Annotated in this window: 43 protein-coding genes and 2 pseudogenes; 26 read left to right on the top strand and 19 right to left on the bottom strand. The window is 58.2% G+C overall.

Annotation, left to right across the window (positions count from 1 at the left end):
• Positions 1-5,727 (top strand): VCBS domain-containing protein (locus AC1DRN_RS23845; RefSeq protein WP_477786819.1); only part of this gene is annotated, 5,727 nt, incomplete at its 5' end.
• A 148-nt stretch (positions 5,728-5,875) separates the two neighbouring features.
• Here the strand turns inward: AC1DRN_RS23845 and AC1DRN_RS23840 are convergent.
• The gene (locus AC1DRN_RS23840; protein ID WP_223462617.1) at positions 5,876-6,781 is read right to left on the bottom strand and encodes a LysR family transcriptional regulator; all 906 of its coding nucleotides are present in this window, start codon (positions 6,779-6,781) and stop codon (positions 5,876-5,878) included.
• Positions 6,782-6,909: 128 nt separating this feature from the next.
• On the opposite strand from AC1DRN_RS23840, the gene AC1DRN_RS23835 reads away from it, so the two are divergent.
• From AC1DRN_RS23835 to AC1DRN_RS23805, 7 genes and pseudogenes are all read left to right on the top strand, one after another.
• On the top strand, positions 6,910-7,761 hold the full coding sequence (locus AC1DRN_RS23835) for a transporter substrate-binding domain-containing protein (RefSeq protein WP_223462616.1): 852 nt from the start codon (positions 6,910-6,912) through the stop codon (positions 7,759-7,761).
• Entirely contained in the window at positions 7,762-8,457 is a 696-nt protein-coding gene (locus AC1DRN_RS23830) for an amino acid ABC transporter permease (protein WP_223462615.1), read from the top strand.
• Positions 8,447-9,109 (top strand): amino acid ABC transporter permease, encoded by a 663-nt coding sequence (locus tag AC1DRN_RS23825; protein ID WP_223462614.1) that lies wholly within the window; start codon positions 8,447-8,449, stop codon positions 9,107-9,109. Before AC1DRN_RS23830 ends, AC1DRN_RS23825 begins: the two co-directional genes overlap by 11 nt.
• A gap of 26 nt (positions 9,110-9,135) precedes the next feature.
• Positions 9,136-10,098, top strand: a complete 963-nt coding sequence (locus tag AC1DRN_RS23820) for an agmatinase (protein ID WP_477786818.1) — start codon at positions 9,136-9,138, stop codon at positions 10,096-10,098.
• Positions 10,099-10,166: 68 nt separating this feature from the next.
• Positions 10,167-10,886 (top strand): amino acid ABC transporter ATP-binding protein, encoded by a 720-nt coding sequence (locus tag AC1DRN_RS23815; RefSeq protein WP_223462619.1) that lies wholly within the window; start codon positions 10,167-10,169, stop codon positions 10,884-10,886.
• A gap of 231 nt (positions 10,887-11,117) precedes the next feature.
• Positions 11,118-11,295, top strand: a pseudogene (locus AC1DRN_RS23810) (SAM-dependent methyltransferase); the annotation flags it as partial.
• Positions 11,296-11,404: 109 nt separating this feature from the next.
• Positions 11,405-12,310, top strand: coding sequence for a hypothetical protein (locus tag AC1DRN_RS23805; protein WP_477786817.1), 906 nt, complete (start codon positions 11,405-11,407; stop codon positions 12,308-12,310).
• Here AC1DRN_RS23805 and AC1DRN_RS23800 read toward each other — a convergent pair.
• Complete coding sequence (locus AC1DRN_RS23800) at positions 12,286-12,510, bottom strand: helix-turn-helix domain-containing protein (protein ID WP_317851128.1); 225 nt, start codon at positions 12,508-12,510, stop codon at positions 12,286-12,288. The two genes, AC1DRN_RS23805 and AC1DRN_RS23800, sit on opposite strands and share 25 nt — an antisense overlap.
• A 106-nt stretch (positions 12,511-12,616) precedes the next feature.
• Positions 12,617-13,195 (bottom strand): S-(hydroxymethyl)glutathione synthase, encoded by a 579-nt coding sequence (gene gfa / locus AC1DRN_RS23795; RefSeq protein ID WP_223462612.1) that lies wholly within the window; start codon positions 13,193-13,195, stop codon positions 12,617-12,619.
• Positions 13,196-13,754: 559 nt separating this feature from the next.
• On the opposite strand from gfa, the gene AC1DRN_RS23790 reads away from it, so the two are divergent.
• Complete coding sequence (locus AC1DRN_RS23790) at positions 13,755-14,519, top strand: tetratricopeptide repeat protein (RefSeq protein ID WP_223462611.1); 765 nt, start codon at positions 13,755-13,757, stop codon at positions 14,517-14,519.
• 94 nt (positions 14,520-14,613) lie between these two features.
• Here AC1DRN_RS23790 and tcuC read toward each other — a convergent pair whose 3' ends face one another.
• The 5 genes from tcuC to AC1DRN_RS23765 form a co-directional block, all read right to left on the bottom strand.
• Complete coding sequence (tcuC, locus tag AC1DRN_RS23785) at positions 14,614-15,915, bottom strand: MFS transporter (protein ID WP_223462610.1); 1,302 nt, start codon at positions 15,913-15,915, stop codon at positions 14,614-14,616.
• A gap of 47 nt (positions 15,916-15,962) precedes the next feature.
• Positions 15,963-17,120, bottom strand: a complete 1,158-nt coding sequence (gene tcuB / locus AC1DRN_RS23780; RefSeq protein ID WP_223462609.1) for a tricarballylate utilization 4Fe-4S protein TcuB — start codon at positions 17,118-17,120, stop codon at positions 15,963-15,965.
• Positions 17,107-18,561: an FAD-dependent tricarballylate dehydrogenase TcuA gene (gene tcuA, locus AC1DRN_RS23775; protein ID WP_223462608.1), complete on the bottom strand. Its 1,455-nt coding sequence runs from the start codon at positions 18,559-18,561 to the stop codon at positions 17,107-17,109. Before tcuA ends, tcuB begins: the two co-directional genes overlap by 14 nt.
• Before the next feature lie 167 nt (positions 18,562-18,728).
• Positions 18,729-19,664 carry a LysR family transcriptional regulator gene (locus tag AC1DRN_RS23770; protein WP_223462607.1) on the bottom strand — a complete coding sequence of 312 codons (936 nt, stop codon included), beginning with the start codon at positions 19,662-19,664 and terminating at the stop codon, positions 18,729-18,731.
• Between the two features lie 151 nt (positions 19,665-19,815).
• Positions 19,816-20,217: a GFA family protein gene (locus AC1DRN_RS23765; protein WP_223462606.1), complete on the bottom strand. Its 402-nt coding sequence runs from the start codon at positions 20,215-20,217 to the stop codon at positions 19,816-19,818.
• 253 nt (positions 20,218-20,470) lie between these two features.
• On the opposite strand from AC1DRN_RS23765, the gene AC1DRN_RS23760 reads away from it, so the two are divergent.
• Entirely contained in the window at positions 20,471-20,953 is a 483-nt protein-coding gene (locus AC1DRN_RS23760; RefSeq protein ID WP_223462605.1) for a DUF2867 domain-containing protein, read from the top strand.
• A 110-nt stretch (positions 20,954-21,063) separates the two neighbouring features.
• Here AC1DRN_RS23760 and AC1DRN_RS23755 read toward each other — a convergent pair whose 3' ends face one another.
• Both AC1DRN_RS23755 and AC1DRN_RS23750 read right to left on the bottom strand, forming a co-directional pair.
• Positions 21,064-21,417, bottom strand: a complete 354-nt coding sequence (locus AC1DRN_RS23755) for a VOC family protein (RefSeq protein ID WP_411740710.1) — start codon at positions 21,415-21,417, stop codon at positions 21,064-21,066.
• Positions 21,418-21,608: 191 nt separating this feature from the next.
• Positions 21,609-22,562 carry a LysR substrate-binding domain-containing protein gene (locus AC1DRN_RS23750; protein WP_477786816.1) on the bottom strand — a complete coding sequence of 318 codons (954 nt, stop codon included), beginning with the start codon at positions 22,560-22,562 and terminating at the stop codon, positions 21,609-21,611.
• Positions 22,563-22,694: 132 nt separating this feature from the next.
• On the opposite strand from AC1DRN_RS23750, the gene AC1DRN_RS23745 reads away from it, so the two are divergent.
• The 3 genes and pseudogenes from AC1DRN_RS23745 to AC1DRN_RS23735 all read left to right on the top strand — a co-directional run.
• Positions 22,695-23,864, top strand: a complete 1,170-nt coding sequence (locus AC1DRN_RS23745) for a M20 aminoacylase family protein (protein ID WP_223462603.1) — start codon at positions 22,695-22,697, stop codon at positions 23,862-23,864.
• A gap of 59 nt (positions 23,865-23,923) precedes the next feature.
• Positions 23,924-24,712, top strand: coding sequence for an ABC transporter substrate-binding protein (locus tag AC1DRN_RS23740; protein ID WP_223462602.1), 789 nt, complete (start codon positions 23,924-23,926; stop codon positions 24,710-24,712).
• Positions 24,713-24,772: 60 nt separating this feature from the next.
• Positions 24,773-24,862: pseudogene (locus AC1DRN_RS23735) on the top strand (histidine/lysine/arginine/ornithine ABC transporter ATP-binding protein); the annotation flags it as partial.
• A 7-nt stretch (positions 24,863-24,869) separates the two neighbouring features.
• Here AC1DRN_RS23735 and AC1DRN_RS23730 read toward each other — a convergent pair.
• The gene (locus tag AC1DRN_RS23730; protein WP_223462601.1) at positions 24,870-25,610 is read right to left on the bottom strand and encodes a Mut7-C ubiquitin/RNAse domain-containing protein; all 741 of its coding nucleotides are present in this window, start codon (positions 25,608-25,610) and stop codon (positions 24,870-24,872) included.
• A 181-nt stretch (positions 25,611-25,791) separates the two neighbouring features.
• On the opposite strand from AC1DRN_RS23730, the gene AC1DRN_RS23725 reads away from it, so the two are divergent.
• Positions 25,792-25,980: a ribbon-helix-helix protein, CopG family gene (locus AC1DRN_RS23725; protein ID WP_150725560.1), complete on the top strand. Its 189-nt coding sequence runs from the start codon at positions 25,792-25,794 to the stop codon at positions 25,978-25,980.
• 21 nt (positions 25,981-26,001) lie between these two features.
• Here AC1DRN_RS23725 and AC1DRN_RS23720 read toward each other — a convergent pair whose 3' ends face one another.
• Positions 26,002-27,663, bottom strand: coding sequence for a SulP family inorganic anion transporter (locus AC1DRN_RS23720; protein WP_223462600.1), 1,662 nt, complete (start codon positions 27,661-27,663; stop codon positions 26,002-26,004).
• Positions 27,664-27,838: 175 nt separating this feature from the next.
• On the opposite strand from AC1DRN_RS23720, the gene AC1DRN_RS23715 reads away from it, so the two are divergent.
• Positions 27,839-28,069: a hypothetical protein gene (locus AC1DRN_RS23715; RefSeq protein ID WP_095144475.1), complete on the top strand. Its 231-nt coding sequence runs from the start codon at positions 27,839-27,841 to the stop codon at positions 28,067-28,069.
• Positions 28,070-28,345: 276 nt separating this feature from the next.
• Here AC1DRN_RS23715 and AC1DRN_RS23710 read toward each other — a convergent pair whose 3' ends face one another.
• Positions 28,346-28,834 (bottom strand): GNAT family N-acetyltransferase, encoded by a 489-nt coding sequence (locus tag AC1DRN_RS23710; protein ID WP_457266248.1) that lies wholly within the window; start codon positions 28,832-28,834, stop codon positions 28,346-28,348.
• Positions 28,835-28,979: 145 nt separating this feature from the next.
• Positions 28,980-29,300 (bottom strand): isochorismate lyase, encoded by a 321-nt coding sequence (locus AC1DRN_RS23705; protein WP_108219545.1) that lies wholly within the window; start codon positions 29,298-29,300, stop codon positions 28,980-28,982.
• A gap of 566 nt (positions 29,301-29,866) precedes the next feature.
• Here AC1DRN_RS23705 and AC1DRN_RS23700 point away from each other — a divergent pair.
• The 8 genes from AC1DRN_RS23700 (at position 29,867) to AC1DRN_RS23665 (ending at position 38,348) form a co-directional block, all read left to right on the top strand.
• Complete coding sequence (locus AC1DRN_RS23700; RefSeq protein WP_223462598.1) at positions 29,867-30,760, top strand: amidohydrolase family protein; 894 nt, start codon at positions 29,867-29,869, stop codon at positions 30,758-30,760.
• A gap of 35 nt (positions 30,761-30,795) precedes the next feature.
• Positions 30,796-31,770: an alpha/beta fold hydrolase gene (locus AC1DRN_RS23695; protein WP_223462597.1), complete on the top strand. Its 975-nt coding sequence runs from the start codon at positions 30,796-30,798 to the stop codon at positions 31,768-31,770.
• A gap of 247 nt (positions 31,771-32,017) precedes the next feature.
• Positions 32,018-33,013, top strand: coding sequence for a GlxA family transcriptional regulator (locus tag AC1DRN_RS23690; protein ID WP_223462596.1), 996 nt, complete (start codon positions 32,018-32,020; stop codon positions 33,011-33,013).
• Positions 33,014-33,355: 342 nt separating this feature from the next.
• Positions 33,356-34,045 (top strand): ABC transporter permease, encoded by a 690-nt coding sequence (locus tag AC1DRN_RS23685; RefSeq protein ID WP_218433270.1) that lies wholly within the window; start codon positions 33,356-33,358, stop codon positions 34,043-34,045.
• Entirely contained in the window at positions 34,042-35,040 is a 999-nt protein-coding gene (locus AC1DRN_RS23680) for an ABC transporter ATP-binding protein (RefSeq protein ID WP_223462595.1), read from the top strand. The genes AC1DRN_RS23685 and AC1DRN_RS23680 overlap by 4 nt, the downstream gene beginning before the upstream one ends.
• A gap of 2 nt (positions 35,041-35,042) precedes the next feature.
• On the top strand, positions 35,043-35,711 hold the full coding sequence (locus AC1DRN_RS23675; protein ID WP_108219551.1) for an ABC transporter permease: 669 nt from the start codon (positions 35,043-35,045) through the stop codon (positions 35,709-35,711).
• Positions 35,712-35,753: 42 nt separating this feature from the next.
• Positions 35,754-36,647: a glycine betaine ABC transporter substrate-binding protein gene (locus AC1DRN_RS23670; protein WP_223462594.1), complete on the top strand. Its 894-nt coding sequence runs from the start codon at positions 35,754-35,756 to the stop codon at positions 36,645-36,647.
• Between the two features lie 156 nt (positions 36,648-36,803).
• Positions 36,804-38,348, top strand: coding sequence for an amidase family protein (locus tag AC1DRN_RS23665; protein WP_223462593.1), 1,545 nt, complete (start codon positions 36,804-36,806; stop codon positions 38,346-38,348).
• A 3-nt stretch (positions 38,349-38,351) separates the two neighbouring features.
• Here AC1DRN_RS23665 and AC1DRN_RS23660 read toward each other — a convergent pair whose 3' ends face one another.
• Positions 38,352-39,236, bottom strand: coding sequence for a LysR substrate-binding domain-containing protein (locus AC1DRN_RS23660; RefSeq protein WP_223462592.1), 885 nt, complete (start codon positions 39,234-39,236; stop codon positions 38,352-38,354).
• A gap of 159 nt (positions 39,237-39,395) precedes the next feature.
• Between AC1DRN_RS23660 and ydiJ the strand changes: the two genes are divergently transcribed.
• From ydiJ to AC1DRN_RS23645, 3 genes are all read left to right on the top strand, one after another.
• The gene (gene ydiJ / locus AC1DRN_RS23655) at positions 39,396-42,419 is read left to right on the top strand and encodes a D-2-hydroxyglutarate dehydrogenase YdiJ (protein ID WP_477786815.1); all 3,024 of its coding nucleotides are present in this window, start codon (positions 39,396-39,398) and stop codon (positions 42,417-42,419) included.
• A gap of 102 nt (positions 42,420-42,521) precedes the next feature.
• Positions 42,522-42,914 (top strand): YkvA family protein, encoded by a 393-nt coding sequence (locus tag AC1DRN_RS23650; protein WP_223462590.1) that lies wholly within the window; start codon positions 42,522-42,524, stop codon positions 42,912-42,914.
• 131 nt (positions 42,915-43,045) lie between these two features.
• Entirely contained in the window at positions 43,046-43,348 is a 303-nt protein-coding gene (locus AC1DRN_RS23645) for a metal-sensing transcriptional repressor (protein ID WP_223462589.1), read from the top strand.
• A 78-nt stretch (positions 43,349-43,426) separates the two neighbouring features.
• On the opposite strand, the gene AC1DRN_RS23640 is transcribed toward AC1DRN_RS23645, so the two are convergent.
• The 4 genes from AC1DRN_RS23640 to AC1DRN_RS23625 form a co-directional block, all read right to left on the bottom strand.
• Positions 43,427-44,743, bottom strand: a complete 1,317-nt coding sequence (locus AC1DRN_RS23640; protein ID WP_223462588.1) for an MFS transporter — start codon at positions 44,741-44,743, stop codon at positions 43,427-43,429.
• A gap of 108 nt (positions 44,744-44,851) precedes the next feature.
• On the bottom strand, positions 44,852-45,304 hold the full coding sequence (locus AC1DRN_RS23635; RefSeq protein ID WP_223462587.1) for a chromate resistance protein ChrB domain-containing protein: 453 nt from the start codon (positions 45,302-45,304) through the stop codon (positions 44,852-44,854).
• An 83-nt stretch (positions 45,305-45,387) separates the two neighbouring features.
• Positions 45,388-46,746 carry a chromate efflux transporter gene (chrA, locus tag AC1DRN_RS23630; protein ID WP_223462586.1) on the bottom strand — a complete coding sequence of 453 codons (1,359 nt, stop codon included), beginning with the start codon at positions 46,744-46,746 and terminating at the stop codon, positions 45,388-45,390.
• On the bottom strand, positions 46,739-47,683 hold the full coding sequence (locus AC1DRN_RS23625; RefSeq protein ID WP_223462585.1) for a chromate resistance protein ChrB domain-containing protein: 945 nt from the start codon (positions 47,681-47,683) through the stop codon (positions 46,739-46,741). Before AC1DRN_RS23625 ends, chrA begins: the two co-directional genes overlap by 8 nt.
• Positions 47,684-48,211: the final 528 nt, after the last annotated feature.

The raw sequence follows: 48,211 nt of genomic DNA, 5'->3' as shown, positions 1-48,211 counted from the left end.
GACGTCGACAGCGCCGCAACCTTCGTCGCCCAAACCAACACCGCCGGCAGCTACGGCCAGTTCTCCATCGGCACCGGCGGTGCCTGGACCTACGTCGCCAGTTCCGCCCACAACGAGTTCGCCGCCGGCACCACCTACACCGACACCTTCGCGGTGAGCAGTGCCGAYGGCACCCTCACTTCGGTCGCCGTGCATATCCTCGGCACCAACGATGCSGCCGTGCTGTCCGCCGACATCGCCAACCTCACCGAGACCAATGCTGCGCTGACCACCGCCGGTACCCTGACCATCAGCGACGTCGACAGCGCCGCAACCTACGTCGCGCAAACCAAYACCGCCGGCAACTACGGCCAGTTCTCCATCGGCACCRGCGGTGCCTGGACCTACGTCGCCGACTCCGCCCACAACGAGTTCGTCGCCGGCACCACCTACACCGACACCTTCGCGGTGAGCAGCGCCGATGGCACCCTCACTTCGGTCACCGTGCATATCCTCGGCACCAACGATGCGGCCGTGCTGTCCTCGGCCAGCGTTACGCTGAGCGAAACCAATGCTCCGCTGACCACCGCTGGCAGCCTGACCATCAGCGACGTCGACAGCGCCGCAACCTTCGTCGCCCAAACCAACACCGCCGGCAGCTACGGCCAGTTCTCCATCGGCACCGGCGGTGCCTGGACCTACGTCGCCAGTTCCGCCCACAACGAGTTCGYCGCCGGCACCACCTACACCGACACCTTCGCGGTGAGCAGYGCCGATGGCACCCTCACTTCGGTCACCGTGCATATCCTCGGCACCAACGATGCGGCCGTGCTGTCCGCCGACATCGCCAACCTCACCGAGACCAATGCTGCGCTGACCACCGCTGGCAGCCTGACCATCAGCGACGTCGACAGCGCCGCAACCTTCGTCGCGCAAACCAACACCGCCGGCAGCTACGGCCAGTTCTCCATCGGCACCGGCGGTGCCTGGACCTACGTCGCCGACTCCGCCCACAACGAGTTCGCCACCGGCACCACCTACACCGACACCTTCGCGGTGAGCAGTGCCGAYGGCACCCTCACTTCGGTCRCCGTGCATATCCTCGGTAGCAACGATGCGGCCGTGCTGTCCGCCGACATCGCCAACCTCACCGAGACCAATGCTGCGCTGACCACCGCTGGTACCCTGACCATCAGCGACGTCGACAGCCCGGAAAGTTTCCAGGCGCAAACCAAYACCGCCGGCARCTACGGCCAGTTCTCCATCGGCACCRGCGGTGCCTGGACCTACGTCGCCGACTCCGCCCACAACGAGTTCGYCGCCGGCACCACCTACACCGACACCTTCGCGGTGAGCAGCGCCGAYGGCACCCTCACTTCGGTCACCGTGCATATCCTCGGYASCAACGATGCGGCCGTGCTGTCCGCCGACATCGCCAACCTCACCGAGACCAATGCTGCGCTGACCACCGCTGGCAGTCTGACCATCAGCGACGTCGACAGCGCCGCAGCCTTCGTCGCGCAAACCAACACCGCCGGCAGCTACGGCCAGTTCTCCATCGGCACCGGCGGTGCCTGGACCTACGTCGCCAACTCCGCCCACAACGAGTTCGCCGCCGGCACCACCTACACCGACACCTTCGCGGTGAGCAGTGCCGAYGGCACCCTCACTTCGGTCRCCGTGCATATCCTCGGCACCAACGATGCGGCCGTGCTGTCCGCCGACATCGCCAACCTCACCGAGACCAATGCTGCGCTGACCACCGCGGGCAGCCTGACCATCAGCGACGTCGACAGCGCCGCAACCTTCGTCGCCCAAACCAACACCGCCGGCAGCTACGGCCAGTTCTCCATCGGCACCGGCGGTGCCTGGACCTACGTCGCCRACTCCGCCCACAACGAGTTCGCCGCCGGCACCACCTACACCGACACCTTCGCGGTGAGCAGTGCCGATGGCACCCTCACTTCGGTCACCGTGCATATCGCCGGCAGCAACGACACGCCGGTAATGACGGCTGGTGGGTCGCTGTCATACACAGAAAACCAGGCAGCGACGACGATCAACTCGGCGCTAACGATCACCGATGTCGACAGTAGCAACCTGACGGGCGCTACGGTATCGATCACCAGCAACTTCGCCACGGGTCAGGACGTACTCGCGTTCACCAACCAGAACGGCATTACCGGCAGCTACAACGCTGGCACTGGCGTGCTGACACTGACCGGAGCCGCTACGGTGGCGCAGTATCAGACCGCGCTGCGCTCGGTGACCTACTCCAACAGTAGCGACAACCCCTCAACAACGGCGCGCACGATTAGCTTCCAGGTGGATGATGGGGCAGCGGCCAACCATGCCAGTAATATCGCAACAACGACCGTCACGGTGTCGGCAGTCAACGACGCACCGACAACTTCCGGCCTGACCATAGCCGAGACGTCGATCAGCTTCGTCGCGACCGACCCGGACAATGCGACGCTGTCGCTGCAGAGTCCGTTTGCCGCAGCGTTCGGCAACCCCTCGATCACCAGCGGCGCCAGCACGAATCTGTCCCCCGCGGAACAGGGCTCCGTGGTGTCGGGTACCTTGCAGGTGAAAGATGGCAGTGTCTCGGCGAGCGTAGTGGAGCTCTATCTCGGCACAAGCGCGGGCAACAATTTCTCGGCGGGCAGCTCCGACACAGCGATCTATGGCTTCGGTGGCACGGACAATCTGTCCGGCGGTGCCGGTGCGGACTGGATTTTTGGCGGCGCGGGCAACGACGTGATCGTCGGCTCGGCCAATGACCGCCTGCTCGACGGCGGCACCGGAACCGATACCCTCAACGTCAGTGGAGTTTTTGTCAACGAGAGCGACGGCCAGATCGCGAATATTGAAAACGTTCAGATAACCACAGCTTCAGGAACGCTGATCCTGAACGCTCAAACCGAAAGCTTCACCATCTTTGGCACTTCGGGTGCCGATCAGATCGTCGCGGGCAGCGGGAATGACACAATCTTTGGCACTGACAACGACACACTGCTCGATGGCGGCACCGGTTCCGACACCCTGAGTACGGGTACCCTCTTCACGAGCACAAGCGACGGGCAGATTACGGGTATCGAGAATGTATTGATCGGAACGGCTGCGACCCTGAACCTCGCCAACCAGACCGAAGGCTTCACCATTACCGGTTCTTCGGGTGCCGACACCATCACCGGGGGGACAGGTGCAGACAGCATCAGTGCGGCAGGTGGCAACGACATCATCAGCGGTGCGCAGAACGACACGCTGCTCGACGGCGGAGCCAATACCGATACGCTCAACGTCAGCGCGAACTTCACCAGCGCCAGCAACGCCCAGATCGCCAATATCGAAAACGTGACGCTGACGACTTCCGGGCTGACGCTCAACCTTGGCAACCAGACCGAAGCCTTCAATATCAATGGTTCATCCGGCGTCGATAACATCAGCGGCGGCAGCGGGGCCGACACCATCAACGGCCAGGCGGGCAACGATACACTGACCGGTAATGGTGGGGTTGACCAATTCCGGTTGCGCACCAACGGTGGCACGGACACGATCACCGACTACACGGACAGCACCGACAAAATTGGCTTCCTGGGGGGGGCCGTGACGGGCGGTGTCGGCTTCACAACCGCTGGGAGTTCGGCCGGTACAGCGCTTCTCTCCACCGACTTTCAAACCCGCAACAGCATCAGCAACATCAATAACAATGACGACAACAAGATTGATCTAATCGACGCGAGTTCGCAGACAACGTCACAGATCACAACCGGCATTGGCGGCGGTGCCACCAACACCTACGTGATCGTATTCAACTCGACGACAAGCAAGGGCGAAATCTGGTTTGACACAGACTGGAGCAATACGGCGAGTCGGGTACAAGTGGCAACGCTGAACACTGTTACGACGTTGGCCGGGGTCACTAACATCACAGCCTCAGACATCGTTGTCTACGACAATACCCTCGGTCCCGCAGGTGTTGCTGGCAGCCCGATTAACGTGGGCCTGGCCGATGCGGTGACTCGCGCGGACGTCGCGACGGTGACCATTTCCGGTCTTCCCACAGACTGGACCCTGAACCAGGGCACCGACAATGGCAACGGCACCTGGACGGTGGACAAGAGCAGCCTGGACACGCTGACGGTCACAACAGCAGCAGATTTCACGGGTGCCATGGTCTTGCCGGTCACGATGACCTGGACCAATGTCGATGGCACGGTGGATAGCGAAGTGATTCGCGACAACGTCGAAGCCTACGCCCCCGGCTCGCCGATCTTCGCCTTGTCGGCGGACGACAACCTGACCGGCTCCAGCGGCGCCGACCTGTTCGTGTTCGCCCAGCCAATCGGCAACAACGTCATTCACAGCTTCGATGCGGCGGCAGACAAGATCGACTTGATCGGCTTCACGGGCGTCAACGGTTTTGCCGATGTGAGTATCGCCAACGACGCGAACGGCAATGCCGTGCTCAGCATCAGCGCCGACCAGACGATCACGGTCGACGGCGTGGATGCGGCGGCGTTGAGCGGGGCCAACCTGCTGTTCGATGTGGACCCGGTCACGACCAATACGGGCACCATCACCATTGCTGACGGCGCGATCATGCCGTTCGGTGGCAGCATCGACAACAGCGGCACCATAGCGCTCGGCTCCACCGGCAGCGGAACCGATCTCGAGATTCTGTTCCGTGGCGCGACGTTGACCGGTGGCGGGCAAGTGGTTCTGTCCGACAGCGCGCAGAACGTGATCTTTGGAGGCAGCGCGGACACGCTGCTCACCAATGCCGACAACACCATCTCGGGTGCCGGCCATTTGGGCGCGGGGCAAATGATGCTGGTCAACTCGGGCCTGATCCTTGCCAGCGGCGTCAATGCGCTGGTGGTCGATACCGGTAGCAGCGCCGTCACCAACACTGGCGTACTGGAAGCCACCGGCAGCGGTGGATTGGTGATTGATAGTGGGCTCGTCAACAGCGGTAGCCTGTGGGCGAACGATGGCAATATCATCATCCACGGAGATGTCGCAGGTGCGGGAAGCGCGACTATCAGCGGTTCGGCGATTCTGCAATTCGCTGCTGCCTCCGATCAGCATGTGACGTTCGACAGCGGCGCGGCAGGCACGCTCAAGCTCGATGTGTCGACGGCGTTCAGCGGCAGCGTCAGCGGTTTTGCCACGGGTGACACCCTGGACTTTGGCGATGTCGCATTCGGCGCCAACACACAGCTCACCTATGCCGCGAATGACACAGGCACCGGCGGGATGCTGAGCGTGAGCGACGGCACACATGTGGCGCAGGTCGCGCTGAATGGCCAATACGCGGCGGCGGGTTTGCAGGCGAACGCCGAGGGCGGCGGCAGTGAGCTGGCCTACGATGCCGCGGCGGCGAACCACACGATGCTGGGTGGCCAGGCCAACGACATTCTGGTCGGCGGTGCGGGTGATGATCTGTTCTTCGGCGGGCTGGGCGACGACACGCTCAACGGCGGCCTCGGCAACGATACCTTCGCGTTTGCTGCCGCAGGCTTCGGCAACGACTCGATCCAGGGTTTCGACGTCAATCCGGCCGGAGGGCAGGACTTGCTCAATATCGCGGGGCTGGGGATCAGCAGCGAGACGTTCGCTACCAGCGTGAGCATTGCGGCTGACGGGGCGGACACGGTGATCGGGATCGGAGTGGACTCTATTCGCCTCGTCGGTGTTAACAGTGCAGGCATCGATCAGACGGACTTTATCCTGACGACGTGATGCTTTTGCTGCTGGCCGCACGTCGCTACGCGGTTGCAGTCCCCATCGCGGGTAAATCCGCGATGGGGACTGTACGGGGTGTTTTTCTCCTCACTCCCCCCGGTATCTACGAAACCCGGGACGATTCATGCTGCTGGAACAATTTTTTCTATCTGGCGCTATTTCGATTCGAGATGGAGGCGTCGCTTGTATGCAATTCCTCAAGAATCTCGAGAAAAAGCTCTGCGCTTCGTGACAAGGGGCGAGAAGCCTCGGTTATTGCGCAGATGGTGTTATGGAACACGGGGCTGTCCGGTAACTCCCGCAATTCAAAGCGCGGGGCAATGAGTTCGACATAGTGCTCCGGTAGTAACCCGGCATAACCACCGCCCTCAACGAGCATCGCGATTGCTTCCAGCCCCGCGGCTTCGGGCCCTCGTTCAAAACCATGTGTAGCCAGCGTTTCTTCGACGAAGGGATGCGGTCGATAAACCAGTTGAGGTCGGAGATGCTTCTCGCCCGACGCTTGATTTGCTACATACACGCGATGGTCTTCGACGAACAGCTTTTGGTAATGAAAGGCTCGCTCTTTTTTGTACATCCCACGAATGGCCACCTGCACCCGTCGCTCGCGCAGTGCCTGGTTCAAGTTGGCAAAGGTCATCACGGCCACTTCTGCCTGAACGTTAGGAGCCCTTCGTCTCAGTTCTTTCAGCGCTTCGGCTAACCGGCAATTCGGATCAGCGAGCATATGCTCGACCGTTCCAATCGAGACGGTGCCGGATATCACGGCACGTACCGCATCAATTTCTGGCTTGATTCGCTCAAGAGAGTTAAGTGCATTCGTCGTTAACTCAAGCGCCACTCTCCCGGCCGCGCTCAGCTTGAAACCTGCCGGACCTCGCTCGCACAGACGCACACCCAGGCGTTCCTCAACCTCCTTGATATGCCTGCTGATCGAGGCTTTGGTCATATTCAGCCGGCGTTCAGCCGCAGCAAATCCCCCGGCTTCAGCGGCGGCACAAAAAATACGGAGAGAGCGCAAGTCACGCTCGGTCAGGTCGAATCGGTTCATGGATAAAAGGTATCAGATTCCAAGACCATATCGCTAATAAAGTGATTTTACTTGCGCTTTCGCACTGGCTAATTTGGTTCCAGCAACCTTCACAAATACAACACTCCAAGAAATGGGGGAACTGCATCATGACTACACACAGTCGCCGAAGCATCGTGAAAACCGTGCTCTTAACCTCGCTGGTTATCTGTACTTCCACCTTCGCATCAGCCCAGGCAAGCACGCTTGCCGACATCAAGCAGCGTGGCAAGCTGACAGTGGGTACCGAAGCCGCTTACGAACCTTATGAATTCGTTGAAAACGGTAAGGTTGTGGGTTACGGCCACGATATTCTGGAACAAATGGCCGCAAAACTCGGCGTCGAGCTGGAGCAGTTGAACTTGCCGTTCAACGGTTTGCTTCCCGGTTTGATGAGCAACAAATTTGATTTCGTGGCCACTTCCGTCGGGATCACACCTGAACGTGCCAAACGGTTCGCTTTCAGCCAGCCCATCGGTATCGTCCGCTCGCTGTTCGTAGTCAAGGCAGACAACACAACCATCAGCAAGCCTGAAGATGTAGCAGGCAAAGTGGTGGGAACCCAGATGGGTTCTTCAGCCCAACAAGCACTGCAGGAATACGAGCGAGAACTAAAAGCCAGCAAAGGGCAGGGCTACGCTGACCTCAAACTATTCCAGGGCTATCCCGACGTCGGCCTGGCGATTGCCAATGGCTCGATTGATGTAGGTGTTCTACCCAGTAACGTATTGGCTGTGCAAATGCGCCGTCAGCCGGACGTTTATAAAACGGTTGGCGAAGTCGGCAATGCCAAGCTGTTAGCTTGGGTAGTCAATGCTAAAAATCCGGAAGTACGCACCTTTATCAACGAAACGCTTGATGAAATGCGTACTACGGGCAAGTTGGCCGAGCTACAGAAAAAATGGTTCGGCGAAACGCTGACATTACCGACTTCAGGGTATCTCCCTGACGCGGCCCTCTAAGTGGAGGGCCAGGTAATGATTAGCTGGTTGAGTGCGCACACCGCGCTGGGTCCGTTTTTCGATGGTTTGCTACAAGGCGCGGCAACAACATTTATCGCAAGCAGTCTGGCTTTTCTCGTAGGGCTCGGATTGGGCGTGCTTTTGCTTCTCCTGAGAGTCGCGGCGGGACCGATTGGCCGATACGCGGTGATGGTCTACGTCAGTGCCATCCGCGGCACACCGTTGCTGATTCAATTGCTTATCGCGTATTTCGTTGTGCCGGGCCTGATCGGTATTTCGCTGACACCACTGGAGGCGGGGATCCTGGCCCTGTCTTTCAATACGGCGGCCTACATCAGTGAAATCCTGCGGGGTGCTTTGACTTCGATTCCTCGAGGTCAGGTGGCAGCAGCCCAGGCACTGGGGATGCGAGCTCATCAGAAGTGGCGTTACGTGCTGTTGCCGCAGATGTTCCATCGCTCCATTCCTCCGCTGACCAACGAGTACACCGTACTGCTCAAAGCCTCATCACTGCTGTCGATCATTGCCGTCAGTGAGCTCGCTACCGTGGCTCGTAACGCGACGCTGCAAAGCGATCTGCCGCTGCAAGTGTTCAGCGCAACAGCGGTCGTTTACTTCCTTATTCTGCTGTGCGCTTCGTCGATCTCGCGACTCATCGAGCGCCGCCTTGCCAAGGTGATGCCAAATGCCCATTGATCTTGAGGTGGTCAATCACGCAATCCCCGCGTTGCTGCAGGGACTGAAAGTTACCGCGACGGTCAGTGCCATAGGCATTCCGCTGGGGATATTGATCGGAACTCTGTTCGCTTACATGGCCGATGCCGAGCATTGGCTGCCAAGATTGTTTGCCCGTTGTTATGTCGAACTTGTACGAAATGTACCGTTCCTGATCGTGGTGTACCTGCTGTTTTTCGGTCTGCCGCAGCTGGGAGTGCAAGCCTCTTCCTTTGCGATCGCCATTGGTGCCACTGCGTTCTATACGGCCGGGTATTTCAGTGAAATTCTGCGCGCCGCCTTGAAGAGCGTACCTGCCGGCCAGGCGCGCGCAGCTCGGTCACTGGGGTTTTCCGTCTGGCAGGTTCAACGCTACGTAGTCGTGCCGCAAAGCTTTGGCTACCTGATCCCGCCTACTACCAGCCTGATCATCATGATGTTCAAGGACACAGCGATCTTCTCGGTAACCAGTCTTCCTGAGCTCACCTATCAGAGCAATCTGATGACCGCTGACACCTTCGCTTACCTCGAAGTGCTTGGCACCGCTGCATTGCTCTATTGGCTGTCGAGCATTGTTCTCGATGCACTTGGACAAACTCTGGAAGCCCGCGAAAGACACTGGCGGCATCGCTAGAAAATCCCATCACTCAGGAGTTTTTTATGAAGAATCTTACCGTCGCTCCACGTACCAGCCATCAAACCCTGCTTTATTCAGAACTGATGACCGATCTGGAAAACCTTCAACAGGCGGATATTGCGGTGCTTGGCATGCCTTTCGGTTCGCCTTATGGCCCGCGCTCATACACCAACGACCAGACCAATGCGCCGCTGGCAATTCGTCAGCTCACCGACCGTATGGTGCGTGATCCGCGGCATTACGATTTCGATATCGATGGCCCGCTGCTGCAAGGTCGTAGCGATATCCGATTCATCGACTGTGGTGATGTGTTGCCCGATGTCGCCAAACCAGGTGAGCACTATGAACGTGCCGAGCAGGCCGTACGCCAGCTTCTCAAAGCCGGAGCGCTGCCGGTCATTCTTKGCGGTGACCACGGAATTACTACGCCGGTTTTACGGGCCTACGACAGTCTCGACCCGATCACCATCATCCATATCGATGCGCACCTTGACTGGCGCGACGACGTGAACGGGATCCGGGAGGGGTTGTCCAGCCCGATACGTCGTGCCTCCGAAATGGCCCATGTCGGCCGGATCTTCCAGATCGGACTGCGCGCCCAAGGCAGCGCACGCCCCGAGGATCTGGAGGTTGCGCGCGAGTATGGTGCGGAGTTGATCAGCGCCTATGAGTTGCATGAGATCGGCATGGACGCGGTGCTTTCGCGTATTCCCGATGGTGGAAACTACTACCTGACCATTGATGCCGACGGTCTCGATCCGACCATCATGCCCGCTGTCGATGGTCCGGCCCCGGGTGGCGTGACTTTTTTACAGGCACGCAAGCTCATTCACGGATTGGTGAAAAAAGGACGGGTAGTGGGTATGGATATCGTTGAAATCCAGCCGGGTAAAGACAACGCAAGCAACCTCACCTGCGTGACGGCGGGACGCTTGATTGTCAATCTGATCGGCGCCTCTATTCGCGCGGGGTATTTCGACAAATGATTCAGACCAACGCCGCGGTGTCATTGGTTTCACGCTTCGCTGCAGATGTTCAGCCCCACTGCATCAGAATGCGCGGAATCAATAAATGGTACGGAAATTTGCAAGTCCTCAAAGACTGCTCGACGCACGTCAGTAAAGGCGAAATTGTGGTGGTGTGCGGACCTTCAGGTTCAGGCAAGTCGACATTGATCAAGACGGTCAACGGCCTGGAGTCTTTTCAGAAAGGCGAAATCCTGGTGAATGGGCAGTCAATCGGCAGCGCAAAAACTGACCTGCCAAAGTTGCGCCAGCAAGTGGGCATGGTGTTTCAGCATTTCGAACTTTTCCCCCATATGTCGATCATCGAGAACCTCACGTTGCCACAAACGAAGGTACTCCATCGTCCGACAAACGATGCGAAAGCCAAAGCTCTGGCATTGCTTGAACGTGTGGGCCTCAGCGCACATGCCCACAAGTATCCTGCGCAACTCTCTGGTGGTCAGCAGCAGCGTGTTGCCATCGCCCGGGCGTTGTCGATGGATCCGGTCATCATGCTCTTCGATGAGCCAACCTCGGCACTGGACCCAGAGATGATCAACGAGGTGTTGGACGTGATGGTGTCGCTGGCCAAGGACGGCATGACAATGATGGTGGTCACCCATGAGATGGGCTTTGCTCGGCGCGTGGCAGATCGGGTGGTTTTCATGGAGGAGGGGATGATCATTGATGACACATCCTCTGAAGCATTCTTTAACGGGACGTCTTCGGAGCGAGCAAAGCTCTTCCTGTCGAAAATACTGGGGCACTGAGTTCCACGTTGTATCCAGCGTTCAATACGGAGTCAGTCAATTAAAGCTCGGTCAGCAGGTATCGATTATGGTTTGCCCTGCTGACTGACGCATTTCGTATTAGATCTGCTTCGCATCGCGTGACAATACCTACAACCAACAGTTAAACGATCTGAATACGGATATCCACTTAAGGTGGAAGTCTTTTGCATGGGTAGCTATTGGCCGTCTTCTGCCTACAGTCACCGGCAGATATTGCTTGCTGCTTGAGGGGCAACGGTGGCGGCAGCATGGAGCCAGCCCGGATGAAGTGAAGGTCAAGCGGGGGGAAATCCTTCAAGGCGCTGACCCTCCACATTCTGAGGCGGCGGTTCAAAAACTGTTACACGACGCCGGATTCGGGGACGCTACCCGTTTCTTCAGCCGCCTGTTGCTCATGTCCCCAGGGCCTGATCCGCGCTTTTTCGCCCCACCTGCCACTTTCGCCACAATCGGCGTGGATCTAAAGTCAGGGGCGCACCTTCAGGGGACTTCCAGTCATGTACAGCTCGCTTGCCATACCGAGCACCGCTCGCCAATTGCATGACCGTATCTATGCTGGCGAGATCATTCGCTTCACTGACCTGCAGCCCATGACGGCGCTGGTGGAATATACGCGTGCGTTCCTCGAAGACGCGCTGCATCCCTGGTCGCCGCAACAGATCCATCGCCATTTGAGCCACCCTGAGCAGACTGAGCGTTTTGCGAAAATCCAGAACGACTTCGCAGGCTCGGCTGAGGTCCAGCAGCGCTGGCAGGACGTCGTGCAAAGCCTTGGCATCGCCCCCGATACCCTGGCGTGCGATCGCCTGCATTTGCGTTTTCAGCCGCATTGCGAGCCAGGGCAGTCGACGCCGCGTGCCCGCACGACGGCCACCATCGCGTTTCACCGCGATACCTGGGGGTCGAATATCTATGCGCAGACCAACTGGTGGGCGCCCATCTATCCCATCTCGGCAGGGCGTACCATCGCCTTGTATCCAGGCCTCTGGCAGCGACCGCTGGGTAATTCGAGCGCAGATTTCGATATGCGCGCCATTTTGCAGYGATCCCATCGAGACGGCCGCAATGCCGTGGATGCCGACGAAGCCATTGCGCATCTGCTGGAAGCGATYGGCCCGCAGGAGGGGATTGCCGTCGATATCGCTCCGGGGAGCCTGATCGCCTTTTCCGGGGCTCATGCCCATGCTGGCGTCGGCAATAGCACCGGGCTGACACGCATCTCTTTCGAGACCCGATCAATACTGATCGCCGACCTGTTGGCCGGATTGGGAGCGCCCAATGTCGATGGTCATGCGCCGTGGAAGACTATTGGACTGTTTCGCCGAATGAACGATGCGCAACGCCTGAACGAGATCCTTGGCTGCGGCTTTATCGAGCCCTATCTGCGGCCGGCAGAGCCCTGACGCTGGCGCCGGTAGTCGCTTGGGGAAAGGCCGGTGTGCTTGCGAAATACAGGGGCGAAGTGGCTGGGGTTGGAGTAGCCGACTTCATTGGCGACAGTGATCACGCTCAGTTGTGTTTCGCGCAATAAGCGCCGTAACGCCTTGAACGAACAGATGTCCTGCGTTGCCTCGTCGAATAGAGACCGGCCCAGCAGCACCATGACCACTTCGAAAGGTTCGGGATTTAACCGTCTCTTATGTGGGACGCACAACATCAAAGGTGAATCGGAGCCGCGGTCCGGAAAAGAAACCGCGGCAACCGATCAATCAGGCGGCGGGGAGCAGGCCTTTCTGTTTGGCGACATGAGTCGCCAGTGCGTCCATCAAGTCCGGGGACAGGCAGTCATAGGGTTCCAGGCCGATCGAGCGCAAGCGCTCGCGGATAGCCTTCATTTGCGCTGGAGGTGTGCCGGTTTCGATGATGGAGGACACGAACGCCGCGAATCCCGGCGCGGCCCATCCGCGCTGTGGCGAAAGCTCGGTGTGGACGAAGTCCAGGCCATAAAACGCATGGTCCTTGTTCTCGATGCGCCCAAAGAGATGGGCGTGACACTGCTTGCAGGCGTGGCGCTGGATGGTGGCGGATTCGTCGACAATCGCCAGTTTTTCGCCGTGGGCAATGACGCTGACCTTATCTCGAGGCACCACGGCGATGACGGCGAATATCGCGTTTTGTGGTTTCCAGCATTTGCTGCAGCCGCACGCGTGGTTATGCAGCGTTTGTGCGTCGATCCTGACCTCGACCTTGTCGGTCGCACACAGGCATTGCAGGGTGCCACCTGTGAAATTCGCGGCGGCGGGTTGTATGCCATTGTCCAATGCAGGGTGAAGTTGCAAGGTGCTCATGCTGGCGTCTCCGTTTCAGGGTGTCAGACAAAAGTGCCTGGGGCCGTGCCCCAGACCGGTAGTTCGTCGGAACTCCATGGCCGCGCGGATCGATTTGCCTTCCTGCATCCGATCGAACCGCGGCGGATTTCGAAAAGGACACAGTGCATAAACGACTGACCTCCTTCGGTGCGACCGGTCGGTTACCCAGATCAAGAATAGTCTGTGATGACACCCCGAGCGCGGCCAGGACCCGCGCACGGGCGAGTGTGCCGAATTCAGATGGCATCCACGCACGTCAAAGGTTTTTCAGGTCTGCTTCTGGCCGTTTTCTGCCCAGCGTGAAGTGCAGCAACAGATCATGCTTAGATGTTGGGGTGGTAAAAAATGATACTGGTTGCGGCGGCCGTTGCGGCAGGAACTTCAGGGTATTGGCCAGGTCAATAGCGGCCCTGTATCGCAAATGCCGAACAGCGCTATGGTCTGTTTTACTGTAGGAGCTGGCTTGCCAGCGAAGAGGCCCGAAAGATAGATGGACAATTCAAGGCCACCTTCGCTGGCATGCCAGCGTCCGCCACTGATGCCAACCAAGCGTTTTCTGCCAGGTCTCATCCTGGCGTTCTGCGCCGTCGCGTCGCTTTGTTCGGTTGCTGCCGAGCGAAGAGCGCCCGCGCAAAGTAACAGCGCATCGACCACCCTGATCGAAACAGCCTCGCGGCAGTATGAAAATGGCCAGTTGGACCAGGCCGCCGCCACGTTGGAGCGTGCTCTGCATATCCAGCCGAACAATCCCGCGACGCTGCATTACCTCGGTGTGTTGCGTCTTCAGCAGGGGCAGTACCAACAGGCTGAAACCCTGGCGGCTCGCTCGAACATGCGGGTCGGTCGCAACGTCGAGTTGCGCAACCGCAACTTCCAATTGATCCAGGCGGCGCAACAGGCCCAGTCTTCGGGTAGCCCACCCAATGCCAAAGAGGATCTGGTCGCAGTACAGAAGGGGCTGGAAGAGGATACCCAAAGGCGCCGCGAAGCAGAAAAGGCCGTTGCTGAACAATCCACTCCGGTCACTGGGCACGACGCTGGCAACTTCACTGTCGCAGAGACAGATCGGGTTGGGGAAGCACCGACGGATGGCAGAGCCGGGCCCGAAGGAAAATTGCAAATGGCTAATGTCGAGCCAGAGCGGGCGTATGCTGAGGTTGAGATTCCCCGCGGCCATATGCCGCCTCCGGGCAAATGCCGAATTTGGTTTCCTGATCGCCCGCCGGGGCATCAGCCCGCACCCGGCAAATGCAAGAAACTGCGATATCGGGTTCCGTCAGGGGCCTACCTGGTGCACGGTTGAGTTTGCGAGTGTGCACTTCTGGCCGATTTCTGCCCTTCGCGACGGGCAGAAATCGCCGTGGATCGACACGTGGTAAGCGTCGGCGATCGAGGAACTAAACGGTGTTGACCGCCAAAGTTTTTTGTCGACGATACAGAATCGTCGTCGCCGTGAACCCGCACACCGCCGCGAACATCAGCCAGTAGGCAGGTGATGCCTTGTCGCCCGTGGCCTGGACAAGCAGCGTCGAGATTGCCGGGGTAAAACCGCCAAACACCGCGGTGGCCAAACTGAAGGCCAGTGAAAACCCGACTACCCGCACGTTCTGTGGCATGACTTCGGTCAGTGCCGCGACCATGGCGCCGTTGTAAATCCCAAAGAAGAATGAGAAGTACAGCAGCACAGCGAGCAGTCGTTCGAAGCTCGCCGCCGCTGCCAGCCAGTGCATGGCGGGATAGGCGGTGAAGATGCACAGCAACGATATCGCCAGCAACAGTGGCCGACGGCCAATGCGGTCGGAGAGGGCGCCGCCGATAGGCAGCCAGATAAAGTTGCTGATGCCGACCAGCAGTGTGACCACCAGGCTGTCGGTGGTGCTCAGGTTCAGTACTGTCCTGCCAAACGTCGGTGTGTAGACCGTAATCAGGTAGAACGTGGTGGTGGTCATGGACGCCAGCAAGCCGCCCGCCAGTACGGTGCGCCAGTTGTCACGCATCGAGCGAAAAACTTCGCGAGTTGTTGGACGATGGCTGCGAGCAGTGAAGGCAGCGGTTTCTTCCAGTGAGCGGCGAATAATGAAAATGAACGGGATGATCACACAGCCAATGAAGAACGGAATACGCCAGCCCCAATCGGCGATTTCAGCGGCTTGCATCGTGGCATTGATCGTGTAGCCCAACGCGGCCGCGACGACGATCGCCACCTGTTGGCTGGCCGATTGCCAACTGGTGTAGAAACCGGTGTGACCGGGGGTGGAAATTTCCGACAGATACACGGAAACACCGCCCATTTCCGCGCCGGCGGAGAAGCCCTGTAGCAGCCTGCCCAACAACACTAGAATCGGTGCCGCCACGCCGATGGCGGCATAGCCCGGCACCAGAGCGATCAATACGGTACCGGCGGCCATGATCGACAGCGTCACGATCAGCCCTTTGCGACGGCCCACCTTGTCGATGTACGCCCCCAGCACAATGGCGCCTAACGGACGCATCAGGAATCCGGAGCCGAATACCGCGAAGGTCATCATCAGCGAGGCAAACTCGCTGGTGGCTGGAAAGAAGGTCTGGGAAATGTAGGTCGCGTAGAACCCGAACAGAAAGAAGTCGAACTGCTCGAGAAAGTTACCGCTGGTGACCCGCAAAATGGCGCCCAATTTTGACCCCTTGGCTCGGGTTGTTGCCGTTGTCGTTTTCATCATGGCTACCGTTATGCTCACTATTGTTTTTGGAATGAGTGTTTTAACCGTCAGTCGCTGCCGGCGTTGATCGGGTTGGGTTGACGCTTCTCGATGGCGTGTTTGAGCAGCGCTGCGCTGCGGAATATTCCATGGGCGAATTTGCTGTAGGGCATGGTCAAGAAAAACGCCATGACCAGGCCGAGATGGATAGCCAGCATCAAGCCCAAGGCGCTGGTTTCACGGAAAGCCAGTAGCGCCAGGCCGCTTGCGCTGACCAGAAACAGCAGCGCGATGAAGCCGCGATCCATGGGTTTTTGGTTCTCATCGCCGTGCGCAGGGTTGCGACGCAGGTTCAGCCAAAGAAGACCCGCCGGGCCGATCAGCAGGCCGATGCCACCGGCAATACCCAACATCACCGGCAAGCTGAAGATCGGATAAGGCGCCGACCACTTCAGCAAGTAGTGAAAGAGCGTGGCGACACCGGTAGCGGCGAAGCACAGCATGAAGCCGTAGAAGGTGAGGTGGTGGAATCGGCGTCGCCACAAGGTGAATTGATCGTCGGCGTTGTTGCAGCCTTCGCCATGGCCGCCGTCCAGGTATTTGAGCTTCGCGACGTTGGCCGTAGCCTCCAATGCAGCGGACGTTTTCAACGGCAGTGGCGCTGCGACCGGTGAAACGTTGCGCCAGAAGCGCCGTACACCCATGGTCAGGGCAAGTACCGCAAAGCCGAACACCGAACCGAACATCAGCGCCAGGGTGTTATGCGGGAAAATCTTGTAGAAGTTGCCCCCGGGAATGGCCGTAAACAGGTTGCCCATGAGCATCAGGGTCAGGCATAAAAACAAGGCCAGTCCCCCACCGGAAGCCAGCGCCAGGGTCAGGCCGTTGCGCTGATACAACTTGCCCATCACTTGCGGCCAGGCGTATTCGGCGTAAGTATCCAGGCGCACTTTGGCCATGGCTTTGGGTATGTTGACGTCGAATTCGTGTGGGGCGGCGTACTGACAGGCGTGCAAGCACGCGCCGCAGTTATGGCACAAGTTCGCCAGGTAGTGGATGTCGGCCTGAGTGAATTCCAGACGCCGGGTCATCGCCGGAAATACCGCGCAAAAGCCTTCGCAATAACGGCAGGCATTGCAGATGGTCATCTGCCGCTGGACTTCACTTTCGTCAAGATTCAACACGGGGATTAACCCGCCCGACGCTTGGGGATCAAACAGTTGCATGTCGAGACTCCGTGTTTGCAGATGAGACGCCAAAGCCCACAGAAGCGGCCGCCTGCACACCGGCGATGCGGCCAAACGCGGTACCGATGGCCATGCCGATGCCGGCGGTGTAGCCCTTGCCCAGAACATTGCCGGCCATCATCTCTCCCGCGACGAACAGGTTGGGGCTCGCTTTGCCATTGAAATGCACGGCAGCGGTTTCGTCGGTGGCGAGGCCGAGGTAGGTGAACGTGACACCCGGTTTAAGCGGGTAGGCGTAGAAAGGTGGTTTCACCAATGGTCGCGCCCAATGGGTTTTTGCTGGCACCAGTCCTTGGGTGTGGCAGTCGTCCAACGCCGTGTGATCGAACGTGCCAACGCGGCAGGCGCTGTTGTAGTCCTCGACAGTCTTGACGAATTTTTCTTGAGGCAGCTTCAACTGGCGGGCAAGGTCTTGCAGAGTATTGGCGGTGGTTCCGGGAAAGACCGGCGGCATGAAGCAGCCGATGGCTTGTTGATCGATGATCGAATACGCCTGCTGACCGGGTTGTCCGGCCACCAGACGCCCCCAGATCGCATAACGTTTTGGCCAGAAATCCTCACCTTCGTCGTAGAAGCGTTCGCCATCACGATTGACCACTACACCCAGAGATACGCAGTCGATTCGGGTGCAGATGCCGCCGTCGTAGAGTGGCGCGCGGGCATCAATCGCGACCATGTGTGCTTGCGTCGGATCGCCAATCACATCTGCGCCAAGGTCCAGCATGCGCCGTAGCAAAATACCGGTGTTGAATCGAGTGCCCCGGATCAGGAAATTGTCCGATGGCCATTCACCGCGTTCGTTCTGACCCCAGGCTTCGCGCAGCCATTCACGGTTGGATTCGAAGCCGCCGGCCGCCAACACGCAGGCCCGGGCTTCAATGCGTTCTGCGGCGACACGCTGACCATCGACCTCATGTTCGCCCACGTGGGCGGCGACGAATTTTCCCTCATCCAATTCGATGTCGGTCACTTGCGTGTTGTAGCGAACTTTTACACCCAAGTGCTCGGCGCTGCGGTAATACGCATTGACCAGCGCTTTGCCGCCTCCCATAAAAAATGCATTGGTCCGCGCCACGTGCAGCGCGCCGGACAGCGGTGGCTGAAAATGCACGCCGTGTGAACGCATCCAATCGCGGCAAGAAGACGATGCCCGAATTGCAATGCGTGCAAGCTTTTCATCCGTGAGGCCACCGGTGACCTTCAACAGGTCTTGCCAGTATTCCTCCTCCGGATAGGCATCGATCAGCACGTCCTGCGGTTCGTCGTGCATGCACCGCAGGTTACGGGTGTGTTGGGAGTTGCCACCGCGCCAGATTTTCGCAGAGGCTTCCAGCAGCACCACGCTGGCGCCCGCTTCTCGCGCCATCAGAGCGGCGCACAAGGCAGCGTTGCCACCCCCTATGATTAAGACATCGATCATTATCGCTCCTCGATTTGCAAGGAAGCGGGAACGAAGTGCTCCTTGCGAGTGGGGAGAACGATAGGGTGGGGAAGGAGTGGCCGAAAGGCTGCTTTTGACGCGGGGTGTTTAGTTTTTCTAAAGGCTTTGTCGTCATGAGAGACTTATGTGTCCGGGGTGAAGGAGGATTACGCGTCTACCCCTTCTATCCACGTAGCTCCAGGCCACTGTCTGTCGACGACCAACTGTCGCGCCACATCGACGATGACCAACCGCGTTGCCAGCGCCGCCGGAGAGAGTTCGTCGTCAGCCAGCGTCGCCAGAAGATTACGCCGGCCCACATGGGGATCGGCAATCCTGATCAGTGAAAGCCCGGACCCGTCTTTCAATGCAGCGGCCGCCCCCGGTTGTATCGTTGCCGCATGACCGGCCCGAACGGCGTTCATCAAAACAGCGAGACCGTCGACTTCCATAATGACATTGGGTGTTAGCCCGACCCGCTCGAACGCGCTCATCAATGCCGAGCGCAATCCATGTTGTGCGCTGGGCATCACCAGCGGCAGGCCGCCAAGGTCGGCTAACTGCACGCTGTCACCAGAAGGCGCTTGAGGCAGGCTGGGCGAGGCAATGACAAACAGCTTTTCATCCAGCAGCGGAGTCACGCTCCAGCGTTTACCCCCTTCGAGCTGGAACAGGATGGCCAGGTCAATTTGCCGTGCGTTGAGCTGCGCCGCCAAGTGGCCGGAAAGCATTTCCACCAAATGCAGTTGTATGTCCGGATAACGCGCACGCATTGCGTTGATCAACGGCAACGCAAGCACCGTCGCGGTAGTCGGTGGTAAGCCGACGCTGACATAACCGCTCATTCGCCCGCGATGGGCGGCCATGATTGCGTTTTCCGCCTGGCGTAGCGTCAATTGGGCATGGTGTAAAAACGCAAGTCCGGCGCTAGTGGGCGTCACGCCGGTAGAGGTTCGATTCAGGAGGCGGGTGCACAGTTCGCTTTCCAGCTTGGAGATTTGCTGACTGAGGGCTGACACACCAACGTCCAGTTCAAGTGCCGCACGCCCCAGGCTGCCAAGCTCGATGATTTTTACGAAATAGCGCAGTTGTCTCAATTCCAATGTGGCTGCTCCCCCGCGAATTTGTTATTCAAATACCTGAACGATTGCCATGCAAGTTACGAAGCCCGAAGAGGCAGCATTGTCGCAGGTTTGGGTTGACCGTTGAGCGCTTGCGCTTTGTCGAGGACTGGTAGCGGTTGACCCGAAGCTGTCATCGAGACTGTGGCCACTGATCCTGTACTTCATACCAGGGCGCCTTGGACGTCACTTCTACATGTTGCTGCTTGTCGGTAGTAAAGGTTGTGTCTAGCGAACCCAGCGCTATAGATATCCAGTCTGCGTATCCACCCCGGCTTTGCGACCAGAACAGCGACGACCCGCACTGGCCGCAGAACTGACGAAGCACTGATTCGCAAGAGCGGTAAGTCGTGATGCACTCCGCGCCCTGGATGATATGCAGGTCAGTTCGCAGCACGCTGCCATAGCTGGCAAACGCTGCCCCATGACTTTTACGGCATTGGTTGCAATGGCAATGTGAAAGCGCTTTGGGGCGTGATTTGATTTCGTACCTGACGGCGCCGCAGAGGCAGCTGCCTTGGAAAGTGCCGGTCATTTTTTGAGGTGGCCAGGTAACTAAACGGGCCAATTCAAACGTTGGCACGAGGAGTGTCGAATGACTGCTCCTGGCCGATTTCCGCCTGTGGGCAGGGGTTGTAAACGACCCATACTGGCCTGTAGCCGGTAGGTATTCACCCAGCGAACAGTTAAGGGATATTTGGAGATAATTATGGCGTAGCATGGCTACATGATGATCAGCTTCCGATTTTATCGGGAATGGCAGTCGGGCCACTGAAAAGGGATAACTTTTGGCTACCACATCACCTGCTCACACTCTGCGTGCACTGTCCGATCTTGATTACTATGACAGCAGGTCGGCTCCGCTCCCGGTTGAAATCACCACTCTTGACGCTTGGAACATCATGACAGCCGAACCGGGACTGTTCATGCGGCTAGCGTTCCGAACCAGGGACGCGATTTCCTCGTTATTCGGCGTGAAGCGGATCGGCGGGTTCTCCGGCGTTAGGCGAGAGACAGTAAACGCTGGCGAACAGCTGGATTTCTTTCTGGTGGAGCATAGTGCCCCCGACATGCTGGTTCTGACCGAACGTGACCGGCACTTGGATGTCATGATTTGCCTTTCGATAACAGATCGTGTGTTCACGATCACATCATCTGTCGTAACGCATAACGTCTTTGGGCGCATCTACATGTTGCCGGTAGGTCTAGCCCATAAGCTGATCGTCAATAGTGATCTCAGGCGACTGAAACGAAAGCTTGAAGGGAAGTAGATTTTGGTTGTTTCAGCTTGATCCCAGTGACCGTTCCTGGCCGATTGTGTTGAAAAAGTCGGATTTTCAGCTCGCCTGAACTCAGACACGACCACCACCGGAGAACCTACTCACCACATTGAGTGGTTTCTCGGCCCTTCGTTGACCTTTGCTGCTCGGTTATTGGGTTGAAATCGGCGAGGTAGTGGCGCAAATCGCTCAATAACGTTACGAAGCCGTAAGTAAACGGTGACTTCTTCAAAATCGTCCTGCCCCACCGAAAACGCATAGTGGGTGTAATCAGGCTGTTTTTCCGCCACGCGACTCTCATCGAGAGACAGACAAAGCCAGAGGTCACCGAGGGAAAGATAAGCTCCCGTCTCCCAGCGGGCAGCCAATCTAAAGCCGGGTAGAGCCACATAAAACTCGATACTGCGAGAGAGATTCACAACCGCCAACGTAAAATGACTCAAGCCAGTCAACATGAGCATCTATCCAGAACCAGTCCACGAGAACGCTTGAGGATAACAATTTCGACTTTTTCAACACAATCGGCCGAGAGCCGTCTCTGGCCACGTGCAGAAACCAGTCAGAAGTGAACGCTTGGCGCTGGTACCTACTGCCAGATTCGACCCAAGACGTCCTGAGGTATCAGACATAAAACCCTAGGCTCACCTCACAGCCGCAGCCGTAAGGTTTCAAACAGCGCGCGGTCTTCCTTTTTGGCCGAGCGCGCATGGCGCCGAATGACCTGCAACAGGCATTCGGTGAAGCAGACTGCCGAATTGCTCAGTGCGCCATTGCGGCGCGTCACGATGCTCAGTTGTCGGGGCTCGAACTGCTCGGTCAGCCCCAGGGATACCACACGCCCCAGAAATGGCGGGGCTGTGCTCACGATGGACGGCCCCCAGGTGCACATGTCGGCCCGCTCGACCATCATCTGCAAAATGGCCAGTGAATGAGCACGCACGATTCGATTCTCATCAATCTGCGCGCCGTGTTTCCAGAACAGTTCCTGCATCAGCCCATCGTGCCCGTCCGGCGCGTAGTTCAGGGTCCAGTTTTCTTCCAGTAACTCGTGGATCGATCGCGCATGCTGTCGTGCGTGACCCTCGCGGACCAGCACCGAGGTCTGGTAATCGARCAAGGTTTCACAGGCGAATTCCTGGCTCGATTGTGTGGGATGGAGTTGGCCAATCGCGAAGTCCATGCTGCCGTCGCGAAGCAGCGGTTGGGCAACGGCCATCAGGCTTTCGAACAGTTCCAGCTTGATGTGTGGCATACGTTCGCGAAAAGCCAGCACGACTTCCGGCAGGAAGGTCAGGGCGACCCATGGGGTGATCCCGACGCAGAGCCGGCCTTGAGCCTTCCCACGCATGTGATCAAGCTCGGTCTGTGCGTGCTCCAGTTGCTTGATCACCAGCCGGGCGTGAGTCAGCAGCACTTTGCCGTATTCGGTGAAGTTCAGACCGCTGGCGGTTCGGGTAAACAGCGGTAGCTGTTGGCTGGTTTCCAACTCGCGCAGCGCTTTGGTCACAGCGGCCTGGGAAATCTCCAGCGAACGCGCGGCCGCGCGGATACTGCCGGTTTCGGCGCTGGCAATCAGCGCCTGTAATTGATGCAGTTTCATCTGCTCACCCTGGTGACAACTTATGGTTGTCATCATAACCAAACTGCGCCTCCCCAGCCCAGCGCCCGTTCCTTAAGATCGACCCCAACAGCGCTTTCGCTTCCGCACAGCCCCTGTCGAAGGAGAACACCCATGAATGCCGGCCTGGTCCTGCCTGGTATTGCCGCGATGCAAGATGAAATGATTGCGATACGTCACAGCATTCACGCGCACCCTGAACTGGGTTTTGAAGAATTCGCCACCAGTGAGCTGGTGGCAGCGTGTTTGACTCAGTGGGGCTTTGAGGTCAGCACCGGGGTGGGCAAGACCGGGGTCGTTGCCACCCTGAAAAATGGCGAGGGTCGGTCCATTGGCTTGCGCGCTGACATGGATGCGTTGCCGATACAGGAAACCTCCGGTTTGCCCTATGCCAGCCGGATCGACGGAGTCATGCATGCCTGCGGTCACGACGGTCATACAGCAGTCCTGCTGGCAGCCGGCCGGTATCTGGCCCAGACACGGGCATTCAACGGCACCGTGCACCTGATTTTCCAACCTGCGGAAGAAGGGCTGGGCGGTGCCAGGAAAATGCTGGAGGAGGGGCTGCTCGAACGGTTTCCGTGTGACGCGATCTTCGCCATGCATAACGTGCCGGGTTATCCCGTCGGGCATTTGGGTTTTTACAGCGGACCGTTCATGGCGTCTGCCGACACGGTTAACATCAAAATCATCGGCAATGGTGGCCATGGCGCGGTGCCGCACAAAGCCGTCGACCCGGTGGTGGTCGGTGCCTCGATCGTGATGGCCCTGCAAAGCATCGTCTCGCGCAACGTTAACCCGCAGGAAATGGCGATTATCACGGTGGGCTCCCTGCATGCCGGGAGCGCTTCGAATGTCATCCCGTCCAGCGCTGACCTCAGCCTGAGCGTACGTGCCCTGACTCCTGAGATTCGCCACTTGCTGGAGGTCAGAATCACTGAATTGGTCAAGGGCCAGGCCGAGAGTTTTGGTGCCCGGGTCCACATCGATTACCAGCATTGCCATCCGGTGTTGATCAACGATCCCGAACAGACAGCATTTGCCCATGAAGTCGCCCGCGACTGGCTGGGAGAGGAACACCTGATCGATGACCTGCGACCGTTCACGGCCAGCGAAGACTTTGCGTTTGTCCTGGAAAAATGCCCCGGCAGCTATCTGGTGATCGGCAACGGCGAGGGCGAAGGCGGGTGCCTGCTGCACAACCCCGGCTATGACTTCAATGACGACTGCCTGCCGGTGGGCGCGAGCTATTGGGTCAAGTTGGTCGAACGTTTTCTGTGTTGAGACGGCGCATTTTCGCCCGTAGTGCCGGTAAAAAATCTGCGGCCTGAAGAGGAATAAAAATGAACAAGATGATTGCAGCCGTTTCCCTGGTGTTCCTGACGGCCTCGAGCCTGGCGGGGGCGGCCGACTGGTCTGGCAAAGTGTTGAGGCTGGGGGTGGACCCGACGTATCCACCGCTGGAATACAAGAACCAGGATGGCACGCTGACCGGCTTCGGGGTCGACATCGCCGAGGCGTTGTGCGCCGAACTGAAAGCCCGATGCGTCTGGGTGGAAAGCAGCTGGGACGGGATGATTCCGGGACTGCTGGCGCGCAAGTTCGATGCGGTGGCGTCTTCGATGACCATCACACCCAAACGCCTGGAGCAGATTGCGTTTACCGACAAGGTATCCAATGCACCGGCACGGTTAGTGGTCAAACGGGGATCGGGATTGCAGCCGACCCTCGAATCGCTCAAGGGCAAGCGCATTGGTGTGGAGCAGGGCTCGACCCAGGAGTCCTATGCCAAAGCGGTTTGGGGTGCCAAAGGCGTGGACGTTCTTTCCTATCAAAATCAGGATCAGGTGTACGCCGACCTGGTCGTGGGGCGACTTGATGCCTCGTTGCAGGGTTCCATTCAAGCCAGTTACGGCTTCTTGAAAACAGCGGCGGGTAAGGACTATGAATTTGCCGGCGCCACTCTGGATGCCCCGGGCTTCTTCGGCGTCGGTGATGGCCTTGGTTTGCGCAAGGGCGATGTCGCGTTGCGTGAAGACTTGAACAAAGCCCTGGCAACCATTCTCGCCAACGGTACTTACGCGCGGATCAACGACAAGTACTTCGATTTTGACGTCTACGGCGCCAAGTAACGCGTCGTCGTCAGCTTGAACAGGGCGCTCGTTCGAGCGCTCTACCCCGGGCGGTTACGGAGCCTGCGCAGCTGATTGTCGATGGTGTTTCAGCACTTCAATTTGTGGAGCCACATGACTGTGCCGGAAAACATCATCGAGTGCCCGATGCGCGCGGCTATCGGTTCAGCAGCGGTGCCAGCAATGCACACATGCCGCGCCAGTGCGAACCTTCCCAGTAAACCCGTTGGCAGGCGTCGCAGCGCAGGAAGTGCGAATAGAGGACGCCAATGCGTGGCGGTACCAGCGGCCGAGCCAGTTCCGGGCTGATCTCGTGCAGCGGCAGGTTGCAATGAAGGCACAGGCTGAATGGCCGCGCGCTACGCGCCAGGTCGAGGCGCTCGTACAATTCGCGCAGCTGCAGCGACGGTTTCAGGGCATGCACGTAACAGCCGTGGCTGATGATCCGCCGCTTGAGCAGTTCGCGGTCACGGGTTAGCACGATGCGTCCTTGCTGCGCAGCGATCTCGGCGATCTCGCCATCCTCGAAACCATTGTCGTAGAGCGTGTCGAAGCCACTCATGCGCAGCAGGCTGGCCAGCCCGCCAAGGTGCGCATCAGCGACGAAGCGCAGCACCCGTAAAGGTTGCGCACGAACCTTGAGCAGCGGGCTGATGTCCAGCGCTTCGAACTTGGGATACACCGCCAGCCGGTCACTGTCGAGGATCACCCGCTCCAGGCCCGCCGACTCGCCGTTGAGCAGCACCAGCTCGACCTCGGTGTGCGGTACTCCGAGCGCCTCGATCATGTGCTTGACCGTCGCCCCTTGCGCGCACTCGCAGGTGAAGGATTGCCGCCGCCGTTCGGCCGGCAGGAAATCGTTGAGCTCCTCATAGAAGCGGAAAGTTGCACTGGTCATGTTGAACAGTATGGCAGGGCTGCGGGATGTGCGAGTCTGGTCCGGACATCATCCCTCTCGCTTGGGAGTGCCAAATCTTTTCTTGTGGGTAAAGTCCAGGTAACGAGCAGCACAGTGACAGCACCGGACAAGGCAATTACAATTTGATTAACATCTAGCGACTTGAGCGATTGAATACCCCATGGAAAGCAAGACTGCGCGCCTCACTGTGCTCATTGATCCCGTCAAGAAAAAAGCGTTCGAGGAACTCTGTGCAGCACAAGACCTGACGCCTTCGCAGGTTGTCCGTCAACTGATTCGTGACTACCTGGACACCCACGGTGCCAGCTATTCGACCAAGAGTAAGCATGCCGCCAGCACCAAGTCATGACCTGACACGGGCGGTAAGCCTCTAGAGGGTCGGCGGACCCTCTGCAATACTGACCGCTTTAGCCAGCGCGGTGTTGAAGTCGGCGTGGTAATGCTCCGTGCCGATTTCTTGCAAGATACCTACCCTATCGAGCTTGTTGAGCACCTTCGTGTTCGCTTCGCAGAGTTTCACCACGATATTGCGCTCGTGCAGTTGCTGAATGACCTCCTCCAGCACCTGCAAGCCAGTGATGTCCATAAACGGTACACGCTTCAAGCGAATAATCAGCAGACGTGGATCGGTATGGGTCTGTGCCAACACACGCTCGAAGGTCTCAGCCGCGCCAAAGAACAATGGCCCTTCAATCGTATAAATCAATGTCCCTGGCGGCAGGCGAGTGTGCCCATTGGCCCTCAGCTCTTCTTCAAGCTCGTGCTCGACGACCTGTTGCACCTCCACAGATGAGGCCATGCGACGCATGAAGTGCAGCATGGCAAGAATGACGCCGATATTCACGGCGATCACCAGGTCGCTGAACACGGTGAGGCTGAAGGTGATGAGCAGGATAGCTACGTCTGCGCGTGGAGCCCGTTGGACCATGCGCTTGAAGTGCTTCAACTCGCTCATGTTGTACGCGACCACGAAAAGAATGGCGGCCAGGGCGCACAGCGGGATGTTTGAGGCCAGAGGTGCCAGAAACAGAATAATAAGCACCAACGTGACCGCGTGCGTAATGCCGGCCAGCGGGCTCGTGCCGCCGTTACGGATATTGGTTGCAGTACGGGCAATGGCTCCGGTCGCTGCGAAACCGCCAAACAATGGCGTGACCAGATTAGCCACTCCCTGACCGATCAGTTCCTGATTGGAGTCGTGCTTGGTGCCCGCCATGCCATCGGCCACCATTGCGGACAGCAGTGATTCGATTGCTCCAAGCATGGCAATAGTGAACGCCGGACCAATCAAATCGATGACACGAGACAGCGTGATTTCAGGCAGGCTTAACGCTGGAAGACCTTGAGGTATGCCACCGAATGCACTGCCAATCGTGGCGACCCCCTCGAAATGAAAGGTTGACTGTATCGCTGTAGCGACTGCCATTGCGATTAGCGGGCCAGGTACCCGTTTGAGTCCGGGAATTCTGGACGCGGTGATGACCAGGAAAAGGCTAATCGCCGCCAGCAGGGTTGTGGCGATATGAAGATCCGGCAGCGCCTGGAGCAGATGCCAGAGCTTTTCATGGAAATGCTCTCCACTGATCGTCGGTAAACCGAAAAAGTCTTTCCACTGTCCGACCCAGATGATCACGCCGATGCCCGCAGTGAATCCGACTATCACCGGGTCAGGGATAAACTTGATGATTGCACCGAGGCGGGCCATCCCCAGCAATAACAACATGGCCCCCGCCATCATCGTGGCGATTTGCAAACCGTCAACACCATGTTTGGCCGTGACTCCCGCCAGAATCACGATGAACGCACCTGTCGGCCCGGCAATCTGCAAGCGGCTTCCCCCAAAGAGCGAAACCAGCAGGCCACCGATGATTGCGGTGTAGATGCCTTGCTCAGGTTTGACGCCAGATGCAATGGCAAACGCCATAGCCAGAGGGAGCGCCACGACCCCGACGATCACGCCAGACACCACATTGCGCAGCCAATGCTCTCGCCCCAACAACCCCGCCTTCCATGCCTCACCTATCGCAATCATGGCTAGCTCCTCAGTGGATGCATGTGCATAATATTAACATACAGTGATAATTGAAATGCCCTTGATCCACCGCTTCGTGCGGCTGGAGATGTTTATCGTGAAAGTTCAGATGGAACTGGGCGGGCATGCACTGCAAATAGAGAATTTTGAGAACGCGCGTAGCGTGGTGACTGACATGAATCGTAAAGCTGTGAAAACCAAACATGCCGAAGGCGTGACCTTCGACACCCATGTGATCGCAAACCCGACCAACCCCAAGGAGTGGATTGTGTTTTTCAAGAAGGACGCGGGGAGAAGTTATTTCCTGGTTGATGACAACGAGGAAGTCGAGTCTTTCGGGCATCTGGATGACCTGATAGCCGAGCTTCGAGACCTGGGTCTCAAGACTGCTGAAATCCACTTTTAACCCTTGGGTCACACTCTACAGGCATGATCATGTCAGTGAGGGGCGAGTAACTACCCACTCAAAGCCAAGCTCCGGGCACCGTTCCTCAAGAACCTCGATTTTGCTTGACTGACTTCCTCAGTGCGTGATGCAGTCAATCACCCAAGGCGCTACGCTCGCAGGCACGCTCCTTCAGGTACTGACAATTAGAGTAATAACAGATTTATTTTCCATGGCCTGAATGCCCGCTTCTGGCCTATTTCTACTTGTCATCCAGGGTAGCAATCGACTGTGTATTCAACTTGTCGAGCTTCTGCTGCGCGTCATGTGTATGAGGGCCGATCGGCCGTTTCCCAAAGAAGGTCGCTCCTCAATGGCATAAGGCACAAACCCAAGCTTGGGGTAGAGCAGCAGCCCTGCCGTGTTTTCGTTGAAGCAGGAAATCTGCACCTCGCGGGCGTCGTAACGCTCGAATGCCAAGCCGGTCATCGTCTCTACGATAAACGTCGCCACTCCTTCGCCCCGAGCGCTCGGCGAGACGATGACATTGCCGATACAGCAAACGCCATTGCGTTGCGCTCGATAGAAATTGGCAAACCCAACGACAGTCCCATTGATCTCCACGACGGTAGAGTCGAAGCGTTGGGAGATCGCGGTAATCAACTGCGTTTCCGTTAGCGGGAAGTGCGCCTTCGGAAACATGAAAAACAACTCTTGAGCGTTCTGAGGAAAGCCGCAGATCACTTTAACGTCGCTAGCCTTCACTGGCCTGTGGTTCAGTTTCATTGCTCGTCTCCAAGCTCCTTGAATCAGTACCTTAGCTGCTAGTTCAGGGGGCTGGAAAGCAATGGCATGTCCGCAACTGGCCGATCACGGCCTGTAATGACTGACCGAAACCCACAACCCATGGCAGACAGTCCGGACACTAGAGTCAGGTGTCGGATTGATGAGCCGCCCAGTGTTTCATCTCTTCTGCAATGAAGTGGTTCACCAGGTCACTGTACATCTTCTCGATTGCATCCGGGCTCAGGCCCTCGGCCTCGGCCCACTCGCGTCGTGTCGCCAACATGGCCTTGAAACGCTCCGGAGCACGCACCGAAGTCGCTGAGGTCTTGTACTTCGAGGCCGCCAGTACATAGTGAAAACGCTTGCCCAACAGCTTGATAACAACCTGATCAAGGGCATCGATTTCGCGGCGGATATCCTCCATGCCTGCACACTCTTCGGGCTGCAACTGATTGATGACGTCCATGTAGTTGACTCCGTTTGCTGAAAGTTCGTGGGCCTTTGGAAGAAGTATCGGCGCGCTGTCTTCCGTGAGCGATACAGCTTGAATACCATAAAATCCGCTGCCTTATCGATTAACGTGGTTTAAAGAGTTCGCCGATCTGCCTTAGCCAAAAAACCACGCAGTGTGGTGAGCAGGTTCTCCGATGGTGGTCGTGCCTGAGTTCAGGCCAGCTGAAAATCCAAGGGGATGCTTTGGCGGCGCAACGCTCAATCGTCGCCAAACATTTGGGGATCCGGGAACGCAATCACAGACGGTCAAAATCCATCAATTTTTCGCCATCCGCTTGACAGCCCACTGACTCATCGACCGCTCAGGACTTCATTTTCACGACTCTGGAGTCCTGCCAGTCTTGCAACAGAGAATCCCAAGGGTTATTTCGCCTCTTCACATCCATGCGCTGATTTCCAAATACTCCTTGCCCACAAAATCGCGCATGGCGAAATTTTGATACTACACGTCGAGTTGGGGGGAGCGACGAAGCGCTGACGACGATTATTGTTTTCGCACAAAAGCAGGAAACAATAATCATGCTGCCGTTGATCAAAAGAATAGACAGTCACGTTCATTTTTATACATCGCAAGACCTGCGCCGAGTGGCCGGTTCGCTGCCCTATGCATTACCTGAGCCGCATCCGCTGACGGCTTATCTGGATACATTGATCGATGCCGGAATTGCTCCGACGCTCCTCAATAATGTCCATTTAAGTATTCTGCCGGATTCAGAAAACGTATTTGCTTCATTTGACGAACTCAAGCATCTCCAGGCGGCCAACCCTCTGCGCTATGGGGACGTCAAACTGGTGGGGACGATCAAGGCAGAACCTGCTTACGCCACACAAGAACGTCTCTCGCACCCGCAGGTGGTTGGCGCCCGGATCGTTTTGCACGATGCACGGCCGGAAACGGTTTCCGATACGCAATTCAGCGATGGGCAGTGGTCGGCGTTCTATGGCCGCTTGTTACCGCGCCAGCATCTGCACATTTACGCGAAAGAAGCCGAGACGAATCTGCGTGTATTGCGCCAGATCCCTCGCGATGTGCGGGTCATCATCGATCACCTGGGCACTTGTCACCGCGAGCGTGACATCACTGAGCCGGCTTACATCGCGCTACTTGCTGAGGCCAGAGAACGAGGCAATGTGTGGTTCAAGGGCCCTGGCTATCGCACTTGCGTCCATCCCGAGGAAACAGCTCGTTTCGTGACGCAAATTGTTTGCGCAGTCGGCGCGGACAAGATTCTCCTGGAAGCAACGGATGCACCTCATGTTGGAACTGACAACAAGGGAGTTCCGTATTCCAACCTCTTCAATCCGGGCAAGGCTTTCAACTTTGTCGATGCCGTTGCACTGCATGTTTCCAATGAAACCCGAATTCCTGTTGGCCAACTTCTGCGAGGAGCATCTGGCCAATTGGTAAGTTGATCTACGCCCACGCTCCCACTTCGAGATAACCAGCAATGACGAACATTACAACAAAAGACATCAACTTCACCGTCAAGTACGGCGATGAAATCCTGAGCCTCAAAGGCACGGTATTTCAGCCAGAACAACTCGACGCTGCGGCGCAAAAACTGCCACCGGTCATCTTCAACTCCGGCTTCACCGGCGGGGTCACGATGTACGGCCAGCTGTTCGGGCGCGCCCTGGCAGCCCTTGGTTATCGCGTCATGACCTACGATGTGGCAGGTTTTTTTTCCAACAAGCACATCCGTAACACCATCGAATCAGGTGACAAGGTCATCACCAACGTCATCCTCGAAGACCAGAAGGATGAAGTGCTCGGTGCCGTTGAATGGGCGCGCGAGAATTTCGGCGAGATGCCGGTGGTCGCGTCGTGGGCGATGGGGTCAGTGGCAAGCCTCGGTGCGGTGGCTGAGCTGGCTGCCGCCGGTGGTGAGCAGATCCGCTTCTGGGTGCCGATGAGCTACACCAACATCCGCAAACTGCAAGCCTTGCGCGCTGATCAGTCCGCGGCTGACGCTGCCATCGGGCAACTCGCGGATGACGCGCCGATCCCTCCGTTCGACACCGGCACTGATGCAACCCGTCTTGGTTATTACCCGCTGGATCCTGAAACCCAGGCCTATGTCGATCAGCAGTTGGGCGGCTACACCGAAGCGGGCGGCGCGGACCGTTGGCCGGGTTGCACCTACGTGACGGCAAAGTCCTACAAGTCCTATGTGGCGTATGACCCGGAGCGGTCCATTGAAGGTGCAAAAGGTTTCCCGCCAGCGCTGATCATCCACGGCGCCGACAACACCTTGCACATGCCGTCGGAGTCTGTGCGTCTGCACCAGAACTATCCGGGCGATGCCGGCCCGCACGCACTGATCATTTCGCACATGCAGCATGGCCAGCAGAATCAGGTCGACAGCCCTGTGTTCAAGTCGATGATCCAGAGCATCGACGAAGCCATCCGCGCGCGCGGCTGATCCGCTCGCCATTTTCCTGCGAGACTTCGGGCGCCGAAGTCTCGCAGCGATCTCCAGTATCGCGGCGTGTATCGCTCACGTCATTCTGATCTGTCGTTGCGCTTTGGCCGGGCGGGTTCGCGGTCTCAACGATCCAATCTGGCTGAATGTGTGCCCAACCCCTAACATGGCGTGTCCAAAGCCACTTCCCCGGTGTGGCCTGAGCTGTTCACTCGAACGGCTGGAACTACCATGAAAGGATCTGGCGATGACAGCCCCCAGTGAATCGGCGACGTCTGTGAACAGCGGCACAACCAAGCGAATCGGGCTGCTCATTCTTCCTCAGTTCTCCATGATGGCCCTGGCGGGAGCCAGCGAGCCTTTGCGCGCGGCCAACCGGCTGTCCGGCAAAACGCTTTATGAATGGACCCTGCTCACGGAGTCGGGCGGACCGGTCAGTTCCAGCAGCGGTATCGAAATCCAGACTGTGCCGGTTGATCAGGCGCCGGAGCTGGATCGCATTTTTGTCCTGGCGAGCCTGGACATCGAACATCAGAAACCACCAAAAATGCTGCGCTTCCTGCAGCGCGCAGCGTTCCGCGGGATTACCGTCGGCGCATTGAGCACCGGTACGTTCATCCTTGCACGCGCCGGCTTGCTGGAAGGCAAGCGCTGCACCTTGCACTGGGAGTCCATTGGCCAGTTTTCGGAAGAATTCCCCTCGATCGAAGTCACCAAGGAGCTTTACGTCAACCATGGCAACCGCTGGACGTGCGCCGGGGGGACGGCGGCCATCGATCTCATGCTGGCACAAATCGCGCTTGATTTCGGTAACCAGCTCGCGGCGAGCATCGCCGAGCAATTTCTGCATGCCAGGATAAGAGCGCCGGAAGAGCATCAGCGGATGTCGATTCAGTGGCGGTTCGGCATTCACGATCGCAGGCTGACAGCCGCCATCGCCTTCATGGAGAACAATCTGGAGAACATCGTCGGCATCGAAGAGATCGCCGACCGTTGCAATCTGTCCCACCGTCAACTCGAACGGCTGTGGCATCAGCACTTCGGGATGACGCCGAAGAAGTTCTATCTGGAGCTCAGGCTGAACGAAGCACGCCGGTTGCTGCGTGAAAGCACCCAGCCCATTGCGTCCATTGCCTATAGCTGTGGGTTTGTCTCAGCGTCACATCTGGGGGCTGCTTACCGTCGTGTCTGGGGATGTACGCCTGGTGAAGAGCGGCGGAAATTTGATGATGCTCACTCCTGATTTCAGTTACTGAGCGCATGGGTCAACAAGCGCCAATCCCCTGAAAAGCCTCTGAACCAATCCTCTCTGTAAAATCCCATAGCTAGCTAATGACTCGCCCCGACAGGCGGTGCGCTCTGGCAAGCCTTGTCATTTGGCGATCCCGCATACTGCCGTCTGCAATCGACGCTGCACTTTGCATTGCGCATTGGTTGGCCGCGTGACGTCGTTTTTTTGATAGAAATCGTCGAACTCGAAGCTCAGAGTGCCTGCAGTAGCGCTGTAATGTTTCCTACAGATCCGGCGTTCAATTCCAGATGCACGGCCGATAAAAACAACAATGACGTACAGAAGGCATAACACATGGAAACCTTGAGTTTCATTCTGGAAAACGGCGGGTTGATCAGTCTGCTACTCGGGCAGCACCTGCTCATCGTGGCGGTAGCGGTGGGTTTGGCGATTCTGACCGGCGTGCCTGTCGGGATTGCGATCTCCCAGCACCCCAGAACGCGCCGCTGGGTCCTGGCCTTCGCCGCGGTCCTGATGACCATTCCTTCCGCCGCGCTGTTCGGGCTGATGATTCCGGCCCTGTCGCTGATCGGCTACGGGATCGGCGTCGTACCGGCGGTCATTGCGCTGTTCCTCTACTCCCAATTGCCCATCATCCGCAACACCACCACTGCGATCTCCAACATCGATCCGGCCTTGCGCGAAGCAGCGATCGGGATGGGCATGTCGACCGGGCAACGATTGCGCAAGGTTGAGCTGCCGATTGCGGTCCCGCTGATCATGGCGGGCGTGAGGATGGCGACCGTCATCAACATCGGCATCGCRGCCATCGCGGCCTACATCGGCGCCGGCGGCCTGGGCAGCCTCATCATTCGCGGCATCGCGCAATCGGATACCCGACAGCTGTTGGCCGGCGCGATCGTCATCAGTGTCATCGCCATTGCGGCCGATTACGCGTTGTACGGCTTGCAGCGCCTGCTGACGCCAAAAGGCCTGAACAAGAACAAAGTGGCCACCGGCCGAATGAAGGAAGCTACGACGTGATCCAGATCGAAAACCTCAACAAGCAATTCGGCTCAATCACTGCAGTAGAAGATGTCTCATTCAATGTTGAAGAGGGGCAGATCTGCGTACTGCTTGGGCCGTCGGGCTGTGGCAAGACCACGACGCTGAAAATGATCAACAGACTGATCACGCCTACCTCCGGCACGATCAGAATTGGAGGTCGCGATACGTCCGAACTGGACAGCGTCACCCTCAAACGCTCCATCGGCTATGTGATCCAGCAAGTCGGCCTGTTCCCGAACATGACCGTTGAGGAAAACATTTGCGTCGTTCCCAATCTGTTGGGGTGGGACAAAACCAAAAGCCGAAAGCGCGCCGCGGAGTTGCTGGAAGTGGTCGCGCTGGATCCGTCGAAATTTCTCAAGCGCTATCCGTGTGAGCTTTCCGGTGGTCAACAGCAACGCGTAGGCGTGGCCCGGGCCCTGGCAGCGGATCCGCCGGTGATGCTGATGGACGAGCCCTTTGGCGCGATCGACCCGATCAACCGGGAAGTGATCCAGGACGAATTCATGCGCATCCAGCGCCTCGTCAACAAGACCGTGCTGTTTGTCAGTCATGACATCGATGAAGCGGTGAAGATGGCGGATTGCGTCGCCCTGTTCCATAACGGAAAAATCCAGCAGTTCGGCAGCTCGGATGATCTGCTGGCCCGGCCCAACAGCGAGTTCGTGGCGAACTTCATGGGCGGCGACCGGATCATGAAGCGCCTGCGTCTGCTGCGTGCGGCTGACGTGGCCAGCAAGGTCCCGCCACTGGAACACATGCAGATCGTGGGCGGCAACAGCGCTGTCGTTTCGCAATCGCACCTGATCGTCAAGCCCGGGGATGACCTGCGCCAGGTGCTTTCGCAGTTGCTGGGTCGCGGCCAGGACTGGGCACTTTGCAACGACAGCGACGGACGTTTTATCGGCTATGTCCACCAGGCCGACATCCTGGCGCGACTGGTTGAAAACATTACTCCGGTGGTGCACTGACAATGTCTGACTTACTGATCGGATTGTGGAAAGGGCTGCAATTTTACTGGGGCGATATCAGCTACCTGACGGTCCAGCATCTGCAGATCGTGGCGGTCAGTGGGGTGCTGGCGCTGGTCATCGCGCTGCCGCTGGGCGTCTGGATGAGCCGTCCGGCGAACCAGCGTTACGCCATGGCCAGCATGCAGGTCCTTAACGTAGGGCAGGCGATCCCCAAGCTCGCGTTGCTGGCGTTGGCCATGAGTTTCATTGGTGTCGGCAGCGGCGCGGCCATCATCGGCTTGTTTGTCGCGACGTTGTTGCCCGTGGCAGTCAATACCTACGAAGGCCTGCGTGCGGTGCCGCAGCACCTGGTCGAAGCGGCCGAGGCCATGGGCATGACGCCACGGGAAACGCTGTGGAAAGTTGAAATTCCGAACGCGATGAACGTGATTTTCGCCGGCATCCGCACGGCGCTGGCGATCAACGTCGGTACCGCGCCGCTGGCCTTCCTGGTCGGTGGCGGTGGGTTGGGCGAGTTGATCTTTACCGGGATCGACTTGAACGACTTCGGCATGATGCTGGCCGGCGCCGCGGCGACCGCGCTGTTGGCGATTGCGGTCGATCTGGGCTGCGGCTTGATTCAAAACATTGCAGTGTCACGGGGCTTGAGGTTGGCCGGGCGCGAATGAATCTGAAGACCATAGACAAAAATCAATAATATGAGGTGCACGATGATTTATCGAATGCTGGCCAGTCTGATCTTTACCCTGAGTCTTGTTTGCGGTGTTGTGGGCAGTGCTTCTGCCAACAGCACGATTGTGGTCGGCGGCAAGAAGTTTACCGAGCAGCAATTGGTTGCCGAGATGACCGCTCAACTCCTGCGCGCCAATGGCTACAGTGTTGATAAACGCCCGGACCTGGGTTCTTCCGTATTGCGCGCGGCGCAAGAGAACGGTCAGGTCGATGTTTATTGGGAATACACCGGCACTTCACTGATTACTTACAATAAAGTCACGGACAAGCTCAACGCCGACGAAACGTACAAGAAAATCAGCGAGCTGGATGCGCAGAAAGGCATCACCTGGCTGAACCCTTCCAAGGCCAACAACACTTACGCCTTTGCCATGCGCAAGGAAGAGGCCGAGAAGGATGGAATCGCCTCGATCAGCGATCTTGCGCAGAAGATCGAAACAGGCAAGTCCTATAAGTTTGCCTCCAACGCTGAGTTCTTTTCCCGGCCTGATGGCCTGCGTCCTCTGCAAGAGACCTACAAGTTTGAATTTGAACGCAAGAACATCGTCCGCATGGACGGCGGGCTGACCTATCAGGCGCTCAGGGACGGGCAGGTCGATCTGGCCCTGGTCTTGTCGACGGATGGGCGGATTCCGGCCTTCGGCTTTGTGGTGCTGCAAGACGATAAAGGCTTCTTCCCCAGCTACGCGCTGACCCCGGTGATTCGCACTGAAGTGTTCAAGGCGAATCCAAAGATCGGCGAGTTGCTCAACGCCCTGTCGTCCAGGCTGGATGACGACACCATCGCGGGCCTCAATTCCCGGGTCGATGTCGGCCGTGAATCCATCGAGAGCGTGTCCCGGGAATTCCTGCAAAAGAATCAGTTGCTGTAGGAGCTGCCGAAGGCTGCGATCTTTGACGTAGCCTTCAGAACCTACCAGGGCCGGCGGATAACCCCGGCCTTTTTTCCCCTGCCTCCCATTCATTCCCTTGCACCCACATCAGGTGCGAGCTGGTTTCGTTCGCCTGTACCCACTCGGAGAATAACAATGCAGTTGAATAAAAAGTTCGTGGCGTGCTCGTTTTTGCTAATGGCAGCAAGTGCTCAGGCGGATGACAGTATCGAACGCATGACCCTCGCCGACATGCGTCATGCGTTGGACAACGGGACTCTCAGTTCCGAACATTTGGTGCAGCACTATCTGGATAACATTCAGGCGAACAATCACCAGGGCCAGAACATCAATGCGCTGGTGACCATCAATGAACAGGCGATCGATCAGGCCCGCAAGTGGGATGCTGAACGGGCGAAAAATTCCACTGCCAGGTACGCACCGCTGGCCGGTATTCCGTTCGTGGTGAAGGACAACTTTGACACCGCCGGTATGGTCACCTCCGGGGGCTCCTTCGTGCTGCGTTCGTCGGTGCCAAGCCAGGATGCCTTCACCGTCAAGAAGCTGATCGACGGGCAAGCCATTGTGCTCGGCAAAGCCAATCTGTCGGAACTGGCCGCATCCTTTGGCTGGTTTGGCTACAGCTCGTTTGGCGGGCAGACGCTGAACCCGCGGAACACCAAGCGTGATGCATCCGGCTCCAGCAGCGGTTCTGCCGCCTCGGTGGCGGCGGCGTTCGCACCCTTCGCATTGGGGTCGGATACGAGCGGCTCGATCCGGGCACCGGCCAGTGTCACCGGCACGGTGGGTTTTCGACCTTCGCTGGGGCTGATCAGTCGTAGCGGCATCATTCCGCTGTCGCTCGCGTTCGATACCGCAGGCGTCATTACCGACAGCGTGCTGGATCAGGCCATCGTGCTTGATGTGATCAAGGGCCAGGACAAAAGCGACGCGGCGACCTTCGACCTTGCTGCAGACAAAATACAGTTCGAACCGGCACTGAGCCGTACCTCGCTGCAAGGCAAGACCATTGGCGTAATCAACAATTTCAAGGGGGCGAACCCGGAAGTGGATGCGGTCTATAAAGCTGCGCAGGAAACGCTCGTCAAGCGCGGTGCGCAGGTCGTCTCCATCGAATTGCCAAAAGCCTTTGAAACCCTGTGGAGCGACGTGCTCGGCCCAGTGGGGGAGAGCGAATTCAAGCCGCAATTCGAACGCTACCTCACCACCCTCAATCCAGGCCAACCGCGAACGCTTGCGCAGTTTCTCGACCTTGCCAGGCAAAATCAGGCGCAAAACGCTGCGCATGGGATGAACCCGGCACGCCTGGCCGGACTGGAAACGGTAGCGAATGCCGCAAGCACCGATTCGCCGCAGTACATCTCCATTCTTTCCCGGAAGATTCCACAGTTGCGCGCGCAACTGATGGGCATCATGAAGCAGAACAAGGTCGACAGCCTGTTTTTTGCGACCATCAATTGCCCGGCTTCGGTGGTGCACGGTGTGAACGATGACAGTTACCTGTGCAAGTCCGGCGATACCTACGCGTCGTCGTACATTGCCTCGGCCACAGGATTTCCCGAAATCACCGTTCCGGCAGGCATCATCAAGGGCAACCTGCCGGTGGGTGTTTCGTTCCTGGGCGGCTACGGCGAAGACGCCAAGGTGGTGGGTTTCGGCTACGCGTTCCTTGGGCGGTAACCGTCAGACCTGTTCCAGCAACCAGGTACGAAACGCGACGAGTGAAGGCAGCATTTCGTTGCGCGGCGGATAGGCCAGGTAGTAACTGCGCTGGCTGGCGAAGGGCTGATCGAGGCTGATCAGTTCGTTGTTGGCCAACTCGTCGGCCACCAGGATACGTGGCACCAGACCGATGCCGATGCCGGCCCTGACGGCCTGGATCAAGTGCGAGGTGAGTTCGAAACTCGGCCCCAGGCGCATCATCCGATGGGGCAGGGCGTGGTGGCTGAACCACTCGCCCCAGACGTTGGCGTTGCTCGCGACGTTGAGCAGCGTCTGGCCAGCAATGCGGTCAGGGGTCCAGGCGTCATGGATTTCGGCCGCTTCTGGCGAAATGATCACCATCAGTTCTTCGGTGTGCAGGCGATGGCTGATCAGCCCCGGCAAGTCGGCATTGCCGACGACGATCGCGGCGTCGATGCCGCTGGTTTCAAAGTCGATGGCATCGATGCGGGAATTGATGTGCACCAGCATGCCGGGATGGGTTTTGTAGAAGTCATGCAGGCGCGGCAATAACCACTTCGAGCCGAAGGTCGGCAAGGTGGCCAGGCGCAACGTGCCGCTGCCGGATTGATAAGCCATGGCCTGCAATGTGGCGCTGCGGATGCGTCCGAGCGCTTCGCTCATTTCCCGCTGATAAAGACGACCGACATCGGTCAGCTGTACTTGCCTGCCTTCACGGCGGAACAGCGTCAGGCCCAGTTGCTGCTCCAGCGCCTGGACTTGCCGGCTCACCGCGCTTTGGGTCAGTGACAGTTCCATCGCGGCGCGGGTATAGCTTTCATGGCGGGCGGCGGCTTCAAAGGCCAGCAGCAACGACATCGAAGGAGTGAGGTGACGGTAATTCATTCGTAAAAGTCATCGATAGCGGCAGGATTATCCGTTTGTCCGGCGCCAGAGCCTGCAGGATCATTGGCATGGCCGACGACCTGAGGCTGACCCATTAATGCTCAGGCGACAAGTGTTTTGAGTTTTCCCGTGATTAGACCGACAAGAGAACAGCCTGCGATGATCGCTCAGTTGCCCACCGTTGCACCCGCGGCCCAGTACCCGGAGTTTCTGCAAGCCCTGCACACCAGCGGCTTTCGCGGTCAGCTCAGCGCCGACTACGCCACCCGCACCGTGCTGGCGACCGACAACTCGATTTACCAGCGGCTGCCGCAAGCGGCGGTGTTCCCCCTGGATGCGGATGACATCGCACGCATCGCAACCTTGATGGCCGAGCCACGCTTCCGCCAGATCAAGCTGACCCCGCGCGGTGGTGGCACCGGCACCAACGGGCAGTCATTGACCGATGGCGTCGTGGTCGACCTGTCGCGGCACATGAACGCCATCCTCGAAATCAACGTTGCCGAGCGCTGGGTGCGGGTGCAGACGGGCGTGGTCAAGGACCAGCTCAATGCCGCGCTCAAGCCGCACGGGCTGTTCTTTGCGCCGGAGCTGTCGACGTCCAACCGTGCCACCGTCGGCGGCATGATCAACACCGACGCCAGCGGCCAGGGCAGTTGCACCTATGGCAAGACCCGTGATCACGTTCTGGAATTGCACAGCGTGCTGCTCGGCGGTGAGCGCCTGCACAGCCATCCGCTGTCCGAAGTGGAACTGGAGGCGGCTTGCGCGCAGTCCGGCCGTATCGGCGAAGTGTACCGGGTGGCGCGCAATATTCAGGAGACCCAGGCCGAGCTGATCGAATCGGTATTCCCCAAACTCAACCGTTGCCTGACCGGTTACGACCTGGCACACCTGCGCGATGAGCAAGGGCGTTTCAACCTCAACAGCGTGCTGTGTGGTGCGGAAGGGTCATTGGGCTACGTTGTCGAAGCCAAGCTCAACGTGCTGCCGATTCCCGGGTATTCGGTGCTGGTGAACGTGCGTTACGGCAGCTTCATGGATGCGCTGCGTGACGCCAATGCGTTGCTGGCGCACAAGCCGTTGTCCATCGAAACCGTGGACTCCAGGGTGTTGCTGCTGGCGATGAAAGACATCGTCTGGCACAGCGTCGCCGAGTATTTTCCGACGGATGCCGAACGTCCGACGCTGGGCATCAATCTGGTGGAGTTCAGCGGGGAAGACGTGGCGGACGTGAACGTTCGCGTGGCGTCGTTCGTGGCGCATCTGCAGGCCGACACGACGATCGAGCGGCTGGGCCACACGCTGGCCGAGGGGGCCGAAGCCGTGTCCCGCGTCTACACCATGCGCAAGCGCTCGGTAGGGCTATTGGGCAATGTCGTAGGCGAGGTTCGGCCGCAGCCTTTTGTTGAAGACACCGCCGTACCGCCGGAGAAGCTGGCCGACTACATAACCGAGTTTCGTGAATTGCTCGACAGTTATGGCCTGAGCTACGGCATGTTCGGTCACGTCGATGCCGGCGTACTGCATGTGCGCCCGGCGCTGGACATGAAAGACTCGGCCCAGGCCGCGCTGATCAAGCCAATTTCCGACGCCGTGGCCGAGTTGACCCGGCGTTACGGCGGGTTGCTATGGGGCGAGCACGGCAAGGGCTTGCGTTCGGAATACGTCCCCGAGTTTTTTGGCGAGTTGTACCCGGCTTTGCAATCGCTCAAGGGCGCCTTCGACCCGCACAACCAACTCAACCCCGGGAAGATCTGCACGCCACCGGAGGCTGCCCAAGGCTTGCTCAAGGTCAACGAAGTGACGCTGCGCGGTGATCTGGATCGGCAGATCGACGAGCGCGTCTGGCAAAGCTTCGGTACCGCCATGCACTGCAACGGTAACGGCGCCTGCTACAACTACGACCCCTCTGATGCGATGTGTCCGTCGTGGAAAGCCACCCGTGAGCGCCAGCATTCGCCGAAGGGCAGGGCGTCGTTGATTCGCGAATGGTTGCGTCTGCAAGGCGCGGCCAATATTGACGTATTGCAAGCAGCCCGCGGCAAGTTGTCGTGGTTGAGCGGGTTGCCGACGCGGTTACGCAATAACCTGGCGCGCTCGCGTGGCGAGGCGGATTTCTCCCATGAGGTCTATGACGCGATGGCCGGCTGCCTGGCCTGTAAATCCTGCGCGGGACAATGCCCGGTCAAGGTCAACGTCCCGGAATTCCGTTCGCGTTTTCTGGAGCTGTACCACGGTCGCTATCAACGACCGCTGCGTGACTACCTGATCGGCTCGCTGGAGTTCACCATTCCCTACATGGCTTACGCGCCGGGTCTGTACAACGCGGTGATGGGCTCGAAATGGGTGAGCCGCCTGCTGGAGCGACAGGTCGGCATGCTCGACAGCCCGCTGATCCACCGCCATGACTTGCAGGCCACGTTGACCCGCTGCAAGGTCGCGGTCGCCAGCGTGCCGGCTCTGCGCGAACTGACCGCGGCACAACGTGAGCGCAGCGTGGTGTTGGTGCAGGACGCCTTCACCCGTTACTTCGAAACGCCGTTGCTGGCGAACTTTATCCAGTTGGCGCATCAGTTGGGGTATCGGGTGTTTCTGGCGCCCTATAGCGCCAACGGCAAGCCTTTGCACGTACAGGGATTCCTCGGCGCCTTCGCCAAGGCGGCGATCCGCAATGGCAATCAGCTCAAGGCGCTCGCCGACTGCGGCGTACCGCTGGTGGGACTGGACCCGGCGATGACGCTGGTCTACCGCCAGGAATATCAAAAAGTACCAGGACTCGACGATTGCCCGAAGGTCTTGCTGCCTCAGGAATGGCTGTCCGATGCGTTGCCGGAAAACCCGCATCCCGCGACCGGAACCTTCCGTTTGTTGGCGCACTGCACCGAGAAAACCAATGTCCCGGCCAGCACTTCGCAATGGGAAGCCGTTTTTGCCCGGCTCGGGCTCAAGCTGACGACTGAGGCGACCGGCTGCTGCGGCATGTCCGGAACCTTCGGCCATGAAGCTCGTAACCAGGGCAGCTCACGAACCATTTTTGAGCAATCCTGGTCCGGCAAGCTGGAAAAAGAGAGCGAGGCGCTGGCAACGGGATACTCCTGTCGCAGTCAGGTGAAACGCTTTGCCAACGTGCAATTGCGCCATCCATTGGAGGTTGTGTTAGAGCGTATGCTCGCGAAGTGAAGAGGAACGCCATGCCAGACCGTCGCTATTCGACCCATAGCAGCCAATCACCCAAGGCGCTACGCTCGCAGGCACGCTCCTTCAGGTACTGACAATTACGATATGAAACGCATACTTGATCGTTTACGTGGCTGGGCCAGAAAGCTAAAACGACAAACCATGGTTCTCTGGTTTTGCTATCAGCATCCGCAAACACCCTGGTTACCCAAATGGATTGCGGTTTTTGTCGTGGCGTATGCGCTGAGTCCAATCGACCTCATTCCTGATTTCATTCCAGTGCTTGGATACCTGGACGACGTGATCATTTTGCCGCTTGGCATTCTGCTCGCTATTCGGTTGATGCCGGCGCAGGTGCTCGAGGACTGTCAGCTCAAAGCGAGTGAGTGGGAGCAAAGCCATGTGAAGCGGCCAGCGAACAGGTTTGCTGCAGTGATCGTAGTATTAGTCTGGCTCGTTGCTGCGGGTATTTTGGGGGCTTACTTCCTCAGGGCGTGAAGCCGCCTGTCGCAGTAGCCAGAAATTGATCGCCCGGATTAATACCCATGTGCAGACGGATACTGAATTGCTTGCATCCCCCATGGGGGGGATAAGACTCGTGTTATTCATGAATCGTGAAGACTCAAATGATGAGTGAGCTCGAACACAACCATCCCCACACCCACCACACCCACCAAAGTCACGAAGCGATCATCAAGCGTCTCAAGCGGGCGGACGGCCACTTACGCGGCATCATCACCATGATCGAAGAGGGGCGTCAGTGCGTGGACATCGCCCAGCAGCTGCATGCTGTTGAAAAAGCGGTGTGCCAAGCCAAGCGCACGCTCATTCAGGATCGCATCGATCACTGTCTGGAAGACACCATCTCGGCGTTGAACAATGGTGAGCGCGCACCACTGGAAGCCTTCAAGCAGATCACCAAGTACCTCTAGGCCTGCCATGCCCGCGCTGCAAGCGCTACGGTTTCTGGTCTGAAGACTGACCAGCCAGCCTTGGCAAAACTCAGGAACTTACGGTCGTCTATCTGGCCATCGGCGATGCTGATCATCGATCACGTACGGGTGTTCGTGATCCACACCATCCTGCCCGTCGAGGTGAGTGTGATCGACCGGCAGGTTCTCATGGGTGTGTTTGATCGACTCTTGGTCATGCGCAGGACGCCAGATCACGATACTGACCACCAGTGCGCCACCTGCCACGACAGCGAGCCCGACAAACGACGCCGTGAGGCTGATGTTGGCACCCAGCCATCCCGCCAATGGGTAGGTAATCAACCAGCAGGCATGGGACAGTGCAAATTGGGCGGCAAACAGTGCCGGGCGATCTTCGGCATGTGCCGAGCGACGCAACAGCCGACCGCTCGGGGTCTGGGCCAGGGAATAGCCCACGCCGAGTACCATCCACAGAGGCAACAGGAAGTTGTAGGTGGTCAGGTTGATGCCAATTGCCAAGCCTGCGACCAGGATTGCTCCGCCAAACAGCATGGCTGTTCGGTCTTTGATGTCTTTCAACAGCCGAGGCAACACCAGGGCTGCGATCATCGAGCCACCGCCGAACGCGGCCAACGCCAGTGCTGTGGAGCTCTGAGGCAAAGCGAAGCGCGATTGGACCAGCACCACCGTATTGACGATGACCATGGCACTGGCCGCCGCTACCGTCAGGTTTAACGCCAACAGCCCGCGCAAGCGAGGTGTTGCTAGGAAGATGCGCATGCCGCGGGTAGTTCGCTCGTAAATACTGCGCCGTGGCGTCTGCTTCGCCTTCGGCAGCAGGACTGTCGAGACCAGGGCTGCCGAGGTGAGAAAACCGATGACCGTGCCGGCGAACAGACTATGGAAGCTGACCACGGTCAGCAACGCGGCGGCGAGCATCGGGCTGGCGACGCTCTCGAGATCGTAGGCCAGGCGCGATAGGGACAGGGCGCGGGTGTAGTCGTCCTCATCTGGCAGTATGTCCGGAATGGTCGCTTGAAATGTTGGGGTGAATGCGGCTGAGGCTGATTGCAGGACAAAAATCAGTACGTAGACCTGCCAGACCTCCGTCACGAACGGCAGAGCCAACGCGACCAAGGCTCGTACTAAATCCAGCGAGACCAACATTGTTCGCCGGGGTAGACGCTCCGCAAAAGCCGCTGCAATCGGCGCGACACCAATGTAGGCCGTCATTTTGATCGCCAACGCTGTACCGAGGACAGCGCCCGCTTGGGCGCCTGCAAGATCGAATGCCAGCAGGCCTAGCGCGACAGTGGCAAGACCAGTCCCTACAAGTGCAATCACCTGGGCCAGGAAGAGGTGACGGTACGTTCGGTTGGCCAGGATTGTCAGCATGAGAAATCTCACAGGAAGAGGTGAACGCCTATCTGGTTGTCGCAATGCTGTTCAGTTAAGGAAATTGTAGGAGCGAGCTCGCTCCTACATTGATGCAAGCTGGCTTTCTCACATTTGTGGAGGCCAGTTATGCGATTCACCTTGGCATTCCTTGCACCATGCATAGAGTGCGTCGTATAGGATCAGTCCATGCGAAAGCATTTCATGATCATCGGAATATCGCTGCGACAATCCCAGTGAAATGGCGTACAACCCAGCCGATTGCGGAGTCAGATCCAGGCGGGAGGTATCAGCGCCACGGACGATCTTGGCCAACTGCTGCAAAGCGGGCTCATTGAGCTGGTACTTTTTCAGAAAAGCGTCGAAGCTGCACAGCTCGCCCTCATGAGTCAGTTCTACGCCGGGAATGTCGTAGGGCACAGCGTCTTTTTCCGCCGCTAAACGCAGCACGTCACCACTGGGTACGTATAAAAACTCAGGCTGCGGATCGATAAAGCGAGCGATCAGCCAGGGACAGGCGATGCGGTCAATCTTGGGCCGTTCACGTGTAATCCACCTCATGGAACACCTCCTGCCTGGCTCGGTAGGCTGGGTGATCTGGCGAGCCCAGTGCCCGCCAAAGACTGTTAACCGACTCGTGCGATCTAGCGCAGCAGATGTACTGCCAAACCGACGAGCGCGCAGGCCATCAACACCTGGATGACGCCCCGCTTGAAGCGGAACAAGGCGATCGCCGCGGCAATGGCGATCAGTGCCGAGGGCCAGTCGAGGTTGCCGCTGAAGCCTTTCGGCCAAAGTACGTGATAGCCGAAGAAACACGCCAGATTAAGGATCACACCGACCACGGCCGCCGTAATGGCGGTGAGCGGTGCGGTGAATTTGAGTTCGTTGTGAGTCGACTCTACCAGCGGACCACCCGCAAGGATGAACAGGAACGAGGGCAGGAAGGTGAACCAGGTCACCAGGGCGGCGGCCACAGCTCCCGCCAGAAATACTTGGTCGGCACCGAATACTTGCGAGACATAGGCGCCAACAAAGCCGACGAACGCCACCACCATGATCAACGGCCCGGGGGTGGTTTCGCCTAACGCCAGGCCGTCGATCATCTGCGTCGGCGTTAACCAGCCATAGTGACCGACCGCGCCTTGGTAGACATACGGCAGCACAGCGTAGGCCCCGCCAAAGGTCAGCAACGCCGCCTTGGTAAAGAACCAGCCCATCTGGGTCAAGGTGCCTTCCCAGCCAAAGAGGGCGGTCAAAATCCCCATTGGCAATGCCCACAGTGCGGCGCCGATCAGTGCGAGCGGCACCAGTTTTAACCAACTGAATCGGGCATGCTCAGGGGATGGCGTGTCGTCATCGATCAACGCCGGACCATAAGACTTTTTGGCGGCGCTATGGCCACCGGTTCTGAACTGCTCGGGCGCCAGGCGTCCGCCGACATAACCGATTAACGCCGCCCCCAGCACGATCAGCGGGAACGGAACATTGAACGCGAAGATCGCGGTAAATGACGCCGCCGCTATCGCCCACAGCCAATTGTTCTTCAACGCCCGAGAGCCGATTCGATGGGCCGCCTGCACCACGATAGCTGTCACGGCAGGCTTGATCCCATAGAAGAGCCCGGCCACCACGGGCACTTCGCCGAACGCGATATACATCCACGACAGAGCGATCAGGATGAACAGTGAGGGCAGCACAAACAGTGCCCCCGCAATCACTCCACCCCAGGTTCGGTGCATCAGCCAGCCGATGTAAGTCGCCAATTGTTGAGCCTCTGGTCCAGGCAGCAACATGCAGTAATTAAGGGCATGCAGAAAGCGTCGTTCGGAGATCCAGCGCCGACGCTCCACCAGTTCCTGGTGCATGATCGAGATCTGTCCGGCTGGCCCGCCGAAGCTGATGAAACCCAGCTTCAACCAGAACCAGAAAGCCTCACGCAAACTGATCGGCTTTGGCCTCGACAGATTCTCTTCAACCGCTGGTGCGAAAACCTTATTCATTGGGTTGTTCCTCTTTTACAAACCCGGCGAGCAGGCCGTCGAAGATGGCGCTGGCGGCAACCAGCAGATGGTCGTCGTGGGTAATGGTTTCGCGCAGCCCAGCCAGTACACGTTCGATGCCAGCAGCCTCCACCGGCTGAATGCCTCCGACATCGAGGTAATGCACCAAAGCCGCAATGCGGTTCAGGCCTGGCTCCTGAAGTTCAAAGCTGGCTTGCAGGGTTTCGAAGGTCACGCGGTTGCCGACATGACTGAAGGTCGCCTCATCGAAGTCGAAACCCAGTGCATCTACCGGGCAGTCCTGTGGGGTGTTCAGCCAGAGGATCTGAGCGTGGGGGTCAATGAAGCGGCGAATCAGCCAGGCACACGCCAGCCGGTCGACCCAGGGACGCTTACGGGTTGCCCAGATACGGCCCTGATAATCGCCAGGATTGAGTGCCGTTATTGGGTGGTTGCTGCTGTGTGGCTCATCCGGCGACAGGGCAATACTGACCGCCGTCTCTAGCTCCTGCAACGCCGAATCGATCTGCTGCTTCGGCTTGCCCGGGAAGTAATCGATGCTTACCAGTTGATCGTAGGCTTTGCGCAGCTTACGAATTTGTTTGGTCGTCGCCAGCGCATTTTCAGCATTCAGCTGTCCACGGCATTCTTCGATCTGTGCACGAAGCTTGCCGTAATCATCGCTACGGTCAAACCACTCGACAAAGCGCTCGCCATCAGGATCGACGACGGGCAGGACGAATGCGGTGCCGTTGATGGCAAGGATGTCACGCTCGACAGACGCCAGCACTTCACGACAGAAACCGGTGTCAGGCAACAGGTAGGCGCCATCGCGCAAGACCGCAGCACCTGAAGCTTTCAAGGCACGCCAAGCGCGCATGCGTTCGGTGGCATTCGCGGTGGGTAGGCCTAGAATCAAAGTCAGCCATTTTTTCATGTAGATATCGCAATTTATTTTGTAATTGGAATTACACTATCTCTGTTTTACATGTTTGGAAAGCTGTCCTTGAGAGCAGAGGATTTTGGCAAGCATGGATGGCGATGCCGGGATAGGCGCAAACAGCGCCTGTACGCGCGCGATGGTGGCAGTGTCAAAAGGCAAATCAATGCGCTTTGGGCATTGGAGTGACAGGCGGCAATCGGCCAGGCCGCCGTGGTGAATCACGATGGCAAATTAGTGGCTATGCTTGGTCTGCTGTCGAAACCGATCAGGCAGTCCGGCAGGCTGCGCGGAAATGACCCGCAACGTGCCCTATGTCACCCGACTATTCTGCGTGAAGCATCCAGTTCAGGGGCGCAAATCCGCAACGACACTCGGGAAGACATGGAGCAAACCCTGCACCTGCAGGCGCAGGGTTTGGACTGGATCTGTCGGGATCACTCAGGATCGAATCGACTGTCGCTACGGTGCGGCTGGGCACTGCGAAAACGGGGATATGCTCACCCCAGACACTCACCCCAGACA

The sequence above is a fragment of the Pseudomonas sp. P5_B3 genome (assembly GCF_056400405.1).
The sequence above is the reverse complement of the archived record's forward strand: the minus strand, read 5'-3'. Positions and strand labels throughout refer to the sequence as shown.

What these genes read in the sequence shown, in the direction of transcription:
- ydiJ (WP_477786815.1), top strand. Translation starts at nt 39,396, where the DNA reads ATGATCGCTCAGTTGCCCACCGTTGCACCCGCGGCCCAGTACCCGGAG.
- AC1DRN_RS23800 (WP_317851128.1), bottom strand. Translation starts at nt 12,510, where the DNA reads ATGGTGCTGCTGGGCCGGTCTCTATTCGACGAGGCAACGCAGGACATC.
- AC1DRN_RS23825 (WP_223462614.1), top strand. Translation starts at nt 8,447, where the DNA reads ATGCCCATTGATCTTGAGGTGGTCAATCACGCAATCCCCGCGTTGCTG.
- AC1DRN_RS23625 (WP_223462585.1), bottom strand. Translation starts at nt 47,683, where the DNA reads ATGAAAAAATGGCTGACTTTGATTCTAGGCCTACCCACCGCGAATGCC.
- AC1DRN_RS23710 (WP_457266248.1), bottom strand. Translation starts at nt 28,834, where the DNA reads ATGAAACTGAACCACAGGCCAGTGAAGGCTAGCGACGTTAAAGTGATC.
- AC1DRN_RS23705 (WP_108219545.1), bottom strand. Translation starts at nt 29,300, where the DNA reads ATGGACGTCATCAATCAGTTGCAGCCCGAAGAGTGTGCAGGCATGGAG.
- AC1DRN_RS23690 (WP_223462596.1), top strand. Translation starts at nt 32,018, where the DNA reads ATGACAGCCCCCAGTGAATCGGCGACGTCTGTGAACAGCGGCACAACC.
- AC1DRN_RS23650 (WP_223462590.1), top strand. Translation starts at nt 42,522, where the DNA reads ATGAAACGCATACTTGATCGTTTACGTGGCTGGGCCAGAAAGCTAAAA.
- AC1DRN_RS23835 (WP_223462616.1), top strand. Translation starts at nt 6,910, where the DNA reads ATGACTACACACAGTCGCCGAAGCATCGTGAAAACCGTGCTCTTAACC.
- chrA (WP_223462586.1), bottom strand. Translation starts at nt 46,746, where the DNA reads ATGAATAAGGTTTTCGCACCAGCGGTTGAAGAGAATCTGTCGAGGCCA.
- AC1DRN_RS23700 (WP_223462598.1), top strand. Translation starts at nt 29,867, where the DNA reads ATGCTGCCGTTGATCAAAAGAATAGACAGTCACGTTCATTTTTATACA.
- AC1DRN_RS23840 (WP_223462617.1), bottom strand. Translation starts at nt 6,781, where the DNA reads ATGAACCGATTCGACCTGACCGAGCGTGACTTGCGCTCTCTCCGTATT.
- AC1DRN_RS23790 (WP_223462611.1), top strand. Translation starts at nt 13,755, where the DNA reads ATGCCAACCAAGCGTTTTCTGCCAGGTCTCATCCTGGCGTTCTGCGCC.
- tcuB (WP_223462609.1), bottom strand. Translation starts at nt 17,120, where the DNA reads ATGCAACTGTTTGATCCCCAAGCGTCGGGCGGGTTAATCCCCGTGTTG.
- AC1DRN_RS23675 (WP_108219551.1), top strand. Translation starts at nt 35,043, where the DNA reads ATGTCTGACTTACTGATCGGATTGTGGAAAGGGCTGCAATTTTACTGG.
- AC1DRN_RS23720 (WP_223462600.1), bottom strand. Translation starts at nt 27,663, where the DNA reads ATGATTGCGATAGGTGAGGCATGGAAGGCGGGGTTGTTGGGGCGAGAG.
- AC1DRN_RS23725 (WP_150725560.1), top strand. Translation starts at nt 25,792, where the DNA reads ATGGAAAGCAAGACTGCGCGCCTCACTGTGCTCATTGATCCCGTCAAG.
- AC1DRN_RS23635 (WP_223462587.1), bottom strand. Translation starts at nt 45,304, where the DNA reads ATGAGGTGGATTACACGTGAACGGCCCAAGATTGACCGCATCGCCTGT.
- tcuA (WP_223462608.1), bottom strand. Translation starts at nt 18,561, where the DNA reads ATGATCGATGTCTTAATCATAGGGGGTGGCAACGCTGCCTTGTGCGCC.
- AC1DRN_RS23745 (WP_223462603.1), top strand. Translation starts at nt 22,695, where the DNA reads ATGAATGCCGGCCTGGTCCTGCCTGGTATTGCCGCGATGCAAGATGAA.
- AC1DRN_RS23695 (WP_223462597.1), top strand. Translation starts at nt 30,796, where the DNA reads ATGACGAACATTACAACAAAAGACATCAACTTCACCGTCAAGTACGGC.
- AC1DRN_RS23755 (WP_411740710.1), bottom strand. Translation starts at nt 21,417, where the DNA reads ATGTTGACTGGCTTGAGTCATTTTACGTTGGCGGTTGTGAATCTCTCT.
- AC1DRN_RS23640 (WP_223462588.1), bottom strand. Translation starts at nt 44,743, where the DNA reads ATGCTGACAATCCTGGCCAACCGAACGTACCGTCACCTCTTCCTGGCC.
- AC1DRN_RS23660 (WP_223462592.1), bottom strand. Translation starts at nt 39,236, where the DNA reads ATGAATTACCGTCACCTCACTCCTTCGATGTCGTTGCTGCTGGCCTTT.
- tcuC (WP_223462610.1), bottom strand. Translation starts at nt 15,915, where the DNA reads ATGATGAAAACGACAACGGCAACAACCCGAGCCAAGGGGTCAAAATTG.
- AC1DRN_RS23765 (WP_223462606.1), bottom strand. Translation starts at nt 20,217, where the DNA reads ATGACCGGCACTTTCCAAGGCAGCTGCCTCTGCGGCGCCGTCAGGTAC.
- AC1DRN_RS23645 (WP_223462589.1), top strand. Translation starts at nt 43,046, where the DNA reads ATGAGTGAGCTCGAACACAACCATCCCCACACCCACCACACCCACCAA.
- AC1DRN_RS23740 (WP_223462602.1), top strand. Translation starts at nt 23,924, where the DNA reads ATGAACAAGATGATTGCAGCCGTTTCCCTGGTGTTCCTGACGGCCTCG.
- gfa (WP_223462612.1), bottom strand. Translation starts at nt 13,195, where the DNA reads ATGAGCACCTTGCAACTTCACCCTGCATTGGACAATGGCATACAACCC.
- AC1DRN_RS23670 (WP_223462594.1), top strand. Translation starts at nt 35,754, where the DNA reads ATGATTTATCGAATGCTGGCCAGTCTGATCTTTACCCTGAGTCTTGTT.
- AC1DRN_RS23815 (WP_223462619.1), top strand. Translation starts at nt 10,167, where the DNA reads ATGCGCGGAATCAATAAATGGTACGGAAATTTGCAAGTCCTCAAAGAC.
- AC1DRN_RS23665 (WP_223462593.1), top strand. Translation starts at nt 36,804, where the DNA reads ATGCAGTTGAATAAAAAGTTCGTGGCGTGCTCGTTTTTGCTAATGGCA.
- AC1DRN_RS23715 (WP_095144475.1), top strand. Translation starts at nt 27,839, where the DNA reads ATGAATCGTAAAGCTGTGAAAACCAAACATGCCGAAGGCGTGACCTTC.
- AC1DRN_RS23730 (WP_223462601.1), bottom strand. Translation starts at nt 25,610, where the DNA reads ATGACCAGTGCAACTTTCCGCTTCTATGAGGAGCTCAACGATTTCCTG.